49 protein-coding genes (2 of these 49 running past the window's edge) are annotated in these 56886 nt (G+C 69.3%); 21 read left to right on the top strand and 28 right to left on the bottom strand.

The genetic code is table 11. The annotated features are described in order from the left end of the window. The 5 genes in view from waaA to AB5S17_RS07225 are tightly spaced (at most 39 nt apart) and all read right to left on the bottom strand, a layout consistent with a single transcriptional unit that may run on beyond the window. Positions 1-1133: the 5' portion of a lipid IV(A) 3-deoxy-D-manno-octulosonic acid transferase gene (waaA, locus tag AB5S17_RS07245; protein ID WP_369238318.1), read on the bottom strand. It extends 187 nt beyond the left edge of the window; the window shows 1133 of its 1320 coding nt (coding positions 1-1133); the start codon lies at positions 1131-1133; its stop codon lies off the left edge, out of view. Between the two features lie 8 nt (positions 1134-1141). Further along, positions 1142-1951, bottom strand: a complete 810-nt coding sequence (locus tag AB5S17_RS07240; protein ID WP_369237700.1) for a lysophospholipid acyltransferase family protein — start codon at positions 1949-1951, stop codon at positions 1142-1144. 33 nt (positions 1952-1984) lie between these two features. After that, on the bottom strand, positions 1985-2218 hold the full coding sequence (locus tag AB5S17_RS07235; RefSeq protein ID WP_369237698.1) for a DUF4170 domain-containing protein: 234 nt from the start codon (positions 2216-2218) through the stop codon (positions 1985-1987). Between the two features lie 39 nt (positions 2219-2257). Next, complete coding sequence (locus AB5S17_RS07230; protein WP_369237696.1) at positions 2258-3019, bottom strand: 3'(2'),5'-bisphosphate nucleotidase CysQ; 762 nt, start codon at positions 3017-3019, stop codon at positions 2258-2260. Positions 3020-3047: 28 nt separating this feature from the next. Further along, positions 3048-4385, bottom strand: coding sequence for a TldD/PmbA family protein (locus tag AB5S17_RS07225; protein WP_369237694.1), 1338 nt, complete (start codon positions 4383-4385; stop codon positions 3048-3050). 122 nt (positions 4386-4507) lie between these two features. Here AB5S17_RS07225 and AB5S17_RS07220 point away from each other — a divergent pair, with 122 nt between their 5' ends. Together AB5S17_RS07220 and AB5S17_RS07215 are read left to right on the top strand one after the other, a co-directional pair. Then, on the top strand, positions 4508-6397 hold the full coding sequence (locus tag AB5S17_RS07220) for a monovalent cation:proton antiporter-2 (CPA2) family protein (protein ID WP_369237692.1): 1890 nt from the start codon (positions 4508-4510) through the stop codon (positions 6395-6397). A gap of 2 nt (positions 6398-6399) precedes the next feature. Next, positions 6400-6822: a VOC family protein gene (locus AB5S17_RS07215; protein WP_369238316.1), complete on the top strand. Its 423-nt coding sequence runs from the start codon at positions 6400-6402 to the stop codon at positions 6820-6822. Positions 6823-6859: 37 nt separating this feature from the next. Here AB5S17_RS07215 and AB5S17_RS07210 read toward each other — a convergent pair whose 3' ends face one another. Beyond that, complete coding sequence (locus AB5S17_RS07210) at positions 6860-7078, bottom strand: DUF2945 domain-containing protein (RefSeq protein WP_369237690.1); 219 nt, start codon at positions 7076-7078, stop codon at positions 6860-6862. Between the two features lie 169 nt (positions 7079-7247). Here AB5S17_RS07210 and AB5S17_RS07205 point away from each other — a divergent pair, with 169 nt between their 5' ends. Next, positions 7248-8291 carry a DNA topoisomerase IB gene (locus AB5S17_RS07205; protein WP_369237688.1) on the top strand — a complete coding sequence of 348 codons (1044 nt, stop codon included), beginning with the start codon at positions 7248-7250 and terminating at the stop codon, positions 8289-8291. Positions 8292-8334: 43 nt separating this feature from the next. On the opposite strand, the gene AB5S17_RS07200 is transcribed toward AB5S17_RS07205, so the two are convergent. The 5 genes from AB5S17_RS07200 to AB5S17_RS07180 all read right to left on the bottom strand — a co-directional run bounded on the left by AB5S17_RS07200 (position 8335) and on the right by AB5S17_RS07180 (position 14916). Next, positions 8335-9210 (bottom strand): patatin-like phospholipase family protein, encoded by an 876-nt coding sequence (locus AB5S17_RS07200; protein WP_369237686.1) that lies wholly within the window; start codon positions 9208-9210, stop codon positions 8335-8337. Positions 9211-9224: 14 nt separating this feature from the next. Beyond that, a complete protein-coding gene (locus tag AB5S17_RS07195) occupies positions 9225-10568 on the bottom strand; it encodes a M16 family metallopeptidase (RefSeq protein WP_369237684.1) in 1344 nt (447 codons plus the stop codon). Positions 10569-10638: 70 nt separating this feature from the next. Further along, positions 10639-12156 (bottom strand): M16 family metallopeptidase, encoded by a 1518-nt coding sequence (locus AB5S17_RS07190; protein WP_369237682.1) that lies wholly within the window; start codon positions 12154-12156, stop codon positions 10639-10641. A gap of 108 nt (positions 12157-12264) precedes the next feature. Continuing rightward, entirely contained in the window at positions 12265-12819 is a 555-nt protein-coding gene (rsmD, locus tag AB5S17_RS07185; protein ID WP_369237680.1) for a 16S rRNA (guanine(966)-N(2))-methyltransferase RsmD, read from the bottom strand. A gap of 6 nt (positions 12820-12825) precedes the next feature. Continuing rightward, positions 12826-14916: a pseudouridine synthase gene (locus tag AB5S17_RS07180; protein ID WP_369237678.1), complete on the bottom strand. Its 2091-nt coding sequence runs from the start codon at positions 14914-14916 to the stop codon at positions 12826-12828. Positions 14917-15113: 197 nt separating this feature from the next. Here AB5S17_RS07180 and AB5S17_RS07175 point away from each other — a divergent pair, with 197 nt between their 5' ends. Then, positions 15114-15560, top strand: coding sequence for a nucleoside deaminase (locus AB5S17_RS07175; protein ID WP_369237676.1), 447 nt, complete (start codon positions 15114-15116; stop codon positions 15558-15560). A gap of 34 nt (positions 15561-15594) precedes the next feature. On the opposite strand, the gene AB5S17_RS07170 is transcribed toward AB5S17_RS07175, so the two are convergent. Both AB5S17_RS07170 and ileS read right to left on the bottom strand, forming a co-directional pair. Continuing rightward, positions 15595-16278 carry a hypothetical protein gene (locus AB5S17_RS07170; protein ID WP_369237674.1) on the bottom strand — a complete coding sequence of 228 codons (684 nt, stop codon included), beginning with the start codon at positions 16276-16278 and terminating at the stop codon, positions 15595-15597. A gap of 267 nt (positions 16279-16545) precedes the next feature. After that, positions 16546-19533, bottom strand: a complete 2988-nt coding sequence (ileS, locus tag AB5S17_RS07165; protein WP_369237672.1) for an isoleucine--tRNA ligase — start codon at positions 19531-19533, stop codon at positions 16546-16548. A gap of 167 nt (positions 19534-19700) precedes the next feature. Here ileS and AB5S17_RS07160 point away from each other — a divergent pair, with 167 nt between their 5' ends. Together AB5S17_RS07160 and AB5S17_RS07155 are read left to right on the top strand one after the other, a co-directional pair. Further along, positions 19701-20045, top strand: coding sequence for a type II toxin-antitoxin system HicA family toxin (locus tag AB5S17_RS07160; protein WP_369237670.1), 345 nt, complete (start codon positions 19701-19703; stop codon positions 20043-20045). Further along, positions 20042-20269 carry a type II toxin-antitoxin system HicB family antitoxin gene (locus AB5S17_RS07155; protein ID WP_369237668.1) on the top strand — a complete coding sequence of 76 codons (228 nt, stop codon included), beginning with the start codon at positions 20042-20044 and terminating at the stop codon, positions 20267-20269. The genes AB5S17_RS07160 and AB5S17_RS07155 overlap by 4 nt, the downstream gene beginning before the upstream one ends. 36 nt (positions 20270-20305) lie before the next feature. On the opposite strand, the gene AB5S17_RS07150 is transcribed toward AB5S17_RS07155, so the two are convergent. Next, positions 20306-21016 carry a LuxR C-terminal-related transcriptional regulator gene (locus AB5S17_RS07150; RefSeq protein ID WP_369237666.1) on the bottom strand — a complete coding sequence of 237 codons (711 nt, stop codon included), beginning with the start codon at positions 21014-21016 and terminating at the stop codon, positions 20306-20308. A gap of 609 nt (positions 21017-21625) precedes the next feature. Between AB5S17_RS07150 and hslU the strand changes: the two genes are divergently transcribed. After that, entirely contained in the window at positions 21626-22933 is a 1308-nt protein-coding gene (gene hslU, locus AB5S17_RS07145) for an ATP-dependent protease ATPase subunit HslU (protein ID WP_369237664.1), read from the top strand. A gap of 157 nt (positions 22934-23090) precedes the next feature. Next, positions 23091-24425 (top strand): MFS transporter, encoded by a 1335-nt coding sequence (locus tag AB5S17_RS07140; protein WP_369237662.1) that lies wholly within the window; start codon positions 23091-23093, stop codon positions 24423-24425. Positions 24426-24455: 30 nt separating this feature from the next. Here the strand turns inward: AB5S17_RS07140 and AB5S17_RS07135 are convergent, their stop codons facing one another. The 7 genes from AB5S17_RS07135 to AB5S17_RS07105 form a co-directional block, all read right to left on the bottom strand. After that, positions 24456-25274 (bottom strand): class II glutamine amidotransferase, encoded by an 819-nt coding sequence (locus AB5S17_RS07135; RefSeq protein WP_369237660.1) that lies wholly within the window; start codon positions 25272-25274, stop codon positions 24456-24458. Between the two features lie 178 nt (positions 25275-25452). Further along, positions 25453-28707, bottom strand: a complete 3255-nt coding sequence (locus tag AB5S17_RS07130; RefSeq protein ID WP_369237658.1) for an efflux RND transporter permease subunit — start codon at positions 28705-28707, stop codon at positions 25453-25455. Beyond that, a complete protein-coding gene (locus AB5S17_RS07125) occupies positions 28704-30422 on the bottom strand; it encodes an efflux RND transporter periplasmic adaptor subunit (RefSeq protein WP_369237656.1) in 1719 nt (572 codons plus the stop codon). Before AB5S17_RS07125 ends, AB5S17_RS07130 begins: the two co-directional genes overlap by 4 nt. A gap of 179 nt (positions 30423-30601) precedes the next feature. Next, positions 30602-31192, bottom strand: a complete 591-nt coding sequence (coaE, locus tag AB5S17_RS07120; protein WP_369237654.1) for a dephospho-CoA kinase — start codon at positions 31190-31192, stop codon at positions 30602-30604. A 19-nt stretch (positions 31193-31211) separates the two neighbouring features. Beyond that, on the bottom strand, positions 31212-31631 hold the full coding sequence (locus AB5S17_RS07115; RefSeq protein ID WP_369237652.1) for a hypothetical protein: 420 nt from the start codon (positions 31629-31631) through the stop codon (positions 31212-31214). Between the two features lies 1 nt (position 31632). Then, positions 31633-32598: a shikimate dehydrogenase gene (locus AB5S17_RS07110; protein ID WP_369237650.1), complete on the bottom strand. Its 966-nt coding sequence runs from the start codon at positions 32596-32598 to the stop codon at positions 31633-31635. Continuing rightward, the gene (locus tag AB5S17_RS07105; RefSeq protein ID WP_369237648.1) at positions 32591-33190 is read right to left on the bottom strand and encodes a Maf-like protein; all 600 of its coding nucleotides are present in this window, start codon (positions 33188-33190) and stop codon (positions 32591-32593) included. The genes AB5S17_RS07110 and AB5S17_RS07105 overlap by 8 nt, the downstream gene beginning before the upstream one ends. A 539-nt stretch (positions 33191-33729) precedes the next feature. Between AB5S17_RS07105 and hemE the strand changes: the two genes are divergently transcribed. The 6 genes from hemE to AB5S17_RS07075 all read left to right on the top strand — a co-directional run bounded on the left by hemE (position 33730) and on the right by AB5S17_RS07075 (position 39210). Then, positions 33730-34746: a uroporphyrinogen decarboxylase gene (hemE, locus tag AB5S17_RS07100; RefSeq protein ID WP_369237646.1), complete on the top strand. Its 1017-nt coding sequence runs from the start codon at positions 33730-33732 to the stop codon at positions 34744-34746. Between the two features lie 62 nt (positions 34747-34808). Beyond that, positions 34809-35324, top strand: coding sequence for a protoporphyrinogen oxidase HemJ (hemJ, locus tag AB5S17_RS07095; protein ID WP_369237644.1), 516 nt, complete (start codon positions 34809-34811; stop codon positions 35322-35324). Positions 35325-35434: 110 nt separating this feature from the next. Beyond that, entirely contained in the window at positions 35435-35953 is a 519-nt protein-coding gene (locus AB5S17_RS07090; protein WP_369237642.1) for a gluconokinase, read from the top strand. Positions 35954-36334: 381 nt separating this feature from the next. After that, positions 36335-37603, top strand: coding sequence for a transcription termination factor Rho (rho, locus tag AB5S17_RS07085; protein WP_369238314.1), 1269 nt, complete (start codon positions 36335-36337; stop codon positions 37601-37603). A gap of 225 nt (positions 37604-37828) precedes the next feature. Continuing rightward, a complete protein-coding gene (locus AB5S17_RS07080; RefSeq protein ID WP_369237640.1) occupies positions 37829-38653 on the top strand; it encodes an SDR family NAD(P)-dependent oxidoreductase in 825 nt (274 codons plus the stop codon). Between the two features lie 80 nt (positions 38654-38733). Next, the gene (locus tag AB5S17_RS07075) at positions 38734-39210 is read left to right on the top strand and encodes a YbaK/EbsC family protein (protein ID WP_369237638.1); all 477 of its coding nucleotides are present in this window, start codon (positions 38734-38736) and stop codon (positions 39208-39210) included. 64 nt (positions 39211-39274) lie between these two features. On the opposite strand, the gene AB5S17_RS07070 is transcribed toward AB5S17_RS07075, so the two are convergent. Together AB5S17_RS07070 and AB5S17_RS07065 are read right to left on the bottom strand one after the other, a co-directional pair. Next, entirely contained in the window at positions 39275-40384 is a 1110-nt protein-coding gene (locus AB5S17_RS07070) for an NAD(P)/FAD-dependent oxidoreductase (RefSeq protein WP_369237636.1), read from the bottom strand. 79 nt (positions 40385-40463) lie between these two features. Then, positions 40464-42497: a thioredoxin domain-containing protein gene (locus AB5S17_RS07065; RefSeq protein ID WP_369237634.1), complete on the bottom strand. Its 2034-nt coding sequence runs from the start codon at positions 42495-42497 to the stop codon at positions 40464-40466. 406 nt (positions 42498-42903) lie between these two features. Between AB5S17_RS07065 and AB5S17_RS07060 the strand changes: the two genes are divergently transcribed. The 3 genes from AB5S17_RS07060 (at position 42904) to AB5S17_RS07050 (ending at position 46745) form a co-directional block, all read left to right on the top strand. Then, positions 42904-44547 carry an outer membrane beta-barrel protein gene (locus AB5S17_RS07060; RefSeq protein ID WP_369237632.1) on the top strand — a complete coding sequence of 548 codons (1644 nt, stop codon included), beginning with the start codon at positions 42904-42906 and terminating at the stop codon, positions 44545-44547. A 228-nt stretch (positions 44548-44775) separates the two neighbouring features. Further along, the gene (gene mnmE, locus AB5S17_RS07055) at positions 44776-46209 is read left to right on the top strand and encodes a tRNA uridine-5-carboxymethylaminomethyl(34) synthesis GTPase MnmE (protein ID WP_369237630.1); all 1434 of its coding nucleotides are present in this window, start codon (positions 44776-44778) and stop codon (positions 46207-46209) included. Positions 46210-46217: 8 nt separating this feature from the next. Next, positions 46218-46745 (top strand): GNAT family N-acetyltransferase, encoded by a 528-nt coding sequence (locus AB5S17_RS07050; RefSeq protein ID WP_369237628.1) that lies wholly within the window; start codon positions 46218-46220, stop codon positions 46743-46745. A gap of 115 nt (positions 46746-46860) precedes the next feature. Here the strand turns inward: AB5S17_RS07050 and AB5S17_RS07045 are convergent, their stop codons facing one another. Further along, a complete protein-coding gene (locus tag AB5S17_RS07045; protein WP_369237626.1) occupies positions 46861-47586 on the bottom strand; it encodes a gamma-glutamylcyclotransferase in 726 nt (241 codons plus the stop codon). Positions 47587-47809: 223 nt separating this feature from the next. Beyond that, a complete protein-coding gene (locus AB5S17_RS07040; RefSeq protein WP_369237624.1) occupies positions 47810-48598 on the bottom strand; it encodes a Uma2 family endonuclease in 789 nt (262 codons plus the stop codon). On the opposite strand from AB5S17_RS07040, the gene mnmG reads away from it, so the two are divergent. The 4 genes from mnmG to AB5S17_RS07020 all read left to right on the top strand — a co-directional run bounded on the left by mnmG (position 48530) and on the right by AB5S17_RS07020 (position 53114). Further along, positions 48530-50425, top strand: coding sequence for a tRNA uridine-5-carboxymethylaminomethyl(34) synthesis enzyme MnmG (mnmG, locus tag AB5S17_RS07035; RefSeq protein ID WP_369237622.1), 1896 nt, complete (start codon positions 48530-48532; stop codon positions 50423-50425). The genes AB5S17_RS07040 and mnmG overlap by 69 nt on opposite strands. Positions 50426-50579: 154 nt before the next feature. After that, positions 50580-51143, top strand: a complete 564-nt coding sequence (gene rsmG / locus AB5S17_RS07030) for a 16S rRNA (guanine(527)-N(7))-methyltransferase RsmG (protein WP_369237620.1) — start codon at positions 50580-50582, stop codon at positions 51141-51143. A 143-nt stretch (positions 51144-51286) separates the two neighbouring features. Next, positions 51287-52072, top strand: coding sequence for a ParA family protein (locus tag AB5S17_RS07025; RefSeq protein ID WP_369237618.1), 786 nt, complete (start codon positions 51287-51289; stop codon positions 52070-52072). 73 nt (positions 52073-52145) lie between these two features. Then, positions 52146-53114, top strand: coding sequence for a ParB/RepB/Spo0J family partition protein (locus tag AB5S17_RS07020; RefSeq protein ID WP_369237616.1), 969 nt, complete (start codon positions 52146-52148; stop codon positions 53112-53114). 55 nt (positions 53115-53169) lie between these two features. Here the strand turns inward: AB5S17_RS07020 and holA are convergent, their stop codons facing one another. From holA to leuS, 3 genes are all read right to left on the bottom strand, one after another. Beyond that, complete coding sequence (gene holA, locus AB5S17_RS07015) at positions 53170-54219, bottom strand: DNA polymerase III subunit delta (RefSeq protein ID WP_369237614.1); 1050 nt, start codon at positions 54217-54219, stop codon at positions 53170-53172. Positions 54220-54303: 84 nt separating this feature from the next. Continuing rightward, a complete protein-coding gene (locus AB5S17_RS07010; protein ID WP_369237612.1) occupies positions 54304-54867 on the bottom strand; it encodes a hypothetical protein in 564 nt (187 codons plus the stop codon). Then, on the bottom strand, positions 54854-56886 hold the 3' portion of the coding sequence (gene leuS / locus AB5S17_RS07005; RefSeq protein WP_369237610.1) for a leucine--tRNA ligase. Its footprint extends 586 nt past the window's final position; only the last 2033 of its 2619 coding nucleotides appear in the window; its start codon lies beyond the right edge, outside the window — the gene reads right to left on this strand; it ends in the stop codon at positions 54854-54856. Before leuS ends, AB5S17_RS07010 begins: the two co-directional genes overlap by 14 nt.

The following is a 56886-nucleotide window of genomic DNA, read 5'->3' as shown; positions in this document are numbered from 1 at the left end:
GTCAGGCCGTCGCCATCGCGCACCAAGCGCGCACCGCCGTTCCTCAGCAGACGCTGATACGCGTCGCGGAAGTTCTGGACGTAGCGCCCGGACAGGATCACCGTCGCCAGCATCGCCGCCTCCAGCGGGTTCTGGCCGCCCTCCGCCGCGATCGACTTGCCGAGAAAGGCGATCTCGGTGAGGCGCAGATAAAGACCCATCTCGCCCATCGTGTCGCCAAGGAAGATGTCGGTCCCCGGCTCCGGCACCTCGCCGCGGCTGCGCCGCGCGACCTTCAGGCCCATGCCGAACAGCGTCTTCTCGATCTCGTCCGCCCGGGTCGGATGGCGCGGCACCACGATCGTGCAGAGCCCGGGATGATGCGGCGACAGCGCCCGGTGCGCTGCGCCGACGATCGCTTCCTCGCCGGCATGGGTCGAGAGCGCGGCCCAGCGCGGCCGGTCGCCCAGCGCGTCGGCCAGTTCCGTCAGCGCCGCCGCATCGGCGGGCAGCGGCCCGGCATCCGCCTTCAGATTGCCGGCGACCGACACGGCATGCGCGCCGAGCAGGTGAAAACGCTCGGCGTCGATCTCCGACTGGGCGACGACATGGGCGAGGCCCTCGAACAGCGTCTCGGCGAGCCGCGGGGCGTTCTTCCAGCGCTGGAACGAGCGGTCGGACAGGCGGGCATTGACCAGCACCTGCGGGATCCGCCGCCGGCGCAGCTCCACCATGGTCATCGGCCAGATCTCGCTCTCCGCGACGATCGCGACGTCCGGCCGCCAATGGTTCAGGAAGCGCGCGATGCAGGGCTTCAGGTCGAGCGGGACATATTGATGGATGACGCTGTCCGACAGTCGCTCGGCGACGAGGTCGGCGGAGGTCGTGGTGCCGGTGGTCATCAGCACGGTGACACCGTCGGCGGCGATGCGGCGGGCGAGTGGCGCCACGGCCGCACTCTCGCCGACGCTCGCCGCGTGCAGCCAGACCAGCGGCCCGTCCTGCGGCCGCGCCATGCCGGCATAGCCGTAGCGCTCGCGCCGGCGGCGGCGGTCTTCCTTGCCGCGGGAGACGCGGTAGCCGACATAGGGGCCGATCATCGGATAGGCGAGCACGCCCGCAAGTCCGTAGGCGGCGAGCGCGAGGCGGGTCATGGCGTCGCTCACGCCGGCTCCTCGGCAGTGCTGCGCCGGACGAGGCGCTCGGCTTCGACGTTCGCCGCCTCGATGGCACGGGTGACCTCGCGGCGCTTCTCCTCCAGAAGCGCGTCGTCGGCATCGGCGGGCACGGTGATCGACGGCCCCATCACGACTGCGATGCGGCCGAAGGGCAGCGGCACGCGGGTCTTGTCCCAGGACCGCTCCACCACGTGATGGCGGCTGGTCACGGCGGCGGAGGGCACGATCGGCCGGCCGGAGATCTTGGCGAGGGTGACGATGCCGAGGCCGGCCTCGCGCGGCGTCCCCTTCGGCACATCGGCGATCATGCAGACACCGGTCCCGGCGGCCAGCGCCCGGCGCAGGGCGACGAGCGCCCGCGCGCCGCCCTTCTCGCGCAGCCGACGGCCGACGACGTCCGCCCGTCCGCCCGAGCCGCGCACCGTCGCGATGCCGAAGCGCTCGACCACGGCGGCGTTCACCGCGGCGTCGCCGCTGCGCGACAGGAGCGCCACGTAAGGCAGCGAGCGCGGCCGGAAGAAGGGGGCAAGGAGGTGCTGGCCGTGCCAGAGGCCGACGATCGCCGGATGCTCCACCGTCAGCCGCGCGACATAGTCCGCCGAGCCGGGGACGGGCGTCTGGGTGCGGTGGACGAAATGCAGGAGATGGTAGAGCGAGGCGCCGAAGATCGACACTGCCGGAGCCGACCGGCTGAACTCGCGCAGGAGCCGCCGCCGCTTGCGCCGGGGGCGCGCCGGAGCGCCGGCGAACGCCGCAGCCTCGCCCGGGCCGCCCGCATGCGAATCATCCGCCATCTCTCGGTCCACCGTGATCGTCGCGGCCTTTCCTCAGGACGCCTGCGGATCCAGCAGACGGTGCATGTGGACGATGAAGTAGCGCATATGCGCGTTGTCCACGGTCTGCTGCGCCTTGCCGCGCCATGCCGCCAGGGCCGACGCGTAGTCGGGGTAAATTCCGACGATATCAAGGCTGTCGAGGTCCTTGAACTCGGTCTTGCCGAGCTCCTTCAGCTCGCCGCCGAAGACGAGGTGGAGAAGCTGCTTGGGCTGTTGTTCCTGCACGGATGGGCTCCTTTTTTCGCGCCTGGACGAGGCAGGGCGTCAGTCGGGAATCGTCTCGACCAGTCTGCGCAGCCGCCGGGTGGCGTCGTGCGAGCCGGCCATCAGCAGGCCATGCCGCCTGCCTTCGCGTCTGTAAAGGGTGGCGTTGCCGCCGCGGTCGCAGAGCAGGCCGCCGGCCCGCTCGATCAGAAGGTCCGCCGCAGCGATGTCCCAGTCGTTGGCGCGCGAGCGGATCAGCGTCGCGTCGAGATCGCCGCAGGCGACCAGCGCCAGGCGATAGGCGAGCGACGGGATCGGATGTTCCGGCCGGATCGCCCCCGCAGGCTCGCTGCCGAGCTTCTTGCGCAGACTGCCGGGCACCGCGACCGACATCGTCGCCGTCTCGCCGGGCTGCGTCACCCGGCAGACGGCGCCGTTGCGGGTCGGCTCTCCGCCGGCCGTCGCCTCGAAGCGGTCGCCGAGCGCCGGGGCGACGAGGACGCCTGCGACCGGACGGCCGGCTTCGACGACGGCGATCGAGACGCACCAGGTGTCCTCGCCGCGCAGATAGGCCCTCGTGCCGTCGATCGGATCGACCACGAAGAAGCGGCCCGCGGTGTCGTCCCGCTCCGGCCGCTCAGTCTCCTCCGAAACCCAGCCGTAATCCGGCCGGGCGCCGATCAGCGCGTCCTTCAGGAAGCGGTCGACGGCATAGTCGGCCTCCGAAACCGGCGAGTCGCCCTCCTTGTACCAGACCTGCGGATCGCGGCGGAAGAAGCCCATGGCGATGGCGCCGGCCTCCTCGGCGGCCTGCCGGATCAAGCGAAGGTCGTCGGCATGCTCCGTCAACTCAGCGGCCCGCCACCGTCATCTTCTCGATCCTGAGCGTCGGCGCGACGATCGAGAAGCGCTCGTCGAGATCGTTCGCGGCGGTCAGCGACAGGAGCATGTCGCGGACATTGCCGGCGATCGTCAGCTCGGAGACCGGCGTCGTCAGCTCGCCGTTCTCGATCAGGAATCCGGTCGCGCCGCGCGAATAGTCGCCGGTGACCATGTTGACGCCCTGGCCGATCAGCTCGTGGACATAGATGCCGTTGCCGGTCTCGCGGATCAGGTCCTCCGGCGACTGGCTCCCGGCCGACAGGATGACGTTCGAGGAGGATGGCGAAACGCCGCCCGACGAGCGCGAGGCGCGGCCGTTGGTCGAAAGGCCCAGTTCGCGGGCGGTGGCCGTGTCGAGCACCCAGCTCTTCAGGATGCCGTCCTCGACCAGCGCCATCCGCTCGCCACGCACGCCCTCGCCGTCGAAGGCGCGCGAGCCGGCGCGGCGCGGCAGCAACGGATCGTCGATCAGCGTCATCGACGTCGGCAGCACCTGCTCCCCCATCCGGTCCTTGAGGAAGCTGGTGCCGCGGGCGATCGCCGCGCCGTTGATCGCGCCGACGAGGCTGCCGATCAGGCCGCGGGCGATGCGCGGATCGAAGACGATGGGATAGCTGCCGGTCTTTGGCAGCTTCGGATCGAGACGGCGCACCGTGCGCTCGCCGGCGCGCCGGCCGATCGTCTCCGGCGCTTCGAGATCGCCGTAGTGGATGCGCGAGTCGAAGTCGTAGTCGCGCTCCATCTTCACGCCTTCGCCGGCGATGACGCTGACCGAGCGCGAGAAGCCCGAGCGCATGCGGTGGCCGGAGAAGCCGGACGAGGTCGCGAGCACGAGGCCGGAAGCGCCGGCCGAGACCGACGCGCCGCCGGAATTGGTCACGCCGGACACGGCGCGCGCGGCGTCTTCCAGCGCCAGGGCCTGCTCGACCATTTCCTCGCTGGAGAGGCTCGTCGGATCGTAGAGGTCGAGATCGATGTCGCCCTCCGCCAGCCGGTCCGCATCCGCGAGGCCGGCATAGGCGTCCTCCGGCGAGACCCTGGCCATGGCGACGGCGCGTTCGGCGAGGCGGCCGACGTCGGCGTCGATATTGGCCGAGACGGTGGAAACGCGCTGTCCGACGAAGACGCGCAGCGCCAGATCCTCGCTCTCGGCGCTCTCGGTATCCTCGACCTTGCCGAGCCGAACCGACACGGAGCGGCCGAACGAACGCACCACCGCAGCGTCGGCAGCGTCCGCCCCGGCGCGCTTGGCGGCATCGATCAGTCGTTCGGCGACGGCGACGAGCCGTCTCGTATCTTCGTCCATGAGCCTGCCTGCTGGTTTTCGTGCGGGAACCATCTATCCTTGCGGCGCAATGCCCATCAAGCCGCTTGTGCTGCGCTGCAAAGGCTCCGCCAGGGCCTTCAGATAGGATCGAGACGAGGCAATTGGAACACGGCGCGACGGCCATTTTCCTGGAAGTGGTGCTGCTTCTCGGCGGCGGCATCGTCGCCGCGACGCTGTTCAAGCGGATCGGGCTCGGCACGGTGCTCGGCTATCTCTTCGCCGGCATCCTGCTCGGACCGGTGTTCCGGCTGATCGGCCAGGGCGAGGAGCTGCTGTCGATCGGCGAGCTCGGCGTCGTCTTCCTCCTGTTCATCATCGGCCTCGAACTGAAGCTCAGCCGGCTCTGGGCGCTGCGGCGCCAGATCTTCGGCGTCGGCGCGGCGCAGGTGATCCTGACCGGCGCGGTGCTGGCGGGCACCGCCTACGGACTCGGCGTCGGCGCCAGCGCCGCGATCGTCATCGGCTTCGGCCTCGCTTTGTCCTCCACGGCCTTCGGTCTGCAGCTCCTCGACGAAGCCGGCGAGACGAACACGCGGCATGGCCAGACCGCCTTCTCGGTGCTCCTGTTCCAGGACCTCGCGGTCGTCCCGCTGCTCGCCGCGCTGCCGTTCCTCGCGCCGTTCTCCGGCGGTGTCTCGATCGAACTGCGCCAGGTCGCGATCTCGGCCGGCGCCTTCCTCGTGCTCGTCGTCGGCGGGCGCTATCTCCTCAACCCGTTGTTCCGGCTGATGGCGAGCGCCGGCGCGCGCGAGGTCATGCTGGGCACGGCGCTGTTCGTGGTGCTGGGCTCGGCGATGCTGATGGCGGCGGCCGGCTTCTCCATGGCGATGGGCGCCTTCATCGCCGGCGTGCTGCTGGCCGAATCCACCTATCGGCACGAGCTGGAAGCCAATATCGAGCCGTTCCGCGGCCTGCTGCTCGGCCTGTTCTTCATCGGCGTCGGCCTGTCGCTGAACCTGGCCGTCATCCGCGAGCACTGGCTGGCGATCCTCCTCGTCGCCCCGGTGCTGATGGTGGTGAAGGCGGCGCTGCTTTACGGTCTCGGCCGCGCCTTCGGCGAGGGCCATGCGCGGGCGGTGCGGGTCGCCGCGCTGCTGTCGCAGGCCGGCGAGTTCGGCTTCGTACTGTTCAGCGCGGCGGCGGCGGAACGGATCTTCGCGGAAGAGACGTCCTCGCTGCTCGTCGCCATCGTCACCCTGTCCATGGCGCTGACGCCGCTCGCGACCTATCTCGGCCGCCGCTTCATCCGGGCGGACGAGGAGGAACAGATCGACGAGGATTTCGACGGCGCAGGCTCCGACGTCCTGATGATCGGCTTCTCGCGCTTCGGCCAGATCGTCGCGCAGGTTCTGCTGTCGAGCGGCATCGACGTGACCATTCTCGACTCCTCGGCCGACCGGATCCGCACCGCCGAGCGCTTCGGCTTCCGCATCTATTTCGGCTCGGGCATGCGCAAGGACGTGCTGGAGGCCGCCGGCATCCGCCGCGCCAAGCTCGTCGCGGTCTGCACCAACAAGCGCGAGACGACCGACCGCGTGGTCGACCTCATCCGCTCCGAATTCCCGAATGTCAGCCTTTATGTCCGCTCCTACGACCGGGCACACGCGCTGTCGCTTCGGGCCCGCGGCGTCGACTACGAGATCCGCGAGACGGTCGAATCGGCGCTCGCCTTCGGCGGCGCGACGATCGAGGCGCTGGGGGTCGAGGATCAGCTGGCCGCCCGCATCGTCGCCGACGTGCGCCAGCGCGACACCGCGCGGCTGAAGCTGCAGGAGGCGGAAGGCATCTACGCCGGCAACGACATGATGACGACGCATGTGGTCACGCCCGAGCCGCTGGTGAAGCCGCGCCCGTCGCTGCATGCCGTCGAAAAGATGCCGGAGGCGGAAGACACGGGGCCGCTGATCGAGGATGATGCGCCCCTCAAGCGCAGGCGCGGCCGGCCCTTTGCCGGCCGCCGCAGAACCCCAGACAAGGTCACGTCCCGATGAGCATCACGCCCTTCCACCTCGCCTTCCCCGTCCGCGATCTCGAGGAGACGCGGGCCTTCTATCAGGACGTGCTCGGCGCCAGGATCGGCCGCCCCTCGGACACCTGGGTGGACTTCGATCTCTTCGGCCACCAGCTCTCCGCCCACCGGCGGCCGGACGCCGGTGCGGCGGCGGCGGACGCGTCCGGCCAGGTGGACGGCCATGCCGTGCCGATCCCGCATTTCGGCGTGGTGCTGGCGATGCCCGACTGGCAGGCGCTCGCCGACCGGCTGACGGCGCGCGACGATGTCGCCTGGGTGGAAAAGCCGATGGTGCGCTTCAAGGGCGAGCCCGGCGAACAGGCGACGCTGTTCCTCAAGGACCCTTCCGGCAACGCGCTGGAGTTCAAGGGATTTTCCGACATGGCGGCCGTCTTCGCCCATTGAGGCTTCGGGGGGCGGCGCGCGCCGGCGCGGCGCGCCGTCACCCCGCCTTCTTCAGCTCCGATTCCGACTTCAGCACGCGGTCGCCGTCCTCCTGCTCGATGAGATAGGCCGGGTTCTCCTTGTCGGCGTTGCGGGTGATCTCCTTGCCGGAGATCGTGCGCGTCACGCGGTCGGTAAACTTCTCGGAGACCTTGCCGGTCCCGGTGCCGTTGCCCCAGTTCCAGGCGACCGTGTCGCCGACATTGTACTTCGTCATCGCGTCGCATCCTCATGACTGGACGAACGTCCAACCCGGCGGTCGGCGCGAGCGTTCCGCGCCGGCCACTCGCGAGCCGCGACCAAATCGTCGCAGCCCGGCTTCGGAACGGCGGCGGGGAGGCTGCGTTTCGGCTCGTCAGTTCTGTAGCCGAGTTTCGAACACCTCCATGGATCAGCAACATGCCGCACATGCCGAGCGCTTCGGCCTCGTCATGGTCGACCCCGAGTGCTTCCCGATCGAGCGCCACAAGCACGGCAAGGGCTTCCGCATCTGCTTCTCCGGCGGCGACCCGATCACCGACAAGCGGATCCGCACGCGGGTGAAGCAGCTGGTGCTGCCGCCCGCCTGGAAGGACGTGAAGATCTGCGTCGAGGAGAAGGGCCACATCCAGGCGGTCGGCCGCGACGAGAAGGGCCGGCTGCAATACCGCTATCACGACGACTGGGTGAACGTGCGCAATGCGGTGAAGACCGAGCGGCTGCTGCGCTTCGGCCGCGCCCTGCCGACGCTGCGCCGCCAGATCGACAAGGACATGCGCCGCCGCAAGGCCGACCGGCGCCGCACCTCGGCGGTGGCGACGCGCCTCATCGACGTCGCGGTGATGCGGCCGGGACACGAGAAATACGCCGCCGACGGCGGCCGCGGCGTCGCCTCGCTGCGCAAGCAGAACCTTCGCCTGATCAAGAAGATCGCGGTGCTGAAGTTCGTCGGCAAGTCCAACAAGGAGCATCGCATCGAGATCGCCGACCGGGGGCTCGTCTCGGCCCTGAAGGCGATGCGCCAGGGCAAGGGCAAGCGCCTGTTCCGCTTCCCCGGCAAGGTGAAGAAGGAGCGTGAGCTGACCGCGAACCTTCTCAACGACTACCTGCACGAGGCCGCCGGGGCACCGGTCTCGGCGAAGGACTTCCGCACCTTTCACGGCTCGGCGGAAGCGCTGCGCTTCCTCGTCGAGGAGGAGCCGGCGGTGAAGGCGAACACTAGGCCGAAGCGCAAGCGGGCGGTGTCGAAGGCGATGAAGTCGGTGTCGCAGCTCCTGCGCAATACGCCGACCGTCGCCCGCTCATCCTATGTCCATCCCGAGATCATCGAGGCGTATGAGGAAGAGCGTCTGACGCCGGATCTTCTGAAAGGTCGCAAGCGCGACGGGCTGACGCGGGTCGAAACCGGGCTGATGCGCTTTCTGGAAGAGGTGGCGCGCCAGCCGTCCTGAGCGGCGGCGAGCTTCGCACCGTTCGCGGCGCCGGCCCTCGCCGTCACGACGCCGGCTGGATGATCCGCGGCTCCGGCAGATGGGACGCGGCGGCCTCGCGGCTCTCGACCATATGCGCGATCGCCCGCTTCGCCTCCTCCTTGAAGGCCGCCGTCTCGCCCAGGATCTGCCGGGTCCGCAGGAAGTCGAGCACGCCGTAGCGCGAGACCGGCGGGCGCAGGAGCACGTCCGGCGGCGCGAGCTTCAGCTTGGTCTCGATGATCGACTGCATCATCAGCTGCGAGGCGCCGAACATCGCCTCCAGCGGCGTCGGCATCCTCTCGCCGTCGCCTTCCGGGCCGCCATTGACGTCGACGGCGATGACGCAGTCGGCCTTGCCGGCCAGGCGATCGAAGGGCAGCGGGTTGAAGATGCCGCCGTCGATCAGCACGCGGCCGTCGCGCCGGACCGGGCGGAACAGCGCCGGCAGCGCCGAGGAGGCGGCGAGCGCCGAGCGGATGTCACCCTCGTCGATCTCACAGCCGACGCGGGCGTAGAAGTCCGTCGCCATCACCCCGAGCGGGATCTGCAGCCGGTCGAAGGTCAGCGGCACCTCGTGCGGCAGGAAGGCGGTCATCACCCGCTTGGCGTTGACCTGGCCGAGACGAAAGCCGCCCTCGGCGAAGAAGTCCTGGAAGGTCGCCGGCCGCGTCTCCCACAGCCGGCCGAGGACAAGCCGCTTCGTCGCGAAGCAGTCGACCATGTAGGCACGGATGTCGGCGCCGCGCATGCCGGCAGCGTAGCCCGCGCCGACGATCGCGCCGATCGACGAGCCGACGATGCGGCAGGGGGCAAGGCCGAGTTCGTCCAGCGCCTCGAGGACGTGGATATGGGCAATGCCCCGCGCCCCGCCGCCGCCGAGCGCCAGCCCGATCCGCACCGGCGCGCCCCGGTTCAGGCGCCGGCGCTGCCGACGGTGATCACCGTCGGCTGGACCGAGAGGAGCTTCTTCGCGGCGGCTTTCACCTGGTCCAAGGTCACCTCGTCGATCAGCTTCTGCCGACGATCGATATAATCCTTGCCGAGATCGTCAAGCTGGATGCCGACCAGCGTGTCGGCGACGGCGAGCGAGGAATCGAGATTGCGCACGACATAGGCGCCCTTGACGTAGTCCTTCGCCTTGCGAAGCTCCTCCGCCGTCGGTCCGTCCTTCGCCATCCGCTCGATCTCGGCGCGGATCAGCTTCACCGTCTCCGCCGCCTTGTCGGAGCGGGTCGCCGTGGAAATGCCGATGACCGCGGCGTGGTCGTAGGTCGCCAGCCAGGACGAGGCGCCATAGGCGAGGCCGCGCTTCTCGCGGATCTCGTGGAACAGCCGCGAGGTGAAGGACCCGCCGCCGAGGATGTGGTTCATCAGATAGGCCGCGAAGAAGTCGTCCGACTTGCGCGGGACGCCCGGCAGGGCGAACTGGATCACCGTCTGCGGCACCTGCAGGTCCACCGAGACCGTCTTGCCCATCACCGGCGTCGCCGGAGGGATCGTCCGCAGGTCCGGCGTCTGCGGCAAGGCACCGAAGACCTCGTCGAGCCGCCGGCCGAGCGCCTTCGGCGTGATGTCGCCGACGACGCCGACGATGAGGTTGCCCCGGGCGAAGGCGCGCTTGCGGAAGGCGTGAAGGTCGTCGGCGGTGACCTTTTCCAGGCTCTCCACCGTCCCCTCGACCGGCCGCGCATAGGGATGGCCGGCAAAGACCGTCTCGCGGAAGGCGCGCGAGGCGACCTCGTTCGGATCGTTCTTGTCGGCGCGGATGCCGGTCTCGATCTGGCCGCGAATGCGGTTCACGGGCTCCTCGTCGAAGCGCGGATCGGTGAGGGCCAGCCGCAGGAGGTCGAAGCCCTGGTCCTCGAACTTGGTGATGGTGCGGAACGAGCCGGTGAAGTTGTCGAGGCTGGCGTCGAAGCCCATCGAGACGCCGGTCTCGTCGAGACGCTTCTGGAACGCGGCGCTCTTGATGTCGCCGGCGCCCTCGTCGAGGAGGCCGGACATGAGGTTCGCAAGGCCGGCCTTGCCCTCCGGATCCTGCGTCGAGCCGGCCCCCTTGAAGGCGAACTTCATCGAGATCAGCGGGTTCGTGTGGTCCTCGACGAGCAGCGCGGTGATGCCGCCGGGGCTCGTCACCTCCTGGATGTCGACGGCCGCGGCCGGCAGCGTCGCGGCGAGCGTGCCGACCAGCGAGAAGCCGAGAGCAGCGACGGCGCCGCCGAGGGCTTTGAGATTGAAGAGATGCAAGGTCGTCATTCCTTCCGCATTGCGGGGATCGGGAGGAGCCGGGCGCCGGCGCGGGCGCGCGGGCGAGGCGCAGGGGCGATCAGGAGCGGGTCGCGGCGGCGGCCTCGGTCGCCGCGGCAGGCGCGGTCGCGGCGGCGGGCTCGGCGGCGGTCGGCTCCGGCTCGAGATAGCCGGTCACCGCGCGCTCGGGCTTCAGATACTGCTTGGCGACACGGTCGACGTCGGCGACGGTCACGGCCTCCAGCCGCTCCGGCCAGGTCTCGACGTCGTTGATCGTCTGGCCGGTCGACAGCGCCGCGCCGAAGCGGCGGGCCATCGCGGTCTGGCTGTCCCTCAGATAGATGAGGTTCTTGCGCACCCGGTTCTTGGCACGGTCGAGCTCGTCCTCGGTGATCCCGCCCTTGACGATCCTGCCGATCTCGGCGTCGATCGCATGTTCGACGTCCGCGAGCGTCGCGGTGCCGCGCGGCGTGCCGTAGACGGCGAAGCGCCCGTCATCGAGCGCGGTGCCGTCGTAATAGGCGCCGGCGCCGGCGGCGATGCCCTCCTTGACGACCAGCTGGCGGTAGAGGCGGCTGGTCGTGCCGCCGCCGAGGATGTCGGCGAGAACGTCCAGCGCCTCGGCATCGTCGGACTTGGCGGTATTGTCTGACGGCACCAGCCACACCCGCTGCATCGCCGGCTGCGTGACCTTCGGATCGGTCAGCGTCACGGTGCGCGCCGCCAGCGGCTGCGGCTCCTGCGGACGGATGCGCGGACCCGCATCGGCACGCTTCGGCACCTTGCCGTAGGTCTTCTCGGCGAGGCGCTTCACCTCGGCCTCGGTGACGTCGCCGGCGACGAGCAGCGTCGCATTGTTCGGCGTGTAGTACTTGTCGTAGAAGTCGATCGCATCCTTGCGGCTGAGCTTATCCATCTCGTTCCGCCAGCCGATCACCGGCGTGCCGTAGGGGCTGTTCTGGAACAGCGCCGCCTGCACCGCTTCGGAGAGCTGGGCGCTCGGATCGTTGTCGATCCGCATGCGGCGCTCTTCCAGGATGACGTCGCGCTCGGGCAGCACGACCTGGTCGGTCAGGACGAGGTTCTCCATCCGGTCCGCCTCGTAGGACATCACCGTCTCCAGCGCGTCGGCCGGCACCTGCTGATAGAAGCCGGTATAGTCCTGCGTGGTGAAGGCGTTCTCCTGGCCGCCGATCTCCGCGACCTTGCGGGAAAACTCGCCGGCGGGATGGTGGGTCGTGCCCTTGAACATCAAGTGTTCGAGGAAGTGGGCGACGCCGCTGACCCCCGGCGCCTCGTCGGCCGCCCCGGCGTGATAGTAGATCATCTGGGTGACGACGGGCGCGCGATGGTCGGGCAGCACGACGACCTGCAGCCCGTTGTCGAGCGTGAAGCTCGACACCGCCGCATCCGCCTCGGCGATCTTGCTCTTGTCGCTCGCCGCCGGCTGCCGCGAATCAGTCGCCGTCGCCGCAACGGAAGCGGTCGGCGGCTTCGCGCCGGCGCTTGCCTCCTGCGCAAAGGCGAAGGGCGCGGCAGTGAGCGACAGCGACAGAGCGAGCGCCGCGAGAGAGGCGGTGCGTGAAAATGAGGTCATGGTCCGTCCCGTTCCCGATCGTTCCCACATGCTTTTGCTTGGAACTATGGGGAAATCGAGATGGCGGCCACTTACGCTTTCGTTAGAGGGGCTTGACCGGGCGCTGCGTCAGGTGGCCCGGAGCAGCCGCAGGATCGTCCCGCCCATCGCCCGTTCGTCGTCGAGCACGAAGCCCTCCGGCAGATCGAAGGGCGCATCCGCCGCCTCTTCCAGGATGGCGATGGCGTCCGGCTTCAGCCAGCCGCCGGCCAGCGCCGAGGCGAGCGCGGCCTCGCCGAGCCGGCGCCCATAGGGCGGATCGGCGAACAGGCAGTCGAACGGCTCGATCGTCCCGACCGACCCCAGCCGCGTCGCGTCGCGCCGGAAGATCTTCGAGCGCCCCTGCAGGCCGAGGCTCTCGACGCTCTGCCGGATCAGGCCGCGGCCCTCGACGCCTTCCTCCACGAACAGGCAGAAACGTGCCCCGCGCGACAGCGCCTCGAAACCGAGCGCGCCGGTGCCGGAGAAGAGGTCGAGCACCCGCACGCCGTCGAGCGAGAAGCCCGGCCGGTGCGCAAGGATGTTGAACAGGCTCTCGCGCGTGCGGTCCGTTGTCGGACGGATCGCGTCCGACTTCGGCTCGAACAGCTTGCGGCCGCGGAACTCCCCGCCGACGATGCGCATCGGCGGTCAGTCCTGCCGCGGCTTGCGGGGGCCGCGCGGCCGATCGCCGCCCGGGCCGCCGGGTTTGCCGCCGCGCCCGCCGCCGCCCGGCTTCTTGCCGCGGGACCCCGGCTTCGCCATGCGCTGCAGCGGCGTGCGCCCGGCCGCACGCTCGGCGGCTTCCTCGGCCTTCTTCGGCCCCTGCGGGCGAGCCCCGGGCGCGATCCAGACATTGGCAGAACGGCGGCCTCCGAAGGGCGGCCGCTTCGCCGCCGCCGGCCGGTCGCCCTCGCCCGCAGCGTCGCGGGCGCCATAAGGCTTCTTCTGGCCGCCGAACGGCTTGTCGCCGCGCGGAGCATCCTGCGTCCGGCTGCGCGGCGCACCGCCCCTGTCGGTCCGCGCGTCCGGCCGCTCGCCATGGGGCTTGCGCGGCTTGTCGAAGCTCCTTGCCGGCCGCGGGTCGCCCTCGCCCCGGTCCGGCCGCTCGCCGCGCGGCTTGAACGGCCGGCGCTCGCCAGCCTCGCGCCGGTCCGGGCGATCGTTCCGCACGGAGCGTCCCGGACGGGTGTCGAGCCGGCCGAGCGCATCGTCACGCTTGGCCTCGCGCGCCCGCTTGGCGTTCGGCGCGGTGTCGCGAGCCGGGCCCCGCTCGCTCTGGGTCCGGCCCTTCGGCCCCTTCGCGCCAGCCGGCCGGTCGCCCTCGGCGCGGCGCGCCCCCTCCACCGCCTTGTTCGAGAAGGCGTTGACGATCGGCGCGTCGAAATCGGCGCCGGACTCCTCGATCAGCCGCGGCCCCAGCTGGTCGCGCAGCGTCTTGCCATGGATCTCGCGCACCGAGCCCTCGGCGAGGTCGGCGAGCTGGAACGGCCCGTAGGACAGGCGAATCAGCCGGTTCACGTCGAGGCCGAGATGGCCGAGCACGCGCTTGACCTCGCGGTTCTTGCCCTCGCGCAGGCCGAGCGTCAGCCAGACATTGGCGCCCTGCACCCGGTCGAGCGTCGCCTCGATGGCGCCGTAGAAGACGCCGTCGATGGCCACCCCTTCGCGCAGCTCGTCGAGCTTGGCCTGATCGATCGAGCCGTGGGCGCGCACGCGGTAGCGGCGCAGCCAGCCGGTCGAGGGCAGTTCCAGAACGCGGGCGAGGCCGCCGTCATTGGTGAGGAGCAGCAGCCCCTCGGTGGTGATGTCGAGCCGGCCGACCGACAGGACGCGGGGCATCTCCTTCGGCAGATGCTCGAACACCGTCGGGCGACCTTCCGGATCGCGATTGGTCGTCACCAGGCCCGCCGGCTTGTGGAACAGCCAGAGCCGGGTGCGCTCCATCGCCGGCAGCGGCTCGCCATCGACGGTGATCCTGTCGTTCGGCGAGACGTCGAGCGCCGGCGTGTCCAGCACCTTGCCGTTCACCGCGATCCGCCCCTCGGCGATCATCGCCTCGGCGTCGCGGCGCGAGGCGACGCCGGCGCGCGCCAGTCGGCGGGCAATGCGCATCGGCTCCAGCGTCGCGGCCGTCTCGGCCTCGGCGGGCTTTTCAGCCTCGCGCTCGGTACGGGCGGGGCGATCGCCGCGCGATCCGCCCTGCGGCCGCTCGCGGCGCGGCTTGGCGCCGTCGGCGCCGTCATGGCTCAGCCGGCCGTAGCTCTTCGGCCGCGCGCCATCGCCGCGACGGGCGCCGGCGGACTCCGCGCCGGCATGCGAACGCATGCCGCGGCTCTTCGGCGTGAACGGCTTCTTCGCGCGCGCCGTGTCGTCGCCGGAGGACGCGTCGGACGGACGCCGGTCGAAGCCGCCGGTGCGGCGCTGCCCGCTCTCCGATCGCTCCGCCGATGCCGCATGGTCGCGCTTGCGGAACGGCTTGCCGTCCCGCCGTGCCGCGCCGCCGGCCTCGGCCGCTCCGGCCTCGCGCGGCGGTCCCCGTCGCTGGAACCGCGGCGCATCGCCCCGCTCGCGCGGCGCGCGATCACCCTCGCCGCCCTCGCCCCGGCTCTGCCCGGGCCGCGGACCCCGCCGGTCGCCTCCGGCTCCGCCCGGCCGGCCGCCCTTGCCGCCGCCGCGCGCGCCGGAACCGCCCGGCCGTCCGCCACGGCCCTTTCCGCCGCCTTTCGTCGTATCGCTCATGCCAATGCCCTTGCTGCAGCCGCCGTCCGGCGCTGCCTGTCGCTGAAATGTCGAATGCGGATCGTCGCCACGATGGGTCGCGCGGCAAAGGCCGCCTGTCGGGGCAACGCATCGCCGGCCGGCTGGTGCCGCCGCGTTCGCCTCCCGTTGCGATAACCGCCTAGCAGGTCGGAAGGCCCTGTGCGAGAGAAGCAGGGATGACCGGCCGAAATTTCATGGATATCGCCCTCGACGAGGCGAGAAAAGCCGCAGCCCGCGACGAGACTCCGGTGGGCGCGGTCCTCGTACGCGACGGACGGTTGCTCGCCGCCGCCGGCAACGAGACGCGGCTGCGTCACGATCCGACGGCGCATGCCGAAGTCCTCGTGATCCGGGCCGCCTGTGCGCAGCTGTCGTCCGAGCGGCTCGCCGGCGCCGATCTCTATGTCACGCTGGAGCCCTGCGCGATGTGCGCCGCGGCCATCTCGTTCGCCCGGATCCGGCGGCTCTATTTCGGTGCGTCGGACCCCAAGGGTGGCGCCGTCGAGAGCGGCCCGCGCTTCTTCGGCCAGCCCACCTGCCACCACGCGCCGGACGTCTATTCCGGCATCGGCGAGACGGCGAGCGCCGCGCTCTTGAAGGCGTTCTTCAAGGCCAGGCGCTGACTGGCGTTCGTCGCACCGCCAGTCGCCGGTTCGCTCAGAGCGAGGGCAGGAGGTTGCCGAGCTTGTCGAAGAAGCCCTGCTTGCCGCCGTTCTTCAGCCGCCGTGCCTTGGTCTCCTCGTCCTCGCCCTGCACGCCGATCGGCGCAGTCGCGGCCGGCGTGCGGTAGGCGACGGGCGGCTCGCTCAGATATTTCCGTTGGGTGGGGCTGCCCTGCTTCTGATCGCGCAGGCGCTTGGCGACCTCGTCCTTGTGGCTCTCCAGTTCGGCCTGCGTCAGGAAACCGGCGCTGTGATCGTTCTTGAAGGTGTAGCCGCCGCCGCTGGTGCGGTCGAGATATTCCTGGGTGACGCCTTCCTTGCGCGCGCTCGCCACATCGGCCGGCAGGATGCCGTCGCCCTGCTGCGCCGACGCCTGCAGCCGCTTGCTGCGAGCCTCGGGCGATTCCGGAAAGTTCGGATCGTTCGCCGTGGTCCGGCTCGCCTGCGGTGGCGGCAGGACCTTGGTGTTCTGCGGCTTCACCAGCGGCGGCCGCGGATTGTAGGCGATCTGGGCCTGGTCGGTGTTGCCGAGCGCGACGAAGTTGTTGAGATCGTCGAACAGCGTCTCGCCTTGCGACTTGCCGGTGCCATAGGTCGGGCCGAGGCAGCCGCCGAGCGACAGGCATCCCGCGACGATGGCCGCGGCGCCGAGCGCCTTGCGGACAGACTTCGAGGTCATTCCGATACGTCCCCCTGCGGCATGACCCGGGCAGCCCGCATCGGCTGCCACGGCGGATCACGCAGTGCTTTCCTGTTCTGCAGCCCGCGGCCCCGTCGATACGGCCTGCAACTCACCGCCTGCCCCCAGGCGGGTCGCCCTTCACGGACACCCGCAGCCAGTCGCACGACATTCTGGCGAATTCCAGGCATGTTCTTAAGATGTCACGGCCCCGCCCGCAAGCGAGCGGGAGGCCGCAACGAGCCGACACCCGGCGGACAGGTCCGCTCAGGCGGCGTTCCTCTCGGCCGCCCGCAGTTCGCGCAGCGCCTGCGCGTCGCGTGCCGAGACGTCCGGGAAGTCCGGGTCGGAGCCGACGTCGCCGGTGATCTTCCAGGACCGGGCGCACTTTCGGCCCTCGGCCCTGTGGAAGGCGACGGCGACGTCCGGCGTGTCCGGCAGCGCAAAGGCGCCCTGCGGCGCCGGATCGCCCGACACCGTCAGCCCCGAGGTGATGGCGATCTCGGCGAAGTCGACCGACGCCGCGAGCTCGCGCAGTTCCGGATCGGCGATGTGCACCGTCGGCCAGGCTTCCAGCGACGAGCCGATGACCTTCTCCCGGCGCTTCTCCTCCAGCGCACCCATGACGACGCGGCGGACGCGGCGAAGCTTCTGCCAGCGAGCCGCAAGCTCGGCATTCCGCCAGGCCGGATCGACGGGGCGGAACTGCTCCAGATGCACCGACTCCGCCTCGCCATAGCGCGACAGCCATGCCTCCTCCATGGTGAAGGGCAGGAGCGGCGCGAGCCAGGTGACGAGGTGGTCGAACAGCTCGCGCACCACCTGCAGCGCCGCCTTCCGGCGCACGCTCGAGATCGGGTCGCAGTAGAGCGCGTCCTTGCGGATGTCGAAGTAGAAGGCCGACAGCTCGACCACGACGAAATCGAGCAGCGCCCGGGAGATGCGCTTGAAGTCGAAGGCGTCGTAGCCGGCGCGCACCAGCTGGTCGAGTTCGGCGATCCGGTGCAGCATCAGCCGCTCCAGCTCCGGCATCTGGTCCAGCGGGACGGTCTCGCCCTTGTCGTGGGCGAGCGTGCCGAGCATCCAGCGGATGGTGTTCCGGAGCTTGCGATAGCTGTCGATGTTGGTCTGCAGGATCGTCTTGCCGAGCCTGAGGTCCTCCGAATAGTCGGAGGAGACCACCCAGAGCCGCAGGATGTCGGCGCCGGACTGCTTGATCACCTCCTGCGGGGTGACGACGTTGCCGAGCGACTTCGACATCTTACGCCCCTCCTCGTCCATGACGAAGCCATGGGTGAGGACCGCGTCGTAGGGCGCCCGGCCCCGCGTGCCGCAGGACTCCAGGAGCGAAGAGTGGAACCAGCCGCGATGCTGGTCGGAGCCCTCGAGGTAGAGGTCGGCAGGCCATTTCAGGTCCGGCCGCTTCTCCAGGCAGAAGGCGTGGGTCGAGCCGGAATCGAACCAGACGTCGAGGATGTCGCGGACCATCGTCCACTTGTCGCCGTCATGCTCGTTGCCGAGGAAGCGCTCCTTGGCGCCCGCGGCGAACCAGGCATCGGCGCCCTCGTTGGCAAAGGCTTCGAGGATGCGCGTGTTCACCGCCTCGTCCTTCAGCACCTCGCCATCCTCGTCGACGAAGACGCAGATCGGCACGCCCCAGGCGCGCTGGCGGGAGAGCACCCAGTCCGGCCGGTCGGCGATCATGCCGCGCAGCCGGTTCTGCCCGGAAGCCGGGACGAAGCGGGTGTCGTCGATGGCGCGGAGGGCGCGGGCGCGCAGGGTGTCTTCGGCGGCCGGCTCGCGCTCCAGCCCATACCCGCCGAGTTCCTTGTCCATATGGACGAACCACTGCGGCGTGTTGCGGAAGATCACCGGCTTCTTGGAGCGCCAGGAATGCGGGTAGGAATGCTTCAGCCGGCCGCGGGCGAGGAGATTGCCGGATCCGATCAGCGCCTCCATGACGCGCTTGTTGGCATCGCCCTTCTTACCCTTGTCGTCGATGACCCGGGCCGGCCCCTCCGGCGCGTCCGGGCCGAAGACCGGTACGTCCTTGGTGTAGAAGCCGTCGTCGTCGACGGTGAAGGGGATCGTGGTGTCGATGCCGCGCGCCGCCAGGGCCCGGCGGTTCTCCATCCAGACGTCGAAGTCCTCGCGGCCGTGGCTCGGCGCGGTGTGGACGAAGCCGGTGCCGGCGTCGTCGGTGACGTGGTCACCGGGGATCAGGGGAACGGGGAAGCCGTAGCCGAGGTCCTTGAGCGGGTGGTCGACGACCACGCTCTCCAGATCGGCCGGCTGCACATCGGCGACCTTCCGCCAGCCGCCCTCCGGCACGCGCGCCTTGGCGAAGACGTCGGCGGCCAGCGCGTCGGCGAGCACGTAGCGCTCGCCCTCCTTCGCCCAGCGCGGAGCCTCGGCGTCCTCGGGCGCCGTCACTTCGTAGAGGCCGTAGGCGATGCGGTCGGAAAAGGCGATGGCGCGGTTGCCGGGGATGGTCCAGGGCGTGGTCGTCCAGATGACGACGAAGGCGCCGCCGAGCAAGCCCTCACCCTGCGTCGGAAACTTCACCCAGACCGTGTCGCTCTCGTAATCCTCGTATTCGATTTCGGCTTCGGCGAGGGCGGTCTTCTCGACCACCGACCACATCACCGGCTTGGAGCCGCGATAGAGCTGGCCGGACATGGCGAACTTCAGGAGCTCGCCGGCGATCACCGACTCCGCCTTGAAGTTCATCGTCAGATACGGGTCCTTGAAGTCGCCCTCGACGCCCAGCCGGCGGAATTCCGCGGTCTGAACGCCGACCCAATGGGTGGCGAAGTCGCGGCATTCCTGGCGGAATTCGTTGACCGGCACCTCGTCCTTGTTCTTGCCCTTGGCGCGGTACTGCTCCTCGATCTTCCACTCGATCGGCAGGCCGTGGCAGTCCCAGCCGGGCACGTAGTTCGCGTCGTAGCCGCGCATCTGGAAGGAGCGGTTGATGACGTCCTTCAGGATCTTGTTCAGCGCGTGGCCGATATGGAGGTTGCCGTTGGCATAGGGCGGGCCGTCGTGGAGGACGTATTTCGGCCGGCCCTTCGACGCCTGCCGAAGCTTGCCGTAGAGGTCCATCCGGTCCCACTTCTCGATCCACTCCGGCTCGGCCTTGGGCAGGCCGGCACGCATCGGAAAGTCGGTCTCGGGCAGGAACAACGTCTTGGAATAGTCCACCACGCCGGTCTCGGCGTCGGGCGTCGGAACGTCGGTCTTGGGATCGGTCATGACGAGGGCAACCGTGTCGTTCGCCGCACATCGTCCGGGCGGCGCTGAAGGGAACTGTCAGGCGCGGAAAAGCAAAGCGTCCCGGTCCTTCTGCGGCTCGCGAGGGAGCCGGTCAGAAGGCCGGGCGGCTAATTCGCCGAGATATGTGACGTGCGCGCGGACCCAACATGGAGGCCCGCTTTAGCAAGCGACGGCGCGGATGGGAAGAACGGGCGCGCTTGCGGTCATGCGACAGATGTTGGATCATTGAAGTTATGGTCGGTGGCCGGCACCAGCGCACGCTCGAAGCGATCTTCGCAGAGCCGGTTCAGGCAGGCATTGCCTGGCGTGATGTGGAAGCGATGTTCTTGGCATTCAGCGCCGAGGTGAGCGAAGGCCATGGGTCCCGGGTTCGGGTGGCATTGAACGGTGTGCGGGCCGTCTTCCACCGACCGCATCCGCGCAAGGAAATCGACAAGGGCGCGGTCATTTCGGTCCGACGGTTCCTGAAGGCAGCGGGAGTTTCACCGTGAACAGGATGCACTGCAAGGGCTACGAGGCGAGCGTCGCGTTCGATGAGGATGCCGACATCTTCCACGGCGAGATACTCGGCATCCGGGACGTCATCACCTTTCAGGGCACGTCGGTCGCCGAGTTGCGGCAGGCGATGGCGGATTCGATCGACGACTACCTGGCCTTCTGTGCCGAGCGGGGCGAGGCGCCGCTGCGGCCGAAAGAGAGCAGCCGCGTCGCATAGCTGTAAGAATGCCGCAGGATCCGACCAGAGCTCGCGTCACGAGAGATAGCCGAGCGCGGCGGCGAGGGCGACGGCGTGGGTGCGGTTCGAGGCGTTCATCTTGCGCTGGGCAGCGGTGAGGTACTGCGACACGGTATATTCGGACAGCGACAGGATCATGCCGATCTCGGACGAGGTCTTGCCGAGCATTGCGAGCTTCAGGCAGTCGCGCTCGCGCGGCGAGAGCGGGTTGTTCTTCTGGTTCTCCTCGAAGCGCGCCGCGGCGAGAAGGCCGAAGAAGCAGAAGGCGAAGAGCTGCAGCTCGCGCACCGCGCCCGCCGAAAGGTCCGGCGCCTTCCCGGCAAAGGACAGCGCGCCGTTGAAGGCGGTCAGCCCGTGCACCGGGCAGATCACCCCGGCCCGGTAGTCCTCGGCGAGCAGGAGCTTCGCCGCCGGGGTCGGCTCCGGCTCGTCGGCGCCGTAGAGCGTGTCGATGTCCCAGACGAAGGGCAGCGGGTCCGAGCGCAGCGTGCCGACAACGATCTTGAAGCGGTGGAGGCCGAGCTGGTCGTAGGCGCGCACGAAGGCCGGCGACCAGTTGGAGACGAGGAGCCGCGTCGCGAGGCCGGTGTCGTCGGTGGACGGCAGGGCGAAGGCGGCGGCGTGCGAAAAGCCGTAATCCTTGCCCGTCTGGTCCAGCATTTCGGCCAGAGCCTCTTCACCCGAGGGTTCGGCAAGGGCGCGAAGCCGTTCCATGCAGCGGCTCACGATCGGCGCTCCTTCGCCCGCGCCGCGGGTGCGGCATCCGGCAGCCAGACCGGCGCGCAGCGGGTCCGGGCTTGCCGCCGCTGCGGCTGCCGCGCGGCCGCTCTGTCTGCCGAACCGTTGCAAGAAGGCATGTTCACCGCCTGTCCGCCCTGATCGTCGGCCAATCCGGCTTGCGAATCGGGCTCTGCAGTTTGACCGCATCCGTCCCTCATTTGAAGCCTTGACAACCAGAATGGCTCCGCAACCGCGCCGAGAGCGGGTCCGCGGTCGCCACGCGACCCGGCCCCGCCGGAAGCCGGCGCGCGCGGGGCTGGTCCACGCTTTCCGCCGGGCGGGCTGGCAGAGGCCGCAGGGCGCCCCCATCTAGGCCGGGAATGACGAACGGCAGTTTTCGACACGTGGCGGTGTGCCGCGAAGGCGAGTGCCGGAACCGGCTTTCCACCTGGATCATCCCGGCCGATCGGCCGGGATGCGGTGGATTGCCGGCCCGGCCGATGCCTTGGCAACCGCTCTCGCCGGCCGCATGAGCGGCGGCGAAATCTCGTTCAACCGCCTTTCGCCTGATCCCGCCGGGCCGGATGCGGCCGGTATCCATCGAAGAAGACACAGATGACCAATTTCTCCCCCCGCGAAATCGTCTCCGAGCTCGACCGCCACATCATCGGCCAGAAGGACGCCAAGCGCGCCGTGGCCGTGGCGCTGAGAAACCGCTGGCGTCGACAGCAGCTCGACGGGTCGCTGCGCGACGAGGTGATGCCGAAGAACATCCTGATGATCGGCCCGACCGGCGTCGGCAAGACCGAGATCTCGCGCCGCCTCGCCAAGCTCGCGGGCGCGCCCTTCATCAAGGTCGAGGCGACCAAGTTCACCGAGGTCGGCTATGTCGGCCGCGACGTCGAGCAGATCATCCGCGACCTCGTCGAGATCGGCATCGGCCTCGTGCGCGAGAAGAAGCGCGAGGAGGTCAAGGCCAAGGCGCATCAGGGCGCCGAGGACCGCGTGCTGGACGCCCTCGTCGGCAAGTCGGCCTCGCCGGCGACCCGCGACTCGTTCCGCAAGAAGCTGCGGGCCGGCGAGCTCGACGACAAGGAGATCGACATCGAGATCGCCGACACGTCGAACCCGATGGGCGGGATGGAGATCCCCGGCATGCCCGGCGCCAATATCGGCGTCCTCAACCTCTCCGAGATGTTCGGCAAGATGGGCGGCGGGCGCACCAAGCAGCGCCGCACGACGGTGCGCGACAGCTACGGCCTCCTGATCGGCGAGGAGTCCGACAAGCTGCTCGACCAGGAACAGGTGGTGCGCGAGGCGGTCGCGGCGGTGGAGAACAACGGCATCGTCTTCCTCGACGAGATCGACAAGGTGGCGAACAAGGACGGCTATGGCGGCGCCGGCGTCTCCCGCGAGGGCGTGCAGCGCGACCTCCTGCCGCTGGTGGAAGGCACGACCGTCGCGACCAAGCACGGGCCGGTGAAGACCGACCACATCCTGTTCATCGCGTCGGGCGCCTTCCACGTCTCCAAGCCCTCGGACCTCCTGCCGGAGCTGCAGGGCCGCCTGCCGATCCGCGTCGAGCTGAGGGCGCTTACCAAGGACGACTTCCGCCGCATCCTCACCGAGACCGAGGCGTCGCTGATCAAGCAGTACATCGCGCTGATGCGGACCGAGGAGGTCGATCTGAAGATCACCGACGACGCGATCGACGCGATCGCCGACACCGCCGTCTCGCTCAACGGCTCGATCGAGAACATCGGCGCCAGGCGGCTGCAGACGGTGATGGAGCGCGTCCTCGACGACATCTCCTTCGAGGCGCCGGACAAGGCCGGCCAGAGCTACAGGGTGGACGCCGCCTACGTCCACAAGGCGCTCGACGGCATCGCCGGCGACACGGACCTGTCCCGCTACATCCTCTGAGCGAGCCGGGCGGCCCCGGCCTCCGCTGCCCTGCAGGGGAGGCCATCCGGCGGCCGCCCGCTTCGCCGCGAGATTTGTTGCGCCAGCCAACCAATCGGCTAGAACCTTCGCTCCGTGGCCCGGATCGTCCGGGCCCGGAGTCCGAAAGGCCGGCGCCATGTCCTCTGCAGCGACCACTCCCTCGGCTCTCACCTATGATGCCGCGCTGAGCGAAGCCGGGATCGGCCCATTCCAGAAACGGCTGTTTGCGACCTTCGCTCTGGTCTGGGCGGCGGACGCCATGCAGGTGCTCGCGATCGGCTTCACGGCCGCCGGCATCGCCGCCACCTTCAGGGTCTCCGTGCCCGAGGCGCTGCAGACCGGCACCAGCTTCTTCGCCGGCATGCTCATCGGCGCCTTCGTCTTCGGGCGGCTCGCCGACCGCTACGGCCGCCGCGCCGTCCTGATCGCCACCGTCCTCATCGATGCGGCCTTCGGCATCGCCTCGGCCTTCGCGCCGGACCTCGCCTGGCTGCTCGCGCTGCGCTTCCTCACCGGCCTCGGCGTCGGCGGAACGCTTCCGATCGACTACACGATGATGGCCGAGTTCCTGCCAGCCAACCGGCGCGGGCGCTGGCTGGTGGCGATGGAGGGCTTCTGGGCGGTCGGCACCCTGGTCGTCGCGCTCGTCGCCGTCGTCGCGCCGGCCCTTGCGCCGGACGCGCCCTGGCGGGCGATCTTCGCGATCACCGGCATCCCCGCGCTGATCGGCCTCGTCATCCGCTTCTGGATTCCGGAGTCGCCGCTCTTCCTGCTGTCGCAGGGCCGGACGGAAGCGGCGAAGGCCGTCGTCGCCGACGTCGCGCGCATCAACGGCCGGACGCCCCCGTCCGCCGAGCTGCGGCCGGCGAAGGTGACGAAGCGGCCGCTGTCGGACCTGCTGGCGCCGGCCTTCCGGCGCCGCACGGTGCTCCTGCTTCTCGCCTGGCTGCTGGTCTCGGCGGCCTATTACGGCGTCTTCGTCTGGCTGCCGATCCGCTTCGCCGCACAGGGCTTCACCTTCATCCGCGGCAATCTCTTCCTCGTCCTCGTCGCGCTGGCGCAGATCCCCGGCTATGCCCTCGCGGCCTATGGCGTCGAAGTCTGGGGCCGGCGCCCGACCCTCATCGGCTTCCTGATCCTCAGCGCGGCGGGCTGCCTGCTCTACGGCTTCGGGGCCTCGGCGGGACTGATCGCGGCGGCGACGCTGCTGATGAGCTTTGCCCTTCTCGGCACCTGGGGCGCGCTCTACGCCTTCACCCCTGAAGTCTATCCGACCGATCTGCGGGCGACCGGCATGGGCACGGCGGGCGCGATGGCGCGGCTCGGCGGCCTGCTCGCTCCCTCCGTCATGGCGCCGATCATGGCGACGAGCTTCACGGCGGCGCTGGTGCTGTTCAGCATCCTCCTGCTGATCGCGGCGGTCGCGGCCTTCGGGATCGACATCGAGACCCGCAAGCGCGCCCTCGACTGACCTCGTTTTCCAGGGCGGCAGTTGCCGTTCTCAGGCGGCCGAGGCGGCGGCCTCGGCGGTCGAGCGCTTCGTCGGTTTTACGACCGGCGTCACGTCGAACGCCGACAGGCGCATGCCTCCATGGAAGTCAGCCGTCAGCACCGCGCCCGGCGGGACGATATGCCAGTCCTCGGCGGCGCAGCCGCAGGGCTCGGAGGCGACGACTACGCCGGTGCCCGTGCTGCGCCAGTAGAGCGACGGCGGCTCGCCGTCGCTCGCCCAGCGGAAGGCGGAGAGCCGCTCGCCGTCGGCATGGACGGCGGCAAAGCGCACCGCGACGGCGCGCCCGGTCACCGCCATGATTTCAGCCAACGTCTCGGCCATCGCCGCTGCGGGATCCGCATCGAGCCCGCGGCCGAGCGCGGCGAGGAAGATCGCCTCGGAGTCCGACGTTCCGCGTCTCAGGTGGTAGACCTCGTCGGGGATCAGCGCGTCGACCTGGCGACGCAGGGTCTCGTACTGGCCAATCTGGCCGTTGTGCATGAAGAGGTGCCGCCCGGCGGCGAAGGGATGGCAGTTCGCGGTCGAGACCTCGCCCGACGTCGCCGCGCGCACATGGGCGAGGAACAGCGGCGAGCGGATCTGGCGGCAGAGCGAGACGAGGTTTGCGTCCGACCAGGCCGGCAGGATGCCGCGATAGAGCCCCGGCTCGTCGCGCTCGCCATACCAGCCGACGCCGCAGCCGTCGCCGTTCACGACCGTGCGCGCCTGCCGCGCCGCCTGGCTCTGCGCGATCAGCGAGGCTTCGGGCTCGACCAGCAGCGTATCGAGGAAGACCGGCTGCCCGGCATAGGCGAGATGGCGGCACATGGGCGGGCAGAGCGTTCCTGATCGCGCTGAACGGCGCCCCCCGATAAGCAGACGGTGCCTGACCCGCGGGCCGATCTTTCCTGCGAGCACGAAGCCCAATCTTCTCCGGCAAGATGGAGCGGGGCTTGCGGGCGGGAAGGCGAACGGCCCGGCGTTTCACGTGAAATGGGCCTCGCGGCTATTTTGCCGGCACCTCTGCGCCGCCCTCGCCTTCCTGCCCCTCGCGCAGGCGCGGCGCCACGTTCCGCCGGCCGCCCTTCTGCCAGGGGAAGGCGATCGAGGGCTTGTCGCCGCGCTCGATCGGGCCCTCGGCGGAGCGGTCCTGCTCGCGGCCCCAGAACTTGCCGCGCCGCCCCTCGGCGATGCGCTCGAAGAAGGCGAAGAGCGAGGGAACGATCAGGATGCCGATGAAGGTCGCGGCGACCATGCCGCCGATGGCGGCCCAGCCGATGGCATTGCGCGAGGCGGCGCCCGCGCCGGACGCCGTGACCAGCGGGATCAGGCCGAGGACGAAGGCGAGCGCCGTCATCATCACCGCCCGGTAACGCTGCCGGCCACCCAGCACCGCCGCCTCGGTGATCTCCATGCCGTCCCGTTCGCGCCGTTCCTTGGCGAATTCGACGATCAGGATGGCGTTCTTGGCCGCGAGCCCGATCAGCATCACCATGCCGATCTGCGAGTAGACGTTGGAGGACTGGCCGAAGATCAGGAGCGCCGTGGTCGCGCCGGCGGCGGCGACCCCGATCGACAGCATCACCGCGAGCGGCTGCAGCCAGCTCTCGTACTGGCCGACGAGGAAGAGATAGGCGAAGACGAAGGCCAGCATGAAGACGAGATAGGTGACCGAGCCCGCCTGCCTCTCCTGATAGGACGTGCCGGAGAAGGCATAGGAATAGCCGGGCGGCAGCGTCTGCTGCGCCACCTCCTGCAGGGCCGTCAGCGCGGCGCCGGACGAATAGCCCTCGGCCGCGTTGCCGGTCACCTCCGGCGCGGTGAAGAGGTTGTAGCGCGGCAGCGTGTAGGGGCCGAAGGTGGTCTTGACGTTCACCACCGTGCGCAGCGGCACCATCTGACCCTGGTTGTTCTTGACGTAGAGGTTGGCGATGTCGCTGGGCGCGGCGCGGTCGGGCGCGTCCGCCTGGATGAGGACCTGGTAGACCCGCCCCTGGTAGAGGAACTGGTTGACGTAGTTCGTGCCCATCGCCGAGCCGATGGTGGAGTAGATGTCGGCGATCGAGACGCCCAGCGTCTCGGCCCGGTCGCGGTCGATGGTGACGTAGAGCTGCGGCACGTCGGCGGAGAAGGAGGTGCGGGCCCCGGAAATCTCCGGCCGCTGGTTGGCGGCGTTGACGAAGGAGCGCGCTACCGCGGCGACGTCCGTCGGACTCTGGCCCTGCTGCGCCAGGAGTTCGAAGGTGAAGCCGCCGACCGAGCCGAGCCCCGGGATCGGCGGCGGCGGAAATGCGGCGACGGTGACGCCCGGGATCTGCGAGAACTTCGCGTTCAGCTGTCCGAGGATCTGGAACAGGTTGCGCCGCTCTCCCCAGGGCTTCAGCGTGATGATGCCGAGGCCGCCGGACGAGATCTGCGCGGAGGTGAGGATCGAGAAGCCCGGCACCAGCACATAGGCGTTCACGCCGTCGGTCTTCTTGATGATGTCGCCGATCTGCAGCATCGCTTCGGTCGTGCGCTGCAGCGAGGCGCCGGAGGGCAGCGACACGTCGAACAGGATGGCGCCCTGGTCCTCGCTCGGCAGCAGCGTCGAGGACAGGTTGGAAAAGCTGAAGGCGGCGATGCAGAAGGCGACGACGAGGCCGAGCAGCGCCAGGGCGACGCGCCGCACCAGGAAGCCGACCGTGCGGGCATAGCCGTTGCGGGCTTTCGTCAGGCCCCAGTTGAAGGCGCGCAGCGGCGCCCAGGCGCGCTGCGGCGGGCGCATGAGGATCGCGCAGAGTGCCGGCGTCAGCGTCAGCGCGACGAGCGCGGAGAGCACGATCGAGGCCGACAGCGCGATGCCGAACTGGCGGTAGAGCTGGCCGGTCAGGCCCGGCAGGAAGGTCGTCGGCACGAAGACCGCGAGCAGCACCAGCGTCGTCGAGACGATCGGCCCGGTGATTTCGCCCATGGCGATGTGCGTCGCCTCGACCCGGCCGATGCCGCGCTCGGTCATGTTGCGCTGGACGTTCTCGACCACCAGGATCGCGTCGTCGACGACGAGGCCGATCGCCAGGATCAAGGCGAGCAGGGTGATGACGTTGATGCTGAAGCCGATGACCAGCAGGATGGCGAAGGTGCCGATCAGCGAGACCGGGATCGCCATGGCGGGGATCAGCGTCGAGCGCCAGTCCTGCAGGAACACGAACACCACGATAACGATGATCAGCGCGGTGATGGCGAGGGTGAAGACGATCTCCTCGATCGTCGCCGAGACGAAGGTCGTGGAATCGTAGATGACCTTGTACTGCAGCCCCTGCGGGAAGGTCGACTTCATCTGGTCGAGCGCGGCCTTCACGGCGGCGACGGTCTGGATGGCGTTGGCGCCCGGCGCCTGGTTCACCTGGATCGTCTGGCCGGGATGGTCGCCGACGAAGGTGTTGACGGCATAGCTCTGGGCGCCGAGTTCCACCCGCGCGACGTCGCGGAGGCGCACGATGGCGCCGTTGGCGCCGGTCTTGACCACGATGTTGGCGAACTGCCCGGGCGTCGAGAGCTGTCCCTGCGAGGTGATCGTGTAGACCGTCGCCTGCCCGTCCGGCGCCGGTGCGGCCCCGACCTGGCCGGTCGAGGCCGGCAGGTTCTCGGCCTGGATGGCGCTGGAGATGTCCGACGCCGAGACGTCGAGTGCCGCCATCTTCTTCGGATCCGTCCAGATCCGCATGGCATAGTCGGAAGGCCCGAGCACCTGCGCGTCGCCGACGCCGTCGATGCGCTGGATCGCGGGGACGACGTTGGTCGACAGGTAGGCGCCGGAATCGATCGGGTCGAGATCGGGATTGGTGGAGTAGAAGGCGACCGCCAGCAGGAAGTTCGGCGAGCGCGTGCGAACCGTGACGCCTTGCCGCGTCACCGCCTCCGGCAGCTGCGACGTCGCAAGCTGCACGCGGTTCGAGACGTTCACCTGGGCGATGTCCGGATCGGTGCCGATCGCGAAGGTGATCGACAGGGAATAGTTGCCGGAGTCCGTCGAGGTCGAGGACATGTAGGTCATGCCCTCGACGCCGTTGATCGCGCGCTCCAGCGGCGCGCCCACGGCCTGCGCCAGCACGGTGGAACTCGCGCCGGGATAGCTCGCCGAGACGCTGACGGTCGGCGGCGTGATGTTCGGATATTGCTGGATCGGCAGCGTGAAGATCGACAGCAGGCCGGCGACGACGATGACGACCGAGACCACGGCGGCGAGCCGCGGCCGGCGGATGAAGAGGTCGGAAATCACCCGGCCGATCCTCCGCGATCCGTGCGGCCGCCGCCTGCGCCCATCGTATCGCCCGCACCGGTCGCACCGCCTGGCGCGCCGCCCTCGCCTCCGCCCTGACCGGCGCCCGCACCGGCATCGGCCGAGCCGGCGGCGGGGCCGCCCGCGCCATGGCCCGCGGCGGCGCTGGCAGGGCGCGGCGAGACCTTCTGGCCCTCCTTGAGCGTCATCGCGCCCCGCACGACCACATCCTCGCCGCCCTTCAGGCCGCTGGTCACGGCGACTTCGCCGGGGTCGAGCGTCCCGCTCGAGCCGCCCGCGACCGTGATCATCCGGCGCGCGATCGTGTCGTCGGCCTTCACGATCAGCACCGAGCGGCCCTTGCGCGAGAGCTGCACCGCCGCCTGCGGGATCACCGGCAGCCGCGGCGGGTCCTTCTGGGTCGCGACCAGGGTGACGTTCTCGTTCGGCAGGAGGTAGCCGCCCGGGTTCGGGAAACTGATGCGCGTCTCGATCGTGCCGGTCGTGGCGCTGACCGTGTTGTCGACGAAGTCGAACGTCCCGTTCGGCCGGTATTTCGAGCCGTTCGGCAGGACCAGCGACAGGACGAAGTCCTCCGCGTCCTTGCCGTTGGAGCTGCCGCTGTCGCCGGCGCCGCCGACTTCCGCGGCGCCCGGCGGCGGACCCGCCGGACCTTGCGCGGCCGAGCCGCCGGCCGCGGACGCGCCGCCGCCATCATTCTGCGCCCCGCTTCCACCGGCCTGATCGCCCGACCCACCGGAATTTCCGCCGGCCTGATTCACGGCAGCGCTCGATCCGGAGCGGCCGACGCCGAGCTTCTTCCAGTTGATCAGCTGGCCCTCGCCGATCGGGAAGACGCCCCAGATTGGATCCATCTGGATGAGGTTGGCGAGCGTGCCGCTGGAGGCGGTGACGTAGTTGCCGACGGTGATCAGCGGCGCCGAGATCTCGCCGTCGATCGGCGCCACGATCTTGGTGTAGCCAAGATTCAGCTGCGCCTGCTGCACGGCCGCCTCGGCCTGGAGCCTGGTCGCCTGTGCGGATTCGAACTGCGCCTGTGCCTGGTCGAGATTGGCCTGCGCAACGGTGCCGGACTGGGCGAGCTGCTTGTTGCGGGCGAGCGAGCGCTGCGCCTCGTTCAGCTGTGCCTGCGCGCCGGAGAGCTGCGCCTTGGCGGCGGCGAGCGCCGCCTGGTACTGGTCCGTCTCGATCTGGAAGAGCAGGTCGCCCTTGTGGACGGTCTGGCCGCCCTTGAACGCCACCTTTTCGAGATAGCCCGCCACCCGCGCCTGGATCGCCACCTTCTGGATCGGCGCGATTCGGCCGATGAATTCGAACCGGTCCCCCACCGGCTTCACAGTCGCGGTCTCGGTGATCACCGCGGGCGGCGGCTGGTCTGCCGCTTGCGCGGCCGCGCCGCCCTTGCCACCGCTTCCCGATCCGCCGTCGCGCGAGCCGAGGAAGGACAGGAAACCGGGAAGCTCGATCTTGCCGATCAGCGGCAGGTCCAGCGTCGCCCCGCCCTCGCCCTGACCGCTGCCGCCGCCGCCGGATTGAGAGTCGCCCTGCGCCTGTCCGTCGGCGGCGGTCTGGCCGGTCGACCCGCCCCCGCCGGACTGCTGCTGAGCTTGTCCCGGTCCGGCCAAGAGGCACAGGACGCAAAAACAGGCGGCCGCGCGAGACAGGAGCCTGCGGCCAACAACGTCGTCTCGCATCATCGGAAACCTTGCCGCCGTCGGGATTCGGGAGCCAACTAGTCGGCAGACAGGGGCTGTCGAGATCGGCGGGGCGGGCGCTGGCATCACCAAGATGTCATCCCGGGTTGACGGGTGCGGTGACAAGGCTGCTCGAAGAAGCGCCCGATGACCGCCCCGTCCCGGCCCTGCCGGATCGATCAGCCGGCGGCAGGCGACAGGGCGCGGATGATCGTCACGACCGCGGCCCGCGCCGCCTCCAGCCCGTTTGCGGTGTCGATGACATAGTCGGCGCGGGCGCGCTTCTCGGCGTCCGGCACCTGCTTGCGACGGATCGCCGCGAACTTCTCCGCCGTCATGCCGGGGCGCGCCAGCACGCGGCTCGCCTGGACGTCCGCCGGCGCGGAGACCACCGCCACCTTGTCGCAGCGCGCCTCGGCGCCGGTCTCGTAGAGCAGCGGGATGTCGAGAACGGCGAGCGGCGCGCCCGACGCCCGGGCGGCGTCGAGGAAGGCCGCCTCCTCCTCGCGCACCAGCGGATGGACGAACGCCTCGAGCCGCTTCAGCGCGTCCGCGTCACCGAGAACTTGCCCGGCCAGCGCCTGACGGTCGACGACCCCGTCGATGACCGTCCCCGGGAACGCCGCCTCGATCAGCGGCGCCGCGCGGCCGGCATAGAGCCGGTGCACGGCCGCATCGGCCGAATGCACCGGCACGCCCTCGGCCTCGAACATGGCCGCGGTGGTCGACTTGCCCATGCCGATCGAGCCGGTGAGGCCGAGGACGATCATGGCGCCAAGCCCGCCCCGGTCATTCGTTGATCGCAAGGACGATCCGCCAGTCGCCGGGCTCCTCGGTGTCCCAGTGCTCGCGGTGCAGGGTGTAGTGGCAGGTGAACTCCAGCGCCGCCTCGCCGTCCTCGCGCTCCTGACGCCAGGCAAGCGTCACGAAGGCTGCCGGTCCCGACAGCACGGCCTGAAGGACGTCATAGCTCGACCGCACGATCTCCTCCCGCTCGAAGACGTCGAGCAGCGCGTCGACGTTTTCGGCGAGATCCTCGGCGTCGGTGAAGACGTTACCCCGCCCCGCCTGCCAGATCGTCGCAGGGAAGGCGAAGCAGTCGACGATGCGGTCGGTGTCGAAGTCGTCGAAGCCCTCGGCATAGGACCGGAAGACCGCATCGACCGCAGGATCGAGCGCGATTGTGAAGCCGCCGCCATCCTCCGCCACGTCAGACCCCGCTGTTGATGTCGGCGACGAGCCGCGCCCGCAGCGCCTCGGTTACGGCCGGCCGGCCGCCGAACCAGCGCTCGAACCCCGGCACCGCCTGATGCAGGAGCATTCCGAGACCGTCGGCGAAGCGCAGGCCGCGCTTCTCGGCCGCCAGCAGCGTCGGCGTCATCAGCGGCGTGTAGACGATGTCGGTCACCAGCGCATGGTCGGGCAGAGTGGACAGGTCCGGCAGCGTCTGCGGGAACCAGGCAGGCGTCTCGTCGTCGGGATCCTTCGGCGGGATCGGCGTCGTGTTCACCAGGAGATCGGCCCCGGCGAGGACCGATGCCCGTGCGCCCTCGCCATGCGCCGCGACCTTCGCGCCGAAGCGGCCGGCCAGCGCCTGCGCCCGCGCCTCGGTGCGGTTGACGATGTCGACGCGCCTGACGCCGCGCTCGAGGAGCGCGTGGACGACCGCCCGCGCCGCGCCGCCAGCGCCGAGCACCACCGCCGTCTCGGCATCGGCCCAGCCGGACAGGCGTTCGTCGAGATTGGCCGCAAATCCATACGCATCCGTGTTGCCGCCGGTGAGGACGCCGTCCTCGAACCAGAGCGTATTGACCGCGCCCGTCGCCTCGGCGGCGGCGTCCCGCCGCTCCACCGCCTCGAAGGCTGCGACCTTGTGGGGGATCGTGACGTTGCCGCCGACGAAGCCGGCGTCCGTCAGCCCGCCGAGGAAGTCGCCGATCTCTTCCGGCGGCACGCCCATGCGGACATAGGAGCCGGCGAGGCCGAGCTCGGCGAGCCAGGTGCCGTGGATCATCGGCGAGCGCGAATGCCAGACCGGCCATCCCGTGACGAAGGCCTTCGGACCCTCGCTCTGCGCCCGGCCGCGGTTCGGATCGAAGATCGATCCCTCCCCGCGCGGGCGCTCGGCGCCGCTCACATACGGCGTCGGCACCCAGTCGGCATCCGCATCAGCCATCGATCTCCCCCCGCGCCCGCAATTCCTTCATCAAGGGCAGGATCGGCAGGCCGATGATGGTGAAGAAGTCGCCCTCGATCCTCTCCATCAGCTGGATCCCTTCCTTCTCGATCTGGTAGGCGCCGACGCTGGTCAGCACCTTCTGCCCGACCGAGGCGAGATAGCGGCCGATGAAGCCGGGGTCGAGGGTGCGGAGGGTGATCTGCGCGGTGGAGACATGGCGCCAGGTGACCTGCCCGTCCTCGACCAGCACGACCGCCGAGTTGAGGCTGTGGGTCCGGCCGGAGAGCTTCAGCAGCGTCCGGCGCGCCTCCTCCATATTGGCCGGCTTGTGGAAGATCTCCTCGCCGAGCGAGAGCGTCTGGTCGGCGCCGATGACGATCTCGCCGGGATGACGCTCGGAGACGTCGCTCGCCTTCGCCTCGGCGAGGATCTGCGCCACGTCGTCCGGCCCGACGCCGGTCCCCGTCAGCGGCGCCTCGATCGCCCGCTCGTCGAGCGTCGCGCTCTCGCAGGTGAAGTCGACGCCGGCGTTCTTCAGAAGTTCGCGGCGGTGGATGCTGCCGGAAGCGAGAACAATGCCCTTCGCCATGCCGGATTTCCTCCAATTTTAGGAAAATCTTTACGTCCGGGGTGCTCCATAGCGTCGTGGCCGCGGAAAGGCCACCGCAAGCGGCGGGACTCGATTCGGGGGTCCGTGGCAAGCCACGGATTTCGCAACTCCCGGGATTCTCGGGCGCCTGTGGGTTAAGGACGGGTAAACTGGGAGAACCGCGAGGCGCTTCCTCGTTCCTGTTCATGAAACCGTCGTCATCCACATTCGCATCCGCGCGGCGCTTGTGAGCGGCGGGCCTGGGAACTGTGGAGAAGTGCGGCGGCAAGCGGGGCGAAGTCCTTCCTCCATTCCTCAGGCTGATCGATCCGGACGCCGGCCAGACGGCTGACTCCGCTCGCCTATTCCGAGTCCTGCCCGATCTTCACACGCGCCCGCCGGATCGGCTGCCGGACCGTGCTCTTATGCCTGCGGCGATGGACCGATTTGCCGGCCTCTGTGGATTCCGGCTATCCACCGACTCATAGAATCAAAAATCCTTCTCTAAAGGATTCTTTTCTGATGGGAGCCGGACACCGATGGCGCGCAACCTGATCCGTGTCCTCGAGGGCGAGAGCCTCTCGCCGCCTCCGGTCTGGCTGATGCGGCAGGCCGGGCGCTATCTCCCGGAGTACCGGGAAACCCGGGCGAAGGCGGGCGGGTTCCTCGACCTGTGCTACGATCCTGACTTTGCGACGGAGGTGACGCTCCAGCCGATCCGCCGCTTCGGCTTCGACGCCGCGATCCTGTTCTCCGACATCCTGGTCATCCCGGACGCGCTCGGCCGCGACCTCGCCTTCGTGGCGGGCGAAGGCCCGAAGCTGCGGCCGCTGCAGGTCGAGGAGATCGAGCGGCTGGATCCGAGCCTTGCCGAGACGCATCTCGCCCCGGTCATCGCGACGGTCGGCCGGCTGCGCTCCGAACTGCCGGACGAGACGACGCTGATCGGCTTCTGCGGCGCGCCCTGGACGGTCGCGACCTACATGATCGCCGGTCACGGGACACCGGACCAGGCGCCGGCCCGGCTGTTCGGCTATCGCCATCCGCAAGCGATGGAGAAGCTGCTCTTCCTCCTCGCCGAGATGAGCGCCGACTATCTCATCCGCCAGCTCCAGGCCGGCGCGGACTGCGTCCAGATCTTCGACAGCTGGGCCGGCGTCCTCGACGAGGCGTCCTTCGAGGCCTTTGCCGTCGCACCGGTGCGGCGCATGGTCGAGAAGGTCCGCGCCGCCATCCCCGGCGCCAAGATCATCGGCTTCCCCAAGGGGGCGGGCGCGCTCCTGTCGACCTATCGGCAGAAGACCGGGGTCGATGCCGTCGGGCTCGACTGGTCGGTGCCGTGGAGCCAGGCGAAGGCGATGCAGACGGACGGCGCCGTCCAGGGCAATCTCGACCCGCTGCGGCTGATCGCCGGCGGGCGGGCGCTGGAGGAAGGCGTCGACCGGATCCTGGAGGCGCTCGGCGACGGCCCCTTGATCTTCAACCTCGGCCACGGCATCACCCCGGACGCGCCGATCGCGCATGTCGAGGCGCTTCTGAAGCGGATCCGGGGATGATCCGCCCGAACTGACGGCGACCCCTTCGGGCGCCGGAGCGGGATCGCGAAGGGGAAGACACCATGAAGAACGCCGTCATCGCCCTCGCCGTCACGATCGTCATCGCCGCGCTCCTCTTCTGGCTGGTGCCGGGCGACTACAATTCGACGGGCTATCTCTGGATCAAGTCCGTCCACATCTTCTCGGTGATCGCGTGGATGGCCGGCATGCTCTATCTGCCGCGGCTGTTCGTCTACCACGCCGAGGCGGGGCCGAAGACGCCGCAGTCCGAGACCTTCAAGGTCATGGAGAAGCGGCTGCTCAAGGGCATCGTCAATCCGGCAATGATCGGCACCTGGGTCGCCGGCGTCTGGCTCGCGGTGAAGGGCGACTGGTTCACGCCCGGCAATGGCTGGCTGCACGCCAAGATCGCGCTGGTGGTCGTGATGTCGGGGATCCACGGCATGCTGTCGGCGGCCGTGCGCCGCTTCGCCGAGGACCGCAACACCCGCTCTTCGCGCTACTGGCGCATCATGAACGAGGTGCCGGCGGTTCTCCTGATCGCGATCATCATCCTCGTCGTCGTCAAGCCGTTCTGACCATGCGCCTCGTCCGCCGCCTCGGGCGCGGCGGGCGCGTCGACGGGTATCTTTTTGGCGACAGGCGCTAGATCCTGGCGCCTGACATGAAGCCAGGGAGGATGCACGAGATGACGGGAGAGGACAGGCCGACGGCTCTGGTGGTGATGGGACCCTCCGGCGTCGGCAAGACCACGACGGCCGAAGGCCTGGCGGAACGCCTCTCCTGGCCCTTTGCCGAAGCCGACCAGTTCCACCCCGCCGCCAATATCGAGAAGATGACCAGCGGCATTCCGCTGAACGACGACGACCGGGCTCCCTGGCTGGCGGCGATCCGCGACTGGATTTCGGCGCAGGCGGATCAGGGCATCTCCACCGTCCTCACCTGCTCGGCGCTGAAGCGACGCTATCGCGACGTGCTGCGCCAGGCGCATGCGCGGGTCCGCTTCGTCTCGCTCGTCGCCGATCCCGAGCTCGTCGCGGGCCGGCTCGCCCACCGCAAGGGGCATTTCATGCCGGCCTCGCTGCTGACCTCGCAATATGCCGATCTCGAGCCGCTGCAGCCGGACGAAGACGGGGTGAACGTCACCGTCTCCATGCCGCCGGAAGAGGTGGTCGACGCGGTGCTGAAGGATCTCGGCATCGGCTGACGCAGAGCTTCGCACCCTGCCGGTCGGGCCACGGCTGGTCCAGCCGGTCCTGCCAGTACAGGCTTCAGCGCCAACGTCGGCTCGTCGCTGATCGCGCTCGACGTCTGGCATTCACGCTTTGCGCCTTCGTTTCCTTTGCCGGCGGTCGACCTTCGGCCCCGTCCTGGTGGGATTCAGGCCGAAATCCGCGTCAGCCTCTTGCGCCGCGGCCAGGACGCGGCTATCTCTTAGGGAGCATCCCGCCTCCAAGGGCGCAGCACGGCCCGGTCCGTCGCGCCCGACTTGTCGAGACCCATCGCAAGTTTTCCGGCTGAAGCGTTCCCTTAAGACCTTCCCTGCCTCGTCCGACCTTTCGAGTTTCGGACCACAGCCCAAGAGCCCATCACCCGCATGAAACTTCAGGACCTGAAGAACAAGAGCGCCCCCGAACTGATCGCGTTCGCCGAAGAGAACGAGGTCGAGAACGCCTCGGTCCTGCGCAAGCAGGAACTGCTCTTCGCGATCCTGAAGCAGCTCGCGGCCCAGGAAGTCGAGATCGTCGGCGAGGGCGTCGTCGAAATCCTGCAGGACGGCTTCGGCTTCCTGCGCTCGCCCGAGGCCAATTATCTGCCGGGCCCGGACGACATCTACATCTCGCCGTCGCAGATCCGGAAGTTCCAGCTGAAGACCGGCGACACGGTCGAGGGCCCGATCCGCAGTCCTAAGGAAGGCGAACGATACTTCGCGCTTCTGAAGGTCAACACGATCAACTTCGACGACCCGGAGAAGATCCGCTACAAGAGCCACTTCGACAACTTGACGCCGCTCTATCCGAACGAGCGCTTCAAGATGGAGCTCGAGGACCCGACCTCGAAGAAGGACCTGTCGGCCCGGGTCATCGACCTCGTCGCGCCGCTCGGCAAGGGCCAGCGCGGCCTGATCGTCGCGCCGCCGCGTACCGGCAAGACGGTGCTCCTGCAGAACATCGCCCATTCGATCACCGCCAACCATCCGGAATGCTACCTCATCGTGCTGCTCATCGACGAGCGGCCGGAGGAAGTCACCGACATGCAGCGCTCGGTGAAGGGCGAGGTCGTCTCCTCGACCTTCGACGAGCCGGCGACGCGCCACGTCGCCGTGGCCGAGATGGTCATCGAAAAGGCCAAGCGCCTGGTCGAGCACGGCCGCGACGTCGTCATCCTGCTCGATTCGATCACCCGCCTCGGCCGCGCCTACAACACCACCGTCCCCTCCTCCGGCAAGGTGCTGACCGGCGGTGTCGACGCCAACGCCCTGCAGCGCCCGAAGCGCTTCTTCGGCGCGGCGCGCAACATCGAGGAAGGCGGCTCGCTGACGATCATCGCGACGGCGCTGATCGATACCGGCAGCCGCATGGACGAGGTGATCTTCGAAGAGTTCAAGGGCACCGGCAATTCGGAGATCGTGCTCGACCGCAAGGTCGCCGACAAGCGCGTCTACCCCGCGATGGACATCCTGAAGTCGGGTACCCGGAAGGAAGACCTCCTGGTGCCGCGCCAGGAGCTGCAGAAGATCTTCGTCCTGCGCCGCATCCTCGCCCCGATGGGCACCACCGATGCGATCGAATTCCTGAACGACAAGCTGAAGCAGACGAAGTCGAACGCCGAGTTCTTCGATTCGATGAACACCTGAGGCGGCCCCGGCGTCCGGCACGCTTCGACAGAGCATGACAAGCGGCGGTCCTATGGGCCGCCGTTTTTCGTTTCAGGGCCCGCGCGGCGCCCTGGAAGAGCCTTGCGCGGATGCGGGAGGGCCGCCGAGGCTTGATCGGGATCGTCGGCGGCGCATGTGACGGTCGGCGCCGCCCCGCGCTTTGCGCGCGCGCCGCAGTCAGCCGGATCAGCAAGGAGACCGAACATGATGCGCAAACCGGAGGGAGCGCGAGAAGCGCGCGTCGCGGTCGTCACCGGAGGTGGCCGCGGTCTTGGCCGCGCGATGGTGCTGGGGCTCGCTGGAGCCGGTCATGCCGTCGTCGCGACGGCGGCGCGCGAACGGGCGGAGGTGGAGGCCGTGGCCGAGGAAGCGCGCGCGCTCTGCGGCGAGGAGCGGGTCCTGCCGCTCGTCGCGGATGTGACGCGGCCGGATGACTGCGCGGCGGTGGTCGATGCGGCGACGCGCCGCTTCGGGCGCATCGACATTCTCGTCAACAATGCCGGGCGCGGCATGAAATATGTCAGCGAGCGCTTCCTCACCGAACCGACGCGGTTCTGGGAGACCGATCCGGAGACCTGGAAGATGGTCATCGACACCAATGTCAACGGCCCGTTCCTGATGGCGCGCGCCGCCGTGCCGGCCATGGTCGCTGCGGGCTGGGGCCGCATCGTCAACGTTTCGATGAACCGCGAGACCATGCGCCGCCGCGGCTTCTCGCCTTACGGCCCGTCCAAGGCGGCGCTGGAATCGGAGACGATCATCTGGGCGCAGGATCTCGCCGACACCGGAGTGACGGTGAACGCGCTCCTTCCGGGCGGCGCCAGCCTCACCGGCATGATCCCGGAAGGGGTCTCGGAGGAGGCGAAGGCGAAACTGATCGATCCGGCCGTCATGGTGCCGCCGCTGCTCTGGCTCGCTTCCGCCGAGTCCGATGGCGTCACCGGCCGCCGCCTGATCGCGACGAAATGGCAGTCGGAGCTGTCCGGCGCCGCGGCGGCGGAGGCTGCAAGCGAGCCGGCCGGCTGGTGACAAGGGGCGCGGGCGAGTGTCCGGCTTGACGCGCGGCCCGCGAGCGCCGACCAGTAGGAGCGACAGCCGAAGGGGACATGATGAGCGACAAACCCGCAGCCGTGCAGCGCGTCGAGGCCGCGGCCGAGGCGAAGGGCATCCGGATCAAGGTCGTGAAGACCGAGCAGAGCGCACGCACCGCGGAGGAAGCGGCCGCGGCGGTGGGCGCCGAGGTCGGCCAGATCGTCAAGTCGCTGGTGTTCCGGGGCGTCGACAGCGGCAAGGCCTATCTGCTGCTCGTCTCGGGCGCGAACCGCGTCGAATCGTCAAAGGCGATGGAGCTGACCGGGGAAGCGCTGGAGCGGCCGGATGCCGCCTTCGTGCGCGAGGCGACCGGCTTTGCCATCGGCGGCGTCGCTCCGCTCGGCGGCACCGGCGACCTCTCGGTGATCATGGACGAGGACCTCTTCCGCTACGCCACCGTCTGGGCGGCGGCGGGCACGCCTAACCATGTCTTCGAGGTCGTGCCCCTGCAGCTCAGGAGCGCCACCGGCGCGGTCGTCGGCGCGGTGCACTGAGGCTCTTTGCCGCCGCGGTTCGAGAGGAAGCCTTCGAAGGCCCGGCCGGCCGGGCGTCAGTCCCTCAGCCGGCGTGTTCCGCGCGCAGCCAGGCGCTCAGGGCCGACCAGTCCTTCGTCCCCACCGCTTCCGCCACGCGCCGGCCGATCGCCGCGCCGAACTTGTAGGCATGGCCGGAGCAGGCGGAAACCGCCAGCAGCCTATCCGCCACATGGGAATAGAAGCGCTCGTCGCGGGTGAAGGTGTAGGCGCAGGTGACGAGCTCGCGGATGTCGTATTCGTCGAGCCGCGCGAAGGGGACGGCGAAGGCGTCGAGCAGCGGCTGCGCCTCTTCGCGCGTCGCGGTCCGGTTCGCCTCCGGGTCGTCCGCCCGCCGCTTCACGATGCTCGCACCGATCTTCATGCCGGCGCCGCGGACATCGGGCAGCGCATAGCCTTCGGACGGCCCGCCGATCGAGACGATGGCGGGCGCCGCACGCCAGGCGGCGGCGAGATCCTCCGGCGGCGTCAGATAGGCGACGAAGGTGCGGTAGACCGTGAGGTCGTGGGCGAGCTCCGGGAGAAGGCCGGTGGTCCACGCGCCGGCGGTGACGACGACATGGTCGCCGGAGAGCCGCTCGCCGTCGGCCAGCGTCACCGTTCCGGCGGCGCGGTCGAATGCGCCGACCCTGGCGCCGGTGCGAAGCGTCGCGCCGGAGCGCTCGAGCCAGTCGGCGAGGCCGGCGGCAATCTCACGGCACATCAGCGCCCCGCCTTCGCGCGTCAGGAAGCCGTAGCGGATCGCGTCCGGATCGACGAACGGGTAGCGTTCCGCCGTCTCCTGCGCGTTCATGCGCTCGTAGGACGTGCCGGCCGCGTCGAAGCCCTGCCGGAAGACATCCGCCTCGTCGCCCTCCGACTGGCAGAGGCCCATGACGCCGGCCTCGACATAGTGCGAGGCGCCGAGATCGGACCACAGCTCGTCCCAGGCGTCGAAGGCCTCGTCGATCAGCCGGCCATAGCCGCTCCTCGCGCCATAGGCGCGGCGGATCATGCGGTGGCGGTCGCCGGACGCGGCGAGTGGCGACGGGATCGTTTCCGCCTGTTCGAGGAGGGTGACGGCGTGGCCGCGCTTCGTCAGCGCCCAGGCGGTGGAGAGGCCGACGATGCCGGCGCCGACGACGATCACATCCATGCAATGACCCATCTGCGGTGAAGGGGGCTGTCAGCGGCTCGCCAACGCGGTTTCCCGCTGGCAGCCGTTCGAGCCTCTCTTATCCGCCCTTGCGCAGCAATCCGGCAAGAGCGTCCGGATCGGTGACGGGTGCCCGGCAGACGCGGCACTCGCAGACGAAGGCTGCGGGCAGCCGGGTCGGATGAACGGAGGCCAGCGGCAGGTCCTGCGGCAAGTCGCCGGGGCTTGCGGCGGCAAGGTCGAGCCGGTCGAGATCGACGCTCGCGCGGGCGACGGCGCGCATCGCCTGGAAGGGGCCCTCGCCCGCCCGACCGATCAGCCCCAGTTCGCTGCCGCGGCGCAGGCGACCCGTCGCGGCGATGAGGCCGGGAAAGCCGGCAGCGCCCGTTCCGACGCGCCCCGCGGCAAGCTCTGCCGCCGCTTCCGCCTCTTCAGCCACGGCGATCGAGCCGCTCGCCTGCGCGAGCATCGCCAGCCCCTCGACGACCTGCGCGCTGCCGCTCGGGACAGCCTCGTCCTGATCGCCCCGCAGCCGCATGATGACGTCGCCGGAGTCGGAAGCGTTCAGGAAGTGGCCGCCGTCCCCATCGGCGTGCCAGCGCTTTAGTTCTCCGGCTAACCAAAACGCTTTTTGACGGAAAGCATCGTCGAGCGTGGCCGAAAACAGGGCGACGGCCGCCTGGATCAGCGCGCCGTAGTCGGAGGATAGCGCAAGTCCGGCCGTGCGTCCCGCTCGCGCCGCATGCCGCAGCCGCCCATCCACGACCATTTCGTCCATGACGAAGCCGAAGGCCGTCCGCGCCAGATCCAGCGCCTTCGGATGATCCAGCGCGACGGAGACTTCGGCGAGCGCGCGGATCGTCATGCCGTTCCAGTCAGCCAGCACCTTGTCGTCCCGCCCGGGTGCCGCGCGCCGACGCCGCAGCTCGAGCAGCGCGGCCCGCTCGTCTGCAAAGGCGGGATCAGTGGACCGCGCGCCCGGATGGAGGCGATGGAGGATCGACTTTCCCTCCCAATTGCCGCCCGCGGTGACGTCGTAGACGCGCTTGAAGCCCGCCGCCGCATCGCCGAGCGCGGCATCGACCTCTGCCTCCGTCCAGACGTAGTAGGCGCCTTCTTCGGCATGGCCGGAGGCGTCGAGACTGTCGGCGTCGAGCGAAGCCGCGAAGCCGCCGCCCTTCACCAGCATCTCCCGCTCCAGCCAGTCGATGGTCTCTCCGATCCGCGCCTTGAAGAGCGGCTCGCCGGTCATCCGCCAGGCCCAGGTCAGATGCCGCAGGAACTGCGCATTGTCGTAGAGCATCTTCTCGAAATGCGGCACCAGCCACCGGTCGTCGGTGGAGTAGCGGTGCAGGCCGCCGCCGAGATGGTCGTAGATGCCGCCGCAACAGAGCGAGCGCACGGTCTTCAGGAAGGCGTCGCGGGGCTCGGTCGAGCCGGTTTCGAAGGCCGAGCGGGCGAGAATCTCCATATAGGGGGCGTTGGGGAATTTCGGTGCGCCGCGCATGCCGCCGCGCACCGGGTCCATCATCTGGCCGATCCGGGCGGCCGCGGGCGCGACGTCGAAGACGGAGAGCGGCCCGGCTGCTGCGGAGCGCGAGAGGAACTCCGACAGCCTGTCGGCGATCGTGCCGGCGCTTCCGGCGATCTCGTTCCGCCGTTCGGCCCACGCCTTTGCCACCGCCTCCAGCACCTGTACGAAGCCGGGCCGGCCGAAGCGCGGCTCCTTCGGAAAATAGGTGCCGCCGAAGAAGGGCTTGCCCTCCGGCGTCAGGAACATGGTCATCGGCCAGCCGCCCTGCTCGCCGAGCGCGTGGAGGGCGGTCATGTAGAGGTGGTCGACGTCGGGGCGTTCCTCGCGGTCGACCTTCACATTGACGTAGAGCCGGTTCATCACCGCCGCGACGGCCTCGTCCTCGAAGCTCTCATGCGCCATCACATGGCACCAGTGGCAGGCGGCATACCCGACCGAGAGCAGGATCGGGCGATCCAGCGCCTTGGCCTCGGCGAGCGCCGCATCGGACCATTCGCGCCAATGCACCGGATTGTCCCGGTGCTGCTGCAGATACGGGCTGACGGCGTCGCCGAGCCGGTTGCCTTGCGTCTCGCTCATGGGCGGTGTTCCCTCGTCGACGCAGGCAAGGCTAAGGCAGTCTCCAGCGAGGGGAAGAGCCGGGCGGGTTCGCGATCGTCTCGGGGACCGCGAACGCCGGTCGATCTGGACGGCTCGGGAGCCGGATCACGGGGACCCAGATCGCAATGCGGCGCCTGGCCGGTCTCGACGTCTCCGCAGGCCGCTCGAGCTGTCCGAATGACTCGTACGGGCCAGAATGTGACCGCCTCGTCACATCCGTCGCAATTCTGCATCGCATTTAGTGATCTGCTCGTCCGGCGTCGCCAACCGGCTTGACGGCGTGTCGCGTCGCAAGCAAGCACCGAAGCGTCACTTACAAGCCCCCGACGAACCGGCAGCGTTAGACTCCGTTGCTTCAGGGCTTTCCGGAAAGGAATTGGTGCGCATGAAGACGTGGCTCATCGGAGGCGTCTCGCTCCTCGCGCTCGGCCTGGCTCAACCCGCCGCGGCGGGTGACCTTCGGCCGGGTACGGCACCGGCAGCGTGGAGCTGGACGGGTGCTTATGGCGGCTTGAACGCGGGCTTCGCGTCGCAGTCGCAGAACGTCTCCGATCCCTACGGCCCGTCGATCTTTGGTGATGGCGTCCGCACCCCCGGCTTTCTGCTCGGCGGCGTGATCGGCTACGACTGGCAGGTCCCCGGCGCGAGCTGGGTGTTGGGCGTTGCGGCCGACGCGGACTGGCTGGATGCCCGTGGAACCGAAACCTGCTTCGCCTTTGCGGGAGAGGCGACCTCCTCGACCTGCGGGGCGCAACCGGACTTTTCCGGCACGCTCACGGGCCGGCTCGGCTATGCCGCGGGACAGGATGGCCACACTCTGCTCTACGTGAAGGGTGGTGCGGCGGTCCTGCACAACCGGCTGAACGCGACGACCAACAACAATCCGACCGCGATCTCTTCGTCGAACGCGACGAGCCGCGACGCAACGACCTGGGGCTGGACGGCCGGCGCCGGGATCGAGCAGGCCATCGCGCCGGCTTGGTCCGTCAAGTTCGAGTATGACTATCTGGGGATCGGCGATGCCGGGCTGGCGAGCCCCGAAAGCTATCTTACAGCGCCCGACGGTAGCCTATTTCTCGTCCCATCGGCTGGCGCAAAGGTGGATCAGAGCCTCAACCTGTTCAAGGTCGGCCTGAACTACCGGTTCGGGGCCGATCCGCGGGCGCGGTGGGATGCGGCACCGGCAGCACCGGCGGCGACGATCATGCCATCCGGCTGGGAGTTCGAGGGCGGGGTGCGCTACTGGTACAGCTCCGGGCGGTTCCAGAAGGATTTGCCGCTCGATTCCGGTTCGTCGAGCAGCCTCGTCTCTCGCCTCACCTACGACGGGCTGACGGCGCATTCCGGCGAACTCTACGGCCGCGTGGACTCGCCCTGGAACCTGTTCCTCAAGGGGTATGCGGGGCTCGGCAAGATCGTGGACGGCCACCTGAACGACGAGGATTGGGGCCTTGGCTATTCCAACACACGGTCCGATCTGCGCAACACCAATCTCGACTACGCCACCATCGACCTCGGATACAACGTCCTGCAGGGGAGCGGCTTCCAGGCAGGCGCCTTCGTCGGCTACAATCACGTCCACGAGCAATATGCGGCGACGAACTGCGAGCAGATCGCTCTGCAGGCTTCGGGAATCTGTGCTCCCGCCATCTCGAACACGGCGGTCATCACCGAGACGGACGACTGGGACTCGATGCGTGTCGGCTTGTCGACCGCGGTCGCGGTCACGCCGCGGCTGACACTTTCCGGCGACGTCGCCTATCTGCCCTACGTCCACTTCGACGGACGTGACAATCATTGGCTGCGCGACCTCGTCATCGACGAATCCGGAGAGGGTAGGGGCGCGCAGTTCCAGGCGATGGCATCCTACGCCGTGACCCCGCACTTCAACCTCGGCGTCGGGGGCCGCTACTGGTCGATGTGGACCACGCGGGGATCGGACGTCTTCGGCGGGACGCCCATCGCGCGGAACGACACCTACCGGTACGAGCGCTATGGCCTGATCGCTCAGGCCGGCTACAAGTTCTGATCCGGTCACAGCGCGTCGGTTCCCGACGCGCTGCCAGCCTCGCGCATTTGCAGCGCAATCCCCCTTCGAACACGGGCGCGTCCGCGTCGTGAGAAGCGGGCGGCCGGCAATGCCGGCGTCGTCCCACGCAGCCTCTCCGCGCCGCCCCGGCGGATCGTGGTTGCATGAGGCATCGGAAGCTGGTCTCTTTCGCGAGGTTCCCGCGAACCCCACCGGAGAGATCCCGGCATGCAATCAGACACCATCGCCGCGCTCTCCTCCGGCGCCCTCCCCTCGGGCGTTGCAGTCGTGCGCGTCAGCGGACCGGAGGCGCGCGGCGTGATGGAGGCGGTCGCCGGCTCTGTCGCACCGGATCGGCGCGCCAGCCTGCGGCGGCTGCGGGATGCCGCAGGCGGGACGATTGATCGGGGGATCGCGATCTTCTTCGGCGGTCCGGAGACCGTGACCGGCGAGGACATCGCGGAGTTTCACGTCCATGGCGGACGCGCGGTGGTCGCAGCGCTGCTGGAGGCGGTGACGGCACGGGCCGGCGTGCGGCTGGCAGAGGCGGGAGAGTTTACCCGCCGCGCCTTCGAGAACGGCCGGATCGACCTGACCGAGGCCGAAGGGCTCGCCGATCTCATTGCGGCCGAAACCGAGGGGCAGCGCAGGGCGGCGGTGGCGCAGGCGGGCGGAGCGCTGCGCGCGATCTACGAAGGCTGGATGACGCGGCTGACCGAGATCCGTGCGCGCCTCGAGGCATCCTTCGACTTCGCCGACGAGGGCGATGTCGGGGCCGATATCGGCAGCGACGCTCGAAGCGCGGTCGGGGCGCTGGTCGCGGCGATGCGGGCGCATCTTGCCCGGGCGGACCAGGGCGAGATCCTGCGCTCGGGCTACAAGGTCGCGATCGTCGGCGCGCCGAACGCCGGCAAGTCGAGCCTGCTCAACGCGCTGGTCGACCGCGAGGTGGCGATCGTCACGGAGGTTCCGGGCACGACGCGGGACGTGATCGAGGCAACTTTGAACATCGGCGGCATTCCCGTCCGCTTTTCCGACACGGCCGGCATCCGCGAGACGGCGGACCAGGTGGAAGCGATCGGGATCGAACGGGCCCGGGCGGTCATGGAGGCGGCGGACCTCGTCCTGGCGCTGGTCGACCCGCACTCCTCCGGGCACGGGCCCCTGGCGCGGATCACCGACATCCTGTCACACGTGAAACACCCGATGATGCTCGCCGCAGACGCCGCCATGGAGGACATCGCCAAGGGCACCTCGAAGGGACGCCGGAAGATCCTGACGATCCGGACCAAGATCGACCGGCCGGCACCCAAGGGCATCGGCGCGATGTTCGGGGGCGAGTGGACGAATTTCCGCTTCGACTTCTCCGTCTCCGCCAAGACCGGCCAAGGGCTGCCGGATCTGGTCGCGCGGATCGGCGAGCTGGCCCGGGATGCCGCCGGCGGAGTGGAGGCCGGCATTCCGCTGAGGACGCGGCAGCGCGAGCTGATCGCCGACACGGTGCGGATCCTCGAAGGCTTCCTGGAAGCGGAAGATGCTCCGGCCGAGATCGGTGCGGAGACGCTGCGCCGGGCGTCCAACCGGCTGGGTGCGCTCACCGGTCAGGTCGGCGTCGAGGATCTCCTCGACGTCATCTTCTCCGAATTCTGCATCGGGAAGTGAGAGAGGCCGTGTCGCCCTTCAACCAGCCAGACCTTCTCCTTCGCGCGGCCGAGGCGAGCGATGCGGAAAGCATCAACCGGCTGATCGGCCTGCCCGGTTTCCGGCGCAACACGCTGCGGCTTCCGTTCGAGTCGATCGAGGCGACGCGGCGGCGGATGTTCGAGAACCGGCCGGCCGGACTGACGACGCTGGTTGCCGTGATCGGCGAGGAGGTAGTGGGGCTCGCCAGCCTGAACCGGCTCGCGGGACGCCGGTCTCATGTCGGGCAGGTCAATCTCGGTGTTCACGACGCGTATCTTCGGCGCGGGATCGGTCGTCAGCTGCTGTCGGCGTTGATCGACCTTGCCGACAACTGGCTCGGCCTCGCCCGGCTCGAGCTCGACGTCATGGTCGACAACGAGGCGGCGATCGCGCTCTACGAGAGCGCCGGCTTCGTCGAGGAGGGCGTGGCGCGGGCCGCCGTCCTGCGGGAGGGTCAGCTCGTCGATACGGTCTGGATGGCGCGCTTGCGCGAGCCGCCAACACGGCCGGACTGACAGCCACGGCCGAGCGGTGCGTGCCTTCTTTCCTGCCCAAGTCCTCGAAAGCGTCGCGGCGGTCCGCCGTTCGATCGGAGCCTCGGCAGTCCCCGAACGCGATCCGCTGATAGGCTCAGGCGGCGACGTCGTGGATCTGCCGGATCTCGTCCGCCACCAGCTGCTGCAGCCGCCAAAGGTTGCGGTCGCGAATGCCAAACTGCTCCAGGTGCTGGACCGTGTTGAAGAGGTATTCCGCGCAGGAGCCGGCATGGCCGCACGCGCGCGCCAGGATGTGCGCGACCTCGTCGAGCGGCAGCTTGCTGGCGATGCGGTCCCCGGTCGGGCCGGCCCAGAAGGTCAGCGCCCTGATCTTGCCCTCAGCGGTATGGACAGGCACCCAGCGCGCCATGTCGACTGTCTCGCGGAACCGGATCTCACGGAAGAGCACGCGGCGCAGCTGCCCTGCCCGATCCTCCTCCGACAGGCGGTAGATCACCCCGTCGCAGCGCCCGCCGCGCTCCAGCGCCATCATCAGGCCCGGCTGCTGCGGCGAGCCGCGCCAGCGCGTCATCTTCAGGCAGAAGGACCGGTGCCAGCCATAGGCCGAGGCCCGGCGGTGGTCGATCGCGTCGAAGTCCGGCTTCCAGATCAGCGAGCCATAGGCGAAGACCCACAGCGGCTCGCCGCGACTCTCATCCTCGTAGCGGCGGACGAGGTCGGAGAGTTCGTCTTCGCTGAGCTGAGTCCAGCCGGGCTCGGGATCGCGCTCCGGCTCCGGCCGGATGGTGAGGGCGACGAGTTCGGGCGTGAGGGCGAGGGAGGAGGGAGTGACGTCTCGGGAGGCCGGCTCGTCTGTCACGGAAGGTCCTGACATCTGCTGATGCAATTTCAGCCACTGCCGTCAGCTGCTGACGGAATAGGCCGACGTGGTGCATCGCACCCTACCGCATTGGCGGGACGCGTAAAGCCTTGCGCCGTTGACGTGGCGTTCAGAGGGCGGTTTCGAGTAGGACGCTCGTTGCCGTGCCGGGTCTCGGAAGATGGACTCTTCATGTCAGCCACTTGGCGGCCGACGGTCTGGCTCAGTCACCGAACTCCAGCCGATCGTAGATGTCGGTCATGGGCAGCGTGATGCCGACGGCCGCAAGCTCGACGACACCCTCCAGGCCGGAGACTTCCAGTGCTGCCCAATCGGCGCCCTCCGGGCGCGACCAGATCAGCACCTGCGGGCGCATGGGCTCGACGACAACGACGTGCCGCATCGTCGGCACCGCCTTGTACTCCTCCACCTTGCGGAGACGGTCGAAGTCGCGGGTGGACGGCGAGAGAACTTCGAAGACGACGATCGTCTCGGCCGAGAGATAACCGTCTAATTCGACCCTGCCGCAGTCGATCCCGGCGTCGGGCCGTCGGATCTGGCCGGGAAAAGTCTCGACGGCACCGTCGCCCGTAATCAGACGGCAGGGTTTGCCCTTCAGCCGCGTCTGCAGTTCCCCGTGCAGATTGCCTGTGATGATATCATGCCGGTTCGAAGCGCCCGTCATCATCTTGGCCGGGAAGCCGGCCACGAGCTCGTATCGGTCCTCCTGGCGCTCCTGCCAAGCGAAGAACTCCGCCACCGTCCAGGGCTTCGTCTCCAGAAGGCTCATGCTCGCAGCGTCCTTCCCGCCGCCGGCGTTGTTCGTCCGGTCCGTTTCACCTATAGACACTCTACCGCGAAAGAGCGTGCAGCGAAACGGATCGGCCTTGGAGGGCTGACCCAGCCTGCCCTCGCACCGCCACCCGAACCCTTTGTTGCCGCCATGACCGTTCTCGCCGCCGATCGGCCCCTTCCCTCGTCCTGCGACGTCGTCGTCGTCGGTGGCGGCCATGCCGGCTGCGAGGCGGCGAGCGCGGCGGCGCGGGCCGGCGCCGCGACGCTCCTCGTCACCCACCGCTTCGACACGGTCGGCGCGATGAGCTGCAACCCGGCGATCGGCGGCATCGGCAAGGGCCACCTCGTGCGTGAGATCGATGCGCTTGGCGGGCTGATGGGCCGCGTGGCGGATGCGGCCGGCATCCAGTTCCGCCTCCTCAACCGCAGCAAGGGACCAGCCGTGCGCGGGCCGCGGACGCAGGCGGACCGCAAGCTCTACCGCCAGGCGATGCAGGCAGCGCTCGCCGGGCACGACGATCTCGACGTTCTCGAAGGCGACGTCTTCGATCTTGCGCTCGACGCCGAGAACCGCGTCGCCGGCATCGTCCTCGCGGACGGGCGCAGGATCGCCTGCCGCGCCGTGGTCATCACCACCGGCACCTTCCTCTCCGGCCTCATCCATCTCGGCGACCGGCAGATCCCGGCGGGCCGCATGGGCGAGGATCCGACCGTCGGCCTCTCCGGCACGCTCGCCCGGCTGGGCCTGACCCTCGGACGGCTGAAGACCGGCACGCCCGCCCGGCTCGACGGGCGCACGATCGACTGGGCCGGGCTGGAGATGCAGCGGCCGGACGAAGATCCGGTCCCCTTCTCCTTCCTGACGACGGCGATCGCCAACCCGCAGATCGACTGCGGCATCACCCGGACGACGCCCGCGACGCATCGCATCATCCACGACAATCTTCACCGCTCGGCGCTCTATTCCGGCAGGATCGAAGGCACCGGGCCGCGCTACTGCCCGTCGATCGAGGACAAGATCGTCAAGTTCGGCGATCGCGACGGCCACCAGGTCTTCCTGGAGCCGGAGGGGCTGGACGACGACACCGTCTATCCGAACGGCCTTTCGACCTCGCTGCCCGAGGACGTGCAGGAGGCCTTCCTGCGCTCGATCCCGGGGTTGGAGCACGTCGCGATCCTGAAGCCCGGCTACGCCATCGAATACGACTACGTCGACCCGCGCGAGCTCGATCGATCGCTGGCGGTGGGCAAGGCGGACGGGCTGTTCCTCGCCGGCCAGATCAACGGCACGACCGGGTACGAGGAGGCGGCGGCGCAGGGGCTGGTCGCGGGCCTCAATGCCGCGCGGCTCGCCGGCGGGGCCGAGCCGGTGATCCTCGGCCGGGCCGACGCCTATATCGGCGTGATGATCGACGACCTCACGCGCACCGGCGTCACCGAGCCCTATCGCATGTTCACCTCGCGGGCGGAGTTCCGCCTGTCGCTGAGGGCCGACAATGCCGACCGGCGGCTGACGCCTCTGGCGATCGCGCTCGGGATCGCGGATGCCGAACGGGAGGCGGTCTTCGAAGCCAGTGAGGCAAGGATTGCCGCGGCGCGGTCGCAGCTCGAGGCGCTGACGCTGACGCCGCCGGAGGCCGCGAAGCACGACATCGCGATCAACCAGGACGGCCGCCGCCGTTCGGCCTGGCAGCTGCTGGCGCAGCCCGGGATCGACCTGCCGCGGCTCGCCGCCGTGTGGCCGGAGCTTGCAGCCATCGATCGGGCGACGCGCGAGCGGATCGAGATCGAGGCGAGCTATGACGTCTACCTGGAGCGCCAGCAGCGCGATCAGGACCGGCTGCGCCGCGACGAGGCGCGGGCGATCCCCGACGACCTCGACCTCACCGCCCTCCCCGGCCTGTCGAACGAGTTGCGGCAGAAGCTGGTGGCGCGCCGGCCGCGTTCGATCGCCGAGGCCGAACGGATCGACGGCATGACGCCGGCGGCGCTCGCCCTGATCCTTCTCGCCATCCGCCGGTCGGAGACGTCCCGTGCGGCGTGACCGGGATCCGCACGCCGAATGGACCTCGCCGCCGAAGCGCAAGCCGCCAAGGCCCGCAAGTGCTGGGCCGAAGCCGAAGGCGGCTGATGTCGCGCGGCAGCAGGCGGCAGGACGCGAAGAGTTCATCAGAGGCGTTGACGTTTCACGTGAAACTTTGGAGCGGCTCGACCGCTACGTGGCGCTGCTGACGGAGTGGCAGGCGCGGACGAACCTCGTCGCGGCTTCGACCATCGGCGATGTCTGGACGCGGCACGTCGCCGACTCGCTGTTCCTCGCACGGCGTCTTCCCCGGTTCGATCGGGTGGTGGATCTCGGCTCCGGCGGCGGGCTGCCGGCGCTCGTCATCGCCGCATGCCGGTCCGAAGCGACGGTCGACATGGTGGAAAGCAATGCCAAGAAGGCGGCGTTCCTGCGCGCCGCCCAGCGCGAGATCGGCGCGCGGGGCACCGTCCATGCCGCACGCATCGAGGATTGCGGGCCGGTCCTCGCGCAGGCCGACCTCGTCACCGCCCGGGCCCTCGCCTCGCTGGACCAGCTCTGCCGTCTCGTCGCGCCGCACATCCGGCCCGGCACCCCCTGCTTCTTCCAGAAGGGGCGCGGTCATGAACAGGAAATTGCCGAAGCGTCTGCCCATTGGCGATTCAGCATGGTAAAGCACGAATCAGACCTCGAAGACGGATCGGTCGTGCTCGAGATCTCTGACATCGCGCCACGCTGACGTGGCCTTCGAGCGACGGGGAAAGGCCCTTTGCAGCGGACGGGGCGTTCGGCACAGTCTGGCTTCGCACTAAGCGCCGCCGTTCCTCGTCACGCGGAGACGGGATCGAGCCGATGATGGATGCGGTAGCAGCCGGACAGCCCATGCGTGTCATCACCATTGCCAATCAGAAGGGCGGCGTCGGCAAGACGACGACGGCGATCAACCTCGCAACGGCGCTCGCCGCGATCGACAAGCGCGCGCTCCTGATCGACCTCGACCCGCAAGGCAACGCCTCGACCGGGCTCGGGATCGACAAGGACGACCGCGCGATCTCGTCCTACGACGTGTTGAAGGAGAGCGCGTCGATCTCCGAGGCGGCCATGCAGACGGCGGTGCCGAACCTGTCGGTCATCCCGTCCACGATGGATCTGCTCGGCCTGGAGATGGAGATTTCCGGCGTCACCGGCCGCGCCTACCGGCTGCGCGACGCGCTGCACTTCCATCAGGTCGAGACCCCGCAGTTCGACTTCGTGCTGATCGACTGCCCGCCCTCGTTGAATCTCCTGACGATCAACGCCATGGCGGCGGCGGATTCGATCCTGGTGCCGCTGCAGTGCGAGTTCTTCGCGCTGGAAGGCCTCAGCCAGCTGCTGCAGACGGTGGAGCAGGTCCGCGACAGCCTGAACCCGATGCTCGACCTGCACGGCATCGTGCTGACGATGTATGACGGGCGCAACAACCTCGCGGCCCAGGTCGTGCGGGACGTGCGGGCGTTCATGGGCGAGCATGTCTACGACACGGTCATCCCGCGCAATGTCCGCCTGTCCGAAGCCCCCTCCTTCGGCAAGCCAGCGATTCTCTACGACATGAAGTGCCCGGGCAGCCAGGCCTATATCCAACTGGCCTCCGAGATCATCCAGCGCGAGCGGCGGCTCGCCGCGGCGTGACGGACAAGCCCCTCTCCTGCCGATGCGACCGGCTCGGCGGGCGGAGACGACAGACCCGATCGGGAGTTGAGACATGACCGAAGACAGATCCCGCCAGCGCCTCGGCCGCGGACTCGCCTCGCTGATCGGCTCCGGCGTCGCGGCGCCGGCGCGGCCGGTGCCGGGCTTTGCGCCGCAGCCGAAGGAGGCGAGCATTGCGCCGGAGCGCATGGTGCCGGTCGATCGGATCTCGCCCAACCCGCACAATCCGCGCCGGGCCTTCGATCAGGAGGATCTCCAGGATCTGGCCGCCTCCGTGCGCAGCCACGGCGTCGTCCAGCCGCTGCTGCTGCGGCTGCGGCCAGGACGTACGGATGCGTATGAGATTGTCGCCGGCGAGCGCCGCTGGCGCGCCGCGCAGATCGCCGGACTGACGGAAGTCCCGGCGGTGCTGCGCGACATCAACGACCGCCAGTCCCTCGAAATCGCGATCATCGAGAACGTCCAGCGCGCCGATCTGAATGCCGTCGAGGAGGCGCAGGGCTATCAGACACTGATCGACGAGCACGGCTACACCCAGAACGACCTCGCCGAGATTCTCGGCAAGAGCCGCAGCCACGTCGCCAACACGCTGCGGCTCCTGAAGCTGCCGGAAGAGGTGCGGGCGATGGTCGAGGCGGGGCTGCTGTCGGCCGGGGCCGCGCGCACCGTGGTGACGGCGAGCGACCCGCTGGCGCTGGCCAAGAAGATCGTCGAGGACGGGCTCAGCGTCCGTGAGGCGGAGGCCCTAGCGCGCGATCCGGATGCGCTGGCGGAGCTTCGGGACGCACTGATGAACCCGCGTAGCGAGCGGGCACCGCGCGAGAAGGATGGCGAGCTCGTCGAGCGGGAGCGCTGGCTCTCGGACCGGCTCGGCCTGCCGGTGGCGATCAAGCCGAAGGGCAAGGGCGGCTCGCTGCGGATCGATTTCGCCGATCGCCAGCAGCTCGAGACGATCCTCGCCATGCTGCGCGACATGAAGCGTGACGAAGCCGAGGACCGGCGGCTGCGCGCCGCGGGGTGATGCCGACACGGGCGCGCGGCAGGGCATCCCTGGCGGCCCCCTGCCCCGCCCGAGTTCAGCCGCGGCGGCCGCGCGCCTTCAGCCGGGCCGCCTCGACCGCGATATCGAGCAGCGTCTTCTTTGTGATCGTCAGCTGCAGCGCCGCTTCCTTGCGGCTCGCGAGAATGTCGGCCTCGATCCGCGACAGGGCGGCGGAAATCTCCGCCAACGTCCAGGCCGACAGTGCCGTTTCCATCGCGTGGCGGCGGCGGAAGAACGGCCGGCGGCGCTCGATCGCCCGTGCGACGGTCTCGCCCTTCCGCTCGACGCTCTCCCGCATCGCCAGGAGCTGCTGGAAATAGCGCAGCAGTCCCTGGTGCAGCTGGAAGGTCGCCGTGCCCGCCGAGGTCAGCCGGTCGATCAGATGCGGCAGGCGCTTCACCTCGCCGCTGACCGCCGCATCGATCGCCTCGTCCAGCGCGTCGGCCGAGACGTCGCCGACGATGGCGCGCACGTCCTCCGCCGTCACCGTCGCGGTTCCCAGAGCGTAGAGGCAGAGCTTCTTCACCTCGCCGCGCGAGGCGATGCGGTTGGCGCCGAGGCGCGAGCGCAGCTCGTCGCGCGCCTCCTTGTCCATGGTGAGACCGGCGGCCTTCAGTTCGGTATCGATGATCTGGTCGAGCGCGCGCCCCTCGTCCTGATAGCAGGGCAGCGCCATGGCGAACTTGGCGCGCTCGACATTGGTCCGCAGCGCCGCGCCGCCCTTGAGGTCGCCGGCCTCGATGACGATGGTGGCGTCCTGGAGCTTTTCAGCGCCGAGCGCCGCGGCGGCCTCCGACAATGCCTTGCCCGCCCCTGCCCCGCGCACGCGGATCAGCCGCTTGCCGCCGAACATCGAGACGGTGCGCGCTTCGTCATAAAGCCGGCCGATGTCCTTCTCGAGCTCGTCGGCCGCCAGCGTCACCGCGGCGAACGGGTCGTTGCGGTCGACGCCCGAGGCCTCGGCGATCTTGTCGGCGCGTTCGGAGACGAGGCCGGGATCCGGGCCGTACAAGAGGACGAGCGGAAACGAGAAGTCCGGACGCGACAGGAACGCCTCGACCTCGGATGCCTTCTTCTGCGCCATGCGCGCTCCGCTGCCCTGGAAGTGGTGCTGCTCTTCTGGTGCGGCCAGGTCACCGCGACCTGAAGCCGGACCTTCGCGCCTGCCTCAGGCCGGCGCGCCCTTGAGCGCCGTCACCACCGCCAGTTCGACCTGAGCCGCAAGCTGCTCGCCGGCCTGCTGGCGCGCGTTCAGGAGCGCGCGTTCGCTCGCGTAGAGCTGGTTGGTGCGGTCGAACGGGATGGTCGCGATGCGCGTGCCGGTGGCGATGGTGCGGTGGTCGCTGAGACGTACCAGCTGGTATGTTGCCCGCATCGTGTAGATCGCCGAGGTCGCGACGCCGCCCTCCTCGATCGCGATGCCCTGTTCCGATCCGTCCGCGGAGAGGTTCAGCTGGTAGAGCGGCTCAGCCACTTTCGCGCCGCCGTTCAGCCGGAACAGGAGGGCGTTGCGGACGATCTGATCGCTGCGCGTATTAGCCTGGTTGATGGCGATCCGGCCCTTGAGGCCGGCCACTGTCTGTCCCGGAGCGAGCGCCGTCGTGGCCGGATTGGTCAGGCCGTGATCGCCATACATCGGGCCGGCCGTGCAGCCGGGCAGGATCGCGGCTGCGACGACGGCGGCGAAGGCGGCGCGCGGAGTGCGCGACCGGGCCCGATCAGACGACGACATTGACGATTCTCCCGGGAACGACGATCAGGCGTTTGGGCGGGTTGGCCCCGAGAACCGACCTGACGACGTCGAGCTCCAGCGTGGCCTTTTCGATGTCAGCTTTGCCGGCGTCGGCAGGCACGGTCAAGTCGCCGCGCTTCTTGCCGTTGATCTGGACGGGCAGTGTGACCGTGTCGTCGACGAGGAGGGCCGGATCGACCGCAGGCCAAGGCGTCGCGGCGACGAAGCCGTCTTCGCCGAGCTCGCGCCAGCACGCTTCGGCGAGATGCGGCATCATCGGCGCGATGAGGCGGGTCAGGATCGACAGCGCCTCGGCCGCCGCCGCCTTCTGAGCCGCGCTCGGCGTGGCGGTGAAGCCGGAAAACGCGGAGGAGAGCGTGTTGACCAGCTCGTGGACGCGGGCGATCGCCTTGTTGAAGGCAAGGCGCTCGATGTCGTCTGCGACGCCGGCGGCAGTGCGATGCGCGGCGCGGCGGATGGCCGTCGCCGTCTCGTCGCCCTCGGTGGCGTTGCCCGTCGCGCCGCGGACGAGCGGTGCGGTCTCGCTGACCAGCCGCCACAGGCGCTGGACGAAGCGATGGGCGCCCTCGACGCCGGCTTCCGACCAGATCACATCGCGGTCGGGCGGGGAATCGGAGAGGACGAACCAGCGGGCGGTGTCGGCACCGTAGGAGGCGAGGATGTCGTCCGGATCGACGACGTTCTTCTTCGACTTCGACATCTTCTCGATCGAGCCGATCTCGATCGGCGCGCCGGTGGAGAGGCGGACGGCGCGGCGTGCGCCGTCGACCTCATCGATCCTGACGTCGGCCGGCGGCACCCATTCGCGGCCGTCGCGATAGGTCTCGTGGACCACCATGCCCTGTGTGAACAGGCCCTTGAACGGCTCGTCGATGTCGAGATGCCCGCAGGCCTTCATCGCCCGCATGAAGAAGCGGGAATAGAGCAGGTGCAGGATCGCGTGCTCGATGCCGCCGATATACTGGTCGACCGGGAGCCAGGCGTTGGCCGCCTGCGGATCGGTCGGCTCGTCGGCATGCGGCGCGGTGAAGCGGGCGAAATACCACGAGGAATCGACGAAGGTGTCCATCGTGTCGGTTTCACGTGAAGCAGGACCGCCGCACTGCGGACACGTCGCCTGGCGCCAGGTCGGATGGCGGTCGAGCGGATTGCCCGGCCGGCCGAACTCGATGTCGTCCGGCAGCTTCACCGGCAGGTTCTCGCGCTTCTCCGGCACGACGCCGCAGGCCTCGCAGTGGAGCACCGGGATCGGGCAGCCCCAGTAGCGCTGGCGCGAGATACCCCAGTCGCGCAGGCGGAAGTTCACCCGGCGCTCGGCCTGCGGCCTGCCCTGGAGCTCAGAGGACTCCAGCCGCCGCGCGACCTCGTCGAAAGCTTGCGACGGCGACATTCCGTCGAGGAAGGCGGAGTTGTAGATCGTCCCGTCCTCGACATACGCCTCGTCGTAGACCGAGAAGACGGTCGGGTCCTCCTTCGGCGGCAGGACGACGGGCTTCACCGGCAGCTCGTACTTGCGGGCGAAGTCGAGGTCGCGCTGGTCGTGCGCGGGACAGCCGAAGATCGCGCCGGTGCCGTATTCCATCAGCACGAAGTTCGCGACGTAGACCGGCAGTGTCCAGTTCGGGTCGAACGGATGCACGGCCGTAATGCCCGTCGCCATGCCGCGCTTTTCCGCCGTCTCGATCGCCTCGGCCGAGGTGCCGGTGCGGCGGATCTCGGCGATGAAGTCCTTCAGCGCCGGGTTCGTCTCCGCCGCCTTCAGCGCCAGCGGATGATCGGCGGCGACCGCCAGGAAGGACGCGCCGAACAGCGTGTCCGGCCGGGTGGTGAAGACCGTCAGCTCGCTCTCGCCTGCAGGCGCGGTTTCCGGCGCCAGCGCCCAGCGCACCATCAGGCCTTCCGACTTGCCGATCCAGTTGCGCTGCATCAGCCGGACCTTTTCCGGCCACTCCGGCAGATGGTCGAGCGCTGCGAGCAGATCCTCGGCATAGTCGGTGA

Origin of the sequence: Jiella sp. M17.18 (genome assembly GCF_041027365.1) — a bacterium.
Classification (GTDB): Bacteria; Pseudomonadota; Alphaproteobacteria; order Rhizobiales; family Rhizobiaceae; genus VKMB-3413.
Note: the sequence above shows the minus strand (reverse complement) of the source record. Positions and strands in the feature narration are given on the sequence as shown.

Coding starts and splice junctions, on each gene's coding strand:
- AB5S17_RS07240 (WP_369237700.1), bottom strand. CDS start 1,951: ATGGCGGATGATTCGCATGCGGGCGGCCCGGGCGAGGCTGCGGCGTTC.
- AB5S17_RS07225 (WP_369237694.1), bottom strand. CDS start 4,385: ATGGACGAAGATACGAGACGGCTCGTCGCCGTCGCCGAACGACTGATC.
- AB5S17_RS07210 (WP_369237690.1), bottom strand. CDS start 7,078: ATGACGAAGTACAATGTCGGCGACACGGTCGCCTGGAACTGGGGCAAC.
- AB5S17_RS07205 (WP_369237688.1), top strand. CDS start 7,248: ATGGATCAGCAACATGCCGCACATGCCGAGCGCTTCGGCCTCGTCATG.
- AB5S17_RS07195 (WP_369237684.1), bottom strand. CDS start 10,568: ATGACGACCTTGCATCTCTTCAATCTCAAAGCCCTCGGCGGCGCCGTC.
- AB5S17_RS07190 (WP_369237682.1), bottom strand. CDS start 12,156: ATGACCTCATTTTCACGCACCGCCTCTCTCGCGGCGCTCGCTCTGTCG.
- rsmD (WP_369237680.1), bottom strand. CDS start 12,819: ATGCGCATCGTCGGCGGGGAGTTCCGCGGCCGCAAGCTGTTCGAGCCG.
- AB5S17_RS07180 (WP_369237678.1), bottom strand. CDS start 14,916: ATGAGCGATACGACGAAAGGCGGCGGAAAGGGCCGTGGCGGACGGCCG.
- AB5S17_RS07175 (WP_369237676.1), top strand. CDS start 15,114: ATGACCGGCCGAAATTTCATGGATATCGCCCTCGACGAGGCGAGAAAA.
- AB5S17_RS07170 (WP_369237674.1), bottom strand. CDS start 16,278: ATGACCTCGAAGTCTGTCCGCAAGGCGCTCGGCGCCGCGGCCATCGTC.
- ileS (WP_369237672.1), bottom strand. CDS start 19,533: ATGACCGATCCCAAGACCGACGTTCCGACGCCCGACGCCGAGACCGGC.
- AB5S17_RS07160 (WP_369237670.1), top strand. CDS start 19,701: ATGGAGGCCCGCTTTAGCAAGCGACGGCGCGGATGGGAAGAACGGGCG.
- hslU (WP_369237664.1), top strand. CDS start 21,626: ATGACCAATTTCTCCCCCCGCGAAATCGTCTCCGAGCTCGACCGCCAC.
- AB5S17_RS07140 (WP_369237662.1), top strand. CDS start 23,091: ATGTCCTCTGCAGCGACCACTCCCTCGGCTCTCACCTATGATGCCGCG.
- AB5S17_RS07135 (WP_369237660.1), bottom strand. CDS start 25,274: ATGTGCCGCCATCTCGCCTATGCCGGGCAGCCGGTCTTCCTCGATACG.
- AB5S17_RS07125 (WP_369237656.1), bottom strand. CDS start 30,422: ATGCGAGACGACGTTGTTGGCCGCAGGCTCCTGTCTCGCGCGGCCGCC.
- coaE (WP_369237654.1), bottom strand. CDS start 31,192: ATGATCGTCCTCGGCCTCACCGGCTCGATCGGCATGGGCAAGTCGACC.
- AB5S17_RS07110 (WP_369237650.1), bottom strand. CDS start 32,598: ATGGCTGATGCGGATGCCGACTGGGTGCCGACGCCGTATGTGAGCGGC.
- AB5S17_RS07105 (WP_369237648.1), bottom strand. CDS start 33,190: ATGGCGAAGGGCATTGTTCTCGCTTCCGGCAGCATCCACCGCCGCGAA.
- hemE (WP_369237646.1), top strand. CDS start 33,730: ATGGCGCGCAACCTGATCCGTGTCCTCGAGGGCGAGAGCCTCTCGCCG.
- hemJ (WP_369237644.1), top strand. CDS start 34,809: ATGAAGAACGCCGTCATCGCCCTCGCCGTCACGATCGTCATCGCCGCG.
- AB5S17_RS07090 (WP_369237642.1), top strand. CDS start 35,435: ATGACGGGAGAGGACAGGCCGACGGCTCTGGTGGTGATGGGACCCTCC.
- AB5S17_RS07080 (WP_369237640.1), top strand. CDS start 37,829: ATGATGCGCAAACCGGAGGGAGCGCGAGAAGCGCGCGTCGCGGTCGTC.
- AB5S17_RS07075 (WP_369237638.1), top strand. CDS start 38,734: ATGAGCGACAAACCCGCAGCCGTGCAGCGCGTCGAGGCCGCGGCCGAG.
- AB5S17_RS07070 (WP_369237636.1), bottom strand. CDS start 40,384: ATGGATGTGATCGTCGTCGGCGCCGGCATCGTCGGCCTCTCCACCGCC.
- AB5S17_RS07065 (WP_369237634.1), bottom strand. CDS start 42,497: ATGAGCGAGACGCAAGGCAACCGGCTCGGCGACGCCGTCAGCCCGTAT.
- AB5S17_RS07060 (WP_369237632.1), top strand. CDS start 42,904: ATGAAGACGTGGCTCATCGGAGGCGTCTCGCTCCTCGCGCTCGGCCTG.
- mnmE (WP_369237630.1), top strand. CDS start 44,776: ATGCAATCAGACACCATCGCCGCGCTCTCCTCCGGCGCCCTCCCCTCG.
- mnmG (WP_369237622.1), top strand. CDS start 48,530: ATGACCGTTCTCGCCGCCGATCGGCCCCTTCCCTCGTCCTGCGACGTC.
- AB5S17_RS07040 (WP_369237624.1), bottom strand. CDS start 48,598: ATGGCCGCCACCGACGACGACGACGTCGCAGGACGAGGGAAGGGGCCG.
- AB5S17_RS07025 (WP_369237618.1), top strand. CDS start 51,287: ATGCGTGTCATCACCATTGCCAATCAGAAGGGCGGCGTCGGCAAGACG.
- AB5S17_RS07020 (WP_369237616.1), top strand. CDS start 52,146: ATGACCGAAGACAGATCCCGCCAGCGCCTCGGCCGCGGACTCGCCTCG.
- holA (WP_369237614.1), bottom strand. CDS start 54,219: ATGGCGCAGAAGAAGGCATCCGAGGTCGAGGCGTTCCTGTCGCGTCCG.
- AB5S17_RS07010 (WP_369237612.1), bottom strand. CDS start 54,867: ATGTCGTCGTCTGATCGGGCCCGGTCGCGCACTCCGCGCGCCGCCTTC.